Below are 56489 nucleotides of genomic sequence, written 5' to 3'. Positions count from 1 at the left end.
GGGATGACTTCCTGGCTCCGGCGGTCGTAGCGGCCGATGCCGAGGAAGCGGCCCGCGCTGTAGACGCGCAGGATGTCCGTCTCGGGCACATGGCGCCGCTCGCCCGTGCCGAGGCCGTTGCAGAACGGCTTCTCGCGGCGCGGGTCGAGGTCGTAGCGCTCGAGGTGACTGAGGAAATGCGCGGGCTCTAGGATGGCGCTCTCCCCCGCCTCGGCAAGCTCTTCAAGCGTCAGCGCGTCCGCGAGCGCGAAGTCGCCGACGCGGCTGCGCACGAGGAAACTCATCGTCGCGGGCAGGCCGAGGGCCGCCCCGATGTCGAGGCAGAGGCTCCTGATGTAGGTGCCCTTCGAGCACTGGACATCGAAGAGTATCTTCTTCTCCTCGGGATGGTAGGCAACGATGTCGAGCGCATGGATCGTGACCTCGCGCGAGGGGATCTCGACTTCCTTGCCCTCGCGCAGGAGGTCGCAGGCGCGCTTGCCGCCAATCTTGATGGCGGAGTGCGCTGGTGGCGTCTGCCGTATCTTGCCCGTGAAGCCCAAGAGCGCATGCTCGATGGCCTGCTGCGAGGGCATGGTGAAGTCTGTTACCTCCTCGGTAATCTCCCCCGTATCGTCGCCGCTGTCCGTCGCAAAGCCGAAGGTCAGCTCCGCGCGGTACGTCTTATCGGCGAGCTCGAGGTATTCGATGAGTCGGGCGGCCTGCCCGACGGCAATCGGCAGCACGCCGGCTGCCGCAGGGTCGAGCGTGCCGGCATGGCCGACGCGCTTCATGTGCAGCACCTTGCGCACGGCGCCGATGACGTCGTGCGAGGACATGCCGGGCGGCTTGAGGATGTTGAGAAACCCGTCCATCATTTCTCCCCCTGGCAATGGTAGGCGCGAATGGCCTTCGAGATGGCCTCGCAGATCGTGCGCTTGGCATCCTCGAATGGCATCGCGAGCGTGCAGCCGGCCGCGCGCGTGTGGCCGCCGCCGCCGAACTGCACGGCAATCGCGCTGACGTCGAGTCCTTTGGAGCGCATGCTGACGCGGCAGATGCCCTCCTCCTTCGTCTTGAGGACGACGGCGATGTCGACGCCCTCGATGACGCGGATCATGCCGATGAAGGACTCCGTCGACTTCATGCGCGCCGTCGTCTCCAAGTCGAGGAAGATGCCGGCCGCATGGCCGTCGGCGAAAAGCTCAGCGCGCTCGATGGCCTCGCCGATGTCGCGGATGGTCTGGTACGGCTTCTGCTCGAGCGCCTCCGAGATGACGTTCGGCTCGACGCCGTGGTCGAGGAGGTCCGCTGCGGCGCGCATCGTGTGCGACGTCGTGTTCGAGAAGCGGAAGAAGCCCGAATCCGTCGCGAGGCCAGTGTAAATGCACATGGCCATTTCCTTGTTGAGCGTCACGGGCAGCTCCTGCATGAGGTCGTAGATGATCTCAGCCGTCGCCGCGCGCGTCGCTGCGATATAACTGTATTCTGCCGAGCCGTCGTTCGTCTGATGATGATCGATATTGAGGAGATGCGCCGCATGGACGGCCTTCATGGTGCAGCCCGTGCGGTCCGTCGCCGTGTCGAGCACGACGAGCAGGTCGGCCTCTACGGGCTTTTCCTCGTCGGGTCTCCCAATAATATCATATCCCGGCAGCACCGAAAAGATGGCCGGGATATCATCATCGAGCAGAACGGAAGCTTCCTTGCCGAGCGAGCGCAGGATGTGCATGAGCCCGAGCGAGGACCCGATGGCGTCGCCGTCGGGATTCTGGTGGGCTGTGATGACGATCCGCTGAGCGCTCGACAGGATGGCTGCTGTTTCACTCAATGTCACTATCATGTCAATGTTCTTCTTTCTTAACGTTATCGGTCTCTGGAGCCTTCTTCGCCTTGTCCTCGGCCTCGATCTTCAGCAGCAGCTCCTGGATGTGTGCGCTGTAGTCGAGGGATTTGTCCACGACGAAGGAAAGCTCAGGCGTGAAGCGCAGGCGAATCCTCTTGCCGATCTCGCGGCGGATGAAGCCGAGCGAACTCTGAAGTCCTGCCCAGCAGTCTTTCACCTGCTGCTCACTGCCCATGAGGCTCACGTAGATCTTGGCCTCGCGCAGGTCGCCCGTGCATTCGACGGACGTGACCGTCACGAAGCCGATGCGCGGGTCCTTGAGCTCACGCAGGATGATCTCCGAGATCTCCTGCTTCATGAGCTCCTGGACCTTCTCTACCCGGAGCTGGCTCATGGCATTCCCTCCTTTTCTGATTTATCTTCTATACTGTCGTTTCTATTACTATGCGTTTCAGTCCTTGGCGTTCTCTTTTGCCTTGGCAGCAGCGGCCTTGGCCTCTTCTTCGCGCTTCTTGGCGGCAGCCTTGTTGGCGTCGGCGATCGTCGTCGCGATCTCCTCCATCGTGTAGGCCTCGATGATGTCGCCTTCCTTGAAGTCGCGGAAGTCGACGATCGAGATGCCGCACTCGTAGCCTGCGTTGACTTCCTTGACCTCATCCTTAAAGCGGCGCAGCGAGTCGATCTCGCCGTCGAAGATCTCGATGTTGTCGCGGATGATGCGGATCTTGGAGTTGTTGCAGATCTTGCCTTCGAGCACGTAGGAACCAGCGACGAGCGCCTTCGAGAACTTCATGACCTGACGGATCTCGACGCGGCCCTGGATGACTTCCTTGTACTTCGGCTTGAGCATGCCGCTCATGGCATCCTTGACGTCGTTGATGGCATCGTAGATGACGCGGTACGTGCGGATATCGATGTTCTCGGTGTCGGCAAGCTTGCGCGCATTGGCATCCGGGCGGACGTTGAAGGCGATGATCAGCGCGTTCGAAGCCGATGCCAGCATGACATCCGACTCGTTGACGGCACCGACGCCCGAATGGACGATGGAGACGCGGACCTCGTCGTTCTTGTTGAGTTTCAAAAGCGAGCTCGAGAGCGCCTCGACAGAGCCCTGTACATCGGCCTTGATGACGATGTTGAGGTCCTTGATGTCGCCTTCCTGGATCTGGTGGAAGAGGTCGTCGAGCGAGACCTTCTTGCTCTTGATGAGGTTGTTGCGCTGGCGCTCGATGCGGGCCTCGGCGATGGAGCGGGCCTGCTTCTCCTCGAGCACGGCGAGGATGTCGCCGGCTTCCGGCACGTCGTTGAGGCCGAGGATCTCGACCGGTACGGACGGGCCGGCCTTCTTGACGTTCTCGCCGCGGTCGTTGACCATGGCGCGGACCTTACCGTACGTCGTGCCGCAGACGACGGAGTCGCCGATGCGCAGCGTGCCGTTCTGGACGAGGACCGTCGCGACAGGGCCGCGGCCCTTGTCGAGCTTGGCCTCGACGATGACGCCGCGCGCATCACGGTTCGGGTTGGCCTTGAGCTCCTTGACTTCGGCGACGAGCAGGACCATCTCGAGGAGGTCATCGATGCCGATCTGCTTCTTAGCAGAGACCGGGACCATGATTGTGTCTCCGCCGTATTCCTCCGGCACGAGACCCTGCTCCATGAGCTCCTGCTTGACGCGGTCCGGGTTGGCGCCCGGCTTATCAATCTTGTTGATTGCGACGATGATCGGCACGCCTGCCGACTTCGCGTGGTGGATAGCCTCAATGGTCTGCGGCATGACGCCGTCATCTGCGGCGACGACGAGGATTGCGATATCCGTGATCTGGGCGCCGCGCGCACGCATAGCCGTGAATGCCTCATGGCCCGGCGTGTCGAGGAAGACGATCTTCTTGCCCTTGCAGTTGACCTGATAAGCACCGATGTGCTGCGTGATGCCGCCGGCCTCATGCGTCTGGACATGCGTGTTGCGGATGCAGTCGAGCAGCGACGTCTTGCCGTGGTCGACATGGCCCATGACCGTGACGACAGGCGGACGGAGCTTCAGCGTCTTCGGGTCGTCCTCGATCTCCGGGATTTCCGTCGGGTCGACCTCTGGCGGCAGCTCTTCGCACGTCACGCCGAATTCCGAAGCCACGAGGGCGGCCGTATCAAAGTCGATTTCCTGGTTGATCGTCGCCATGACGCCCATCATGAAGAGCTTCTTGACGACTTCCGCAGCCGTGTAGCTCATCTTGGACGCGAGGTCCTTGACGGCAATCGTCTCCGGCAGCTTGATGTGCTTCGGATGCGCGATCTCGACCTTCGGTGCCTGCTGGCCGCCGCGCTTGTTGTTGCGGCCCCTGCGGTTGCGGTCGTTCTTGCTGCCAAAGCGGTTGTTACGGTCATTGCGGTCGTTACGGCCGCCGCGCTCGTTGCGGCTACCGTTGCGGCGGTCGTTGCGATTGCCGCCGCGGTTATTGTTGCCACCGCCATTGCTGTTGCGGTTGCCGCCGTTATTGCCGCTATTGCCGCCGCTATTGTGGCTCGGGCGGTTGCTGCCCGAAGCGGCGCGGTTGCCACCATTATGATTGCCGTTGCCGTTATTGCGGCCCGCATCGCTGCGGCGCTCGTTGCGCTCGTTACGCTCAGTGCGGCCGTTATTGCCGTTGCTGCCGCTGTTGCCGTGGTTCTGCTTGCCAGCCTGCGGCTTCTCGGCGCGCTTCTCTGCCGGCTTTGCGGCCGGCTTCTGCGCAGCCGATGCTGCCGGAGCCTTTGCCTGCGGCTTAGCCCCCTTGTTGCTCAGCGAATTCTTGATGGCCGTGCGCTCTTCTTCGCCGACGCTCGAGAAATTGTTGGCAGCCTTGAACTTATTGCGCTTGAGGATATCCAGAATGACTTTGCTATCCGTATTGAACTCTTTCGCGAGTTCGTAAACTCTGTATTTGGACATTAATCCACCCCCGGTTATTATTTCATACTCATGGCTCCTTCATCAGCTCGCGCAGCTTCTTCGCGAACCCCTTATCGGTCAGGGCCGCGACAGCGCGGTACTCCTTGCCGAGGCACTGGCCGAGCGTCTCCCGGTCGAGCCCCTCAAGGTAGGGAACCTTGTATCGATCCGCTAGGATCGTGTAATCTTTCTTTGTTTCATCTGAGGCATCCGCCGCCACGAAGACGAGTACGGCCTCGCGGCCCTTCAGAGCCTGCTCCACGGCAAAGGCGCCCGACACGATGCGGCGCGCCCGCTGGGCCATGCTCAGGAGGTTCGTGATGCGCTCTTCTTGGGTATGCGCCATGACTCAGCCCTCAGCCTTGTCCTCGAACAGCTCGCGCTCGAGGAGATCGTAGACGGCAGCGTCGATTGGCGACTTGAACGAACGCTCGAGGCCATGACTCTTCTTGGCCTTGTCGAAGCATTCGCGCTTGTGGCAGATGTAGGCGCCGCGCCCAGGCTTCTTGCCCGTGAAGTCCACGGAGAACTCGCCCTCGGGGCTGCGCACGATCCGCACCATTTCTTTTTTCGGGCGGCTTTCCTGGCAGCCCAGGCACATCCGCTGCGGTATCTTCTTGATCTTCATCATTCAACCTCAGCCGTGAAGGCAGCATCGCCCGTGACCTCGACCTCGTTCATGTTGGCGTCGAGCTCTTCGTCAGCGGCCTGCGACTCGCTCTTGATGTCGATCTTCCAGCCCGTGAGCTTGGCGGCGAGGCGGGCGTTCTGGCCTTCCTTGCCGATGGCGAGCGAGAGCTGGTAATCCGGCACGACGACGCGCGAGACTTTCTCCGTCTCGTTGACCGCGACGGAGACGACCTTTGCCGGACTCAGCGCATTGGCGATGAACTTGGCCGGATTGTCGCTCCACTTGACGATGTCGATCTTCTCGCTGCCGAGCTCATCGACGATCGACTGCACGCGCAGGCCGCGGTGGCCGACGCAGGAGCCGACTGGATCGACGTTCTCGTCCTTCGAGTAGACGGCGATCTTCGAGCGGTTGCCCGGCTCGCGTGCGACTGACTTGATCTCGACGATGCCTTCCTGAATCTCCGGCACCTCGAGCTCGAAGAGGCGCTTCAAAAGGCCCGGATGCGTGCGCGAAACGACGATCTGCGGTCCCTTGTTCGTCTTCTTGACCTCGACGACGTATGCCTTGATGCGGTCGCCGTGTGCGTACGTCTCCGTCGGAATCTGCTCCGCCGGCGTCAGCACGGCTTCCGTCTTGCCGAGGTCGATGTAGACATTGTGGTTCTCGACGCGCTCGACGAGGCCCGTCAGGATGTCGCCCTCGCGGCTCATGAACTCCTCGTAGATGATGCCGCGCTCTGCCTCGCGGATGCGCTGGACGACGACCTGCTTGGCCGTCTGCGCAGCGATGCGGCCGAAGTTCGCCGGCGTCACCTCGATCTCGATGACGTCGCCTACCTCATAGTCCGGCTTAATCGTGCGGGCCTGCGCCAGCGAGATCTCCGTGATTTCGTCCTCGGGGTCCTCGACGACCGTCTTGATCGCGTAGACGTGATAGTGACCCGTTTCTCTGGAAAGCGTGACGCGGACATTCTGTGCCGAGCCAAAGTTGCGCTTGTATGCCGAGATCAGGGCAGCCTCGATGGCCTCGAAGAGGACTTCTTCATCAATGCCTTTCTCCTTGCCGAGCTCTTTGAGCGTCGTCAGGAATTCCTGACCATTGTCCTTCGCTTTCGTCGTTTTTCTTGCCAAAATAATATCCTCCCAATGAACGGGGGAAGCCCCCCTTTTTTGCTATGTCAAAAGTCGATATGAAGGCGGACCTGTGCAATATCCGCCAGCGGGATCTTCGTCTCGCCATCGAGCTCGATCGCATCGCCATCGAAGCCCGTGAGCTCGCCGACGACGAGCTTCTTGCCCTCGCGCGGCGCGTAGAGCGTGACGTCGACCTTCTTGCCCTGCTCGCGCGTGAAGTCGCGCGGCTTGCGCAGGACGCGGTCGATGCCCGGCGAGGACACCTCCAGAATGTACGAATCCGGCACGACATCCCCCTTGTCGAGCGCCTCCTCGAGCTTCTCGCTCAGCGCCTGGCAATCCTCGATATCGATGCCGCCTTCCTTATCGATGTAGACGCGCAGATACCAATCGTGTTCCTTGACATACTCGGCATCGACGAGCTCGATGACGTCCTGATCCTTCAGGAGCTCCTGCACGATTGCCTCTACGGCATCCTCAACCTGCTGCTTTGCCATACATCCACCTCCAGCTTTCTGCTTTTGAATCACGGTGATGCGCTCATCCGTGTCTTTCTCGCATAAGATTAAAGAGTGGGCTTGCACCCACTCTTCACTAAACAACCTTAAATTAACTATTTCATGATACCACAAAAGCCTCTGCTTGTAAAATGGTATCTGAAAAAAAGTCAGGAAAGTCACATGCTATGTTCCCGGCGCGCTTTCTGGAGCTTGCGCAGCTTATGCAACTTGCTGCGGCGCCAGAGGAAGTAGAGCGCGGCGTTCAAGGCGATGATGGCCGTGCTGACGACGCCGTACATGAAGGGATAGCCGCACTGCGCGGCGACGATGCTAAGGAGCACGGCGGCGAGACCGACGCTGATGTCGAGCGACCAGAAGTACGTGGCCGTCGCGACGCCGGCACGCGATGCGGGGGCACTCTGAACGGCGAGCGTCTGGAAGGCCGGCGACAGTGCGCCGAAGCCGATGCCGAGCAGCGCGGCCGCGCCGAGCAGGCCGACGAGCGTCGTGACCTGGCTGAAGAAGAGCATGCCGGCCGCGAAGAACGCGAAGCCCGGCCAGACCGTCCAGTCCGGCCCCTTCTCGTCGAAGAGGCGGCCGATGACGGGGCGCGTCAGGATGATGACGAAGGCAAAGACGACGAAGAACAGGCTCGTCTCCGCCTGCAGGCCGAGGCTCTTGGCGTAGAGCGGGATGAAGGTCAGGATGCCGCCGTAGGCAAAGAAGACCATGCCGCCGAGCAGTGCCGGTGCGAGCGAGCGCCGCTCAATGAAGTCCGAGAGATGGAAGCCCTTCTTCGGGCGCTTGGCCGGGCGGATGACCTCATCGGGCAGGCGGCGGGCATTGGCCGTCAGGAAGGTCAAGATCGCCAGCGCCGTCATAAAGACGAAGAGCGCCGTGCCGCCGAGGTTGCCGATGATCAAGAGGCCGATGAGCGGGCCGACGACCATCGCGAGGTTCGTCGAGAGCGCGAAGTAGCCGATGCCCTCGCCCTTGCGCGAGGCCGGCAGCACGAGCGCGGCCATCGCCGCCGCAGCCGTCGTCGCGAGCGCGAAGATGCAGCCATGCAGCAGGCGCAGCGCGTAGATGGCCTGCTCCGAGTGGAGCCAGTTGAACGCGAACATCACGAGGAAGAACGCCGCCGTCGCCCCGCGCATCAGCTTCTGCTTGTTGACGGCGTCGATGATGCGGCCGGCCAGCGGGCGGCAGCTCACCGCGCCGATCTGGAAGGCCGTCATCGCGAGGCCCGCCTCCATGTCGCCGCCGCCGAGCGTGTCCATGATGAAAATCGGCAGCGCCGCCACCATGATGTACTGCGACATGAACAAGAAGAGGTTGCTGCCTCCCATCCCCAGGAATTCCGGTGTCCAAAGCTTCTCTCTCTGCATGTGATCTTCCTTTCTTCAATCCGTCGAGTTAAGTCGAATTAGAATTAATTGAAATGCGTTGATTGATGTTCTCTGCGGCTCAGAGCTTTGCCTCGATCTTGCGCAACATGCGGCGCAGCTCTTCCTGCTCGTCCGCGCTCAATGCTCCGAGGAAGTCGAGGTTGGCGTGCTCGTCGAGCGCACTGAGCCGCTCGACGCAGTCGCGCCCCTTCTCCGTCGTCCGCAGGATCATGTGGCGCATGTCGCTCGGGTCGGGCGTGCGGTCGATGCAGCCCTTGTTCTCCAGATGCGTGACGAGCGCCTTGACCGTGTTCTGGTTCTTCTCGATCCGCTCGGCGAGCGCCTTCTGGCAGAGCGGCTCGTACTCCGCAATCGTCTTGAGCGCGACCCACTGCTCCACCGTAATGCCGTATTCCTTGAACATGCCGTCCACCGCGTAGTGGATCTTGCGCGCCACGCGGCTGATCATGTAGCCAATCGTATCATCAAGTGTCATGATCTCATCTCCCTTTTCCTATCGTAAACCTATGTATTGTACAACCAGTCCGCTGGCTTGTCAATCTTTGCGGAAAAAGAGAACGAGCTGACGCGCAGCACGGCGATCCCGAAACGGCTTGTCTATTATAATACGATATCGTAGTATAGTCAACAAGCCTGACAAGAAGGATATCCTCTGTTCGCGTGCGCATGCTTTATGGATAGGTGTATAATAGAAGCATATCAACCGACAGACCGGTAAACGACAGGAGGAATCACGATGGATATCAGCAAGACATACCTAGCTGCCGACTCGCGCTACGAGACGATGGCCTACCCGCACTGTGGCAGGAGCGGCCTGCGGCTGCCACGCATCGCTCTGGGCTTCTGGCACAACTTCGGCGACACGGCAGACTACGGCACGATGAAGGCGCTCTGCTGCACGGCCTTTGACCACGGCATCACCTACTTCGACCTCGCCAACAACTACGGCCCCGCCTACGGCAGTGCCGAGCGCAACTTCGGCCAGCTCATGGACGGGCTCTTCCGCCCCTACCGCGATGAGCTCGTCATCGCGACAAAGGCCGGCTACGACATGTGGCCGGGCCCCTACGGCAACTGGGGCAGCCGCAAGTACCTGATTGCGAGCCTCGACCAGAGCCTCATACGCATGCACCTCGACTACGTCGACATCTTCTACCATCACCGCATGGACCCCGAGACACCGCTCGAGGAGACGATGGGTGCACTCGCGCAGATCGTCAGGAGCGGCAAGGCACTCTACGTCGGCCTCTCGAACTACGACGGCCCGACGCTCCTGCGCGCAGCGACCATCCTGCACGAGATGCACGTGCCATTCATCGTCAACCAGAACCGCTACTCCATCTTCGACCGCACGATCGAAAAGAACGGCCTCAAGGACACCTCCGCCGACCTCGGCCTCGGCATCGTCGCCTTCAGCCCGCTCTGCCAGGGCCTGCTGACCGACCGCTACCTGCACGGCATCCCCGAGGACAGCCGCATCCACCGCGACGGCCGCTTCCTCAAAGAGAAGTCCCTGACACCCGAGAAGCTGCAGGCCATCCGCGCGCTCAATGACCTCGCTCATGAGCGTGGCCAGACGCTCGCCGAGATGGCCCTCGCCTGGGACCTCAAGGACACGGACGTCACCACTGTCCTGATTGGCGCCTCCAAACCCGAGCAGATTCTCGACAACATCAAGGCCATCGAGAACACGCGCTTCAGCGCCGAAGAGCTGCAGGCCATCGACGCCATCTCCTTCGCCCCCGGCGTCCAGGGGCTCATACGCTGAGACACCTCCCTTCTCACTGACGCAAACAAAAAGCCGTTTCACAGCACAGGCTGCGAAGCGGCTTTTCGCTTACTCCCAGACGATCTTCATGAGCTCAGGATAGTGGTCCTCGAGTTCTTGCAGGAGGACGCGGAACATCGCATAGACGAGGTCCCCGTCGATCTTCTCCTCACCACAGAGGATGCAGGTATCGAGGACGAGGTTCTCTTCGTCATCGAGATAATATTTGCAGGTCTTGTATTTCTTGTTGTAGCGATTGAGCATCTCGAGCAGTTCCTCGCGGTTCTGGTTGCGCACAGCGCGCGGCACGACGAGGATGCGGATCATCGCGTAGATGCTCGTGTCGAGGATGACAACGAGCGGCAGGCGGTTGCCGCGCACTTCGGCAAACGACCGGAAAACCACCGTCTCATAGGCGTCATCGGGAATTTCCTCAATTGTGAACGTCTGAGGATGCGTCTCTTCTACATAAGCCTTGAATTCTTCTGCTTTCTTGTTCATGCTGCTCACCTTTCCTTATCTTTATCTTTGGGAATGATATCGTTCGTGACTGGAAGATTTGACTTATCGATTTTTTTACGACCATGATGGCTTCTCTGGCTGATCTTGTATTTCTTTGCGGCATCGTCGAGTGCCTTGAGTACCTTGCTCTCCATATCGTCATCGCCATTGCTGTCATCGCCATCGTGATCAAGTGAATTGCCCATCGTGGCGCAGAGCGTGCGGATGAGTTTGGCGAACAGCATCTCGCGGCAGTCGACGCCGAATTTATTGAAGATCATGCGCACGTGGTACTGCACCGTGCGATACGTGATGTCGAGCGCTGCGGCAATGTCCTGATACGTCTTGCCGTGCATCATGAGCACGAGTACCTTGCGCTGTTGTGAACTCAGATGCGGCATCTCCTTGAGCTCGAGCTCGGAGAGCAGCTCGAGGAAGTAAGTGTAAGTCTGCCGACCGAACTGCTCCGGCCAACGCTCATCGCCCTTCATCGGATACCAGGGGTTCGAGGTGTGAATCTGGCAAGCCAGCAGTTTGCCGCCGTGCGCGCGCCGTATCGTGATGGTCGAGCGCTGGCGTTCCTGCATGACATTGCCCGTCTCAGGTCGGGCAGTCAACAAATACTCGCAGAGCACAATGCAGACCTGGTTCGTCACGAGCTGCGCATCGTAGTGCTCCTCGGATATCTCGATGAGCGGCACGGCACCAGCGTAGCGCTGCTCCGCGAAGTAATGGAGTGCCTCATCGTAGCTGCGCAGGTATTCCCCGGGACCCACGCCAATCCAGCTGAAGCACTTCTCGTCCATCTGTTCCATGATCTGCCAGATGCTCTTGCGCTTCTGGTAAAAATCCCAGATAAAGTCCTTGGCCATCGCCTCTGCCCGGCGTAAAAAATCTTCTTGTTGCGTCATATCGTTCACATCTCCTTATTCTCCCCTTTTATTCTAACAAAATAAAAGAGGGCTGACCCTGTCATATCCGACAGGGTCAGCCCCGAAATGCGAAAAAATATCATAAAATGCCATAAAACATCAGGTAACCGCCATGAAAAGTCAGGTGGACACCGCGTGTTTCTTGTGAAATCCAGCAAGACCGAGAACCAAACATATTATCGAGTTATCGGGCCGGCCCGTCTTCCTCTTTGGTTTCCGCCTTCTCCGCGCCTGACGTATCCAGCGTCTTGTCTTCCTCTTGTTCCTCCGGCTCATCCGACGGTACAATCTCTGCAGAGTCGGGCTGCTCTGATTGGTCGGACGGTCCAGATGGCACCGACTGCTCATCCGTCACAATCGGTGCTGCCTGCACTTCTGTGTCCGACGGTCTCGCGAGATCAGCAAAACCGTTCATTTCGAGCGTCCCGAGCGTCTCGAAATCGTCGGGCGTCCACGGCTTCGGCGGACGTGCGAGAATAAGCTTGGCTAGGCGCGTGCCGTCTTCGCGCGCGAGCTTGCCGTAACTGAAACGCGGGTCCTCCGTGACCTCGCGGCCAAACCAATACGGCGGCTCGAAGGCTCTTGCCTCTTCTTCTGAACGGAACTCCACTTCGACGTAATCAAACCCCTTGAGGTGGCCGCTGTGGCGATGGTACTCCGCGACGTGGTCGCCTGCGAGCGGCAGGCGGTAACGGCGCTTCTCGATGAACCAGGTGCCCTTCTCGAGGCACTCGACGAGATGCGAGAACTCGCGCGAGCTGATTTCCGTCTCCCACTCATCGCGCACAAGACCCTCGCCGCGCTTCACCGTCAGGTAGAATTTCTCAGGCCCTTCTAAGGGGCGGACACTGCGGATGCGGATCTCAGGGAACAGCGAGACATACCCTTGCAAGATGGAATCGAACGTATCCGGCAATGCCGGAATGATATCAACAAGAAACTGACGTTCTATTTCCATATACAGCCTCCTTCCCGGTCATGATGCTCTGGCTGACCCTATCTCTTATCGTATTCATATTTCTATCACCTTCATTTGTCATGCATCATCTGTATGACATATCTTAGCATAAACTGTATTCTATCACAGAATACCTTGTTTTTCTCTTAAAAAAAAGAAAATGTTCTCCCGTTTTCTACAGGAGAACATGATGGGTTGATTACGAGATTAATTCTTATTTATATTTTTATATTCTTCTGCGAGCTTCTTGAAGAGCGGCAGGGAACGTTCAATCGTCTCCGTCTTGATGCAGTAGGCCGCGCGGAAGTAGCCCGGGCAGCCGAAATCCGTGCCCGGTACGAGCAGCAGGTCGTACTTCTTGGCGCGCTCACAGAACGCATAGTCGTCTTCTTCGAGCGCTTTCGGGAACAGGTAGAAGGCACCCTGCGGCTTGACGCAGCTGAAGCCTGCCTCGATGAGACCGTCGTAGAGCAGCTGGCCGTTCTTGCGGTACGTCGAGATGTCGGACGGCATGCCGGCGCAGCGCGCGACGACGAGCTGCCAGAGTGACGGCGCGTTGACATGCGTGAGCACGCGGGCGGCACCAGCGATGGCACCGTAGACCTCGGACGAGCCCTCGAGCTCGTCCGGCACGACGATGTAGCCGATGCGTTCGCCCGGCAGCGAGAAGGACTTGCTATACGAATAGCAGACGAGCGTGTCGTGGTAGTAGAGCGGGATGTACGGGACGGTGTTGCCTTCGTAGGCGATCTCGCGGTACGGCTCGTCCGCGATGATGTAAATCGGATGGCCGTACTCCTCCTCCTTGCGCTTGAGGATGGCGGCGAGCTCCTTGATGGTCGCCTCGGAGTAAACGGCGCCGCTAGGATTGTTCGGCGAGTTGACGATGACGGCCTTCGTGTGCGGCGTCAGGAGCGACTCGAAGGCCGCAAAGTCAATCTGGAAGTCCTCGACGCGCGCCGGCACGACGACGAGCTTGCCGCCGACCGACTCGACGAAGCAGCGGTACTCAGGGAAGAACGGCGCAAACGTGATGAACTCATCGCCTTCCTCGCAGAGCGCCTTGAAGCAGATCGTGATGGCGGCAGCGGCGCCGGCCGTCATGAAGAGGTTCTTGCCGGCAAAATGCGTGCCGAAGCGGTCGTTGATGCTCTTGGCGAGCGCCTCGCGGACCTGCGGATTGCCCGGGGCAATCGTGTAGCCGTGGACGGCCTCGGGCGGCATCGTCTGCAGGATGTCGATGGCCGCCTGCTTGACGAACTCCGGCGTCGGCACATTCGGGTTGCCAAGGCTGAAGTCATAGATATTCTCTTCGCCGACCTCCGCCGCGCGCTTGCGGCCAAATTCAAAGATCGTGCGGATCGTGGATTTTTTGGTGCCGAGCTCGTACATTTTTTCAGAAACCATTTGATAACCACCTTTTGTATCTCATGTCTTGCTGCATTATCATGGACAGAGTTCTTTTATGCTAGAACATAATTAACATTTTACCACAAAAGAAGCCGAAAAAAAAGATGCCGGACAAAATTCCGGCATCTTCTTCGATGTGTGAGATGTGTGAACGTATAGGACAGGGATCAGGATTCCTGAAAATACTTCATGGATACCTTCTTCCACTCGCGTTTGGTGTAGAGCATGGCGCGCTCTTCGACGCCTGTCTTGGCGGCGAGGCCGGCGACGATGCGCTCGCACTCCTCGCGGCTGTGCCCATGGACCATCGTGTAGAGGTTGTAGGGCCAGTCGGGCGCGGTCGTGCGGTCGTAGCAGTGCGAGACGGACGGCGAGGCGGCCATCTGCTTGGCGACTTCGTCGAGGCGCTCTGGGTCGACTTTCCAGGCGACGAGCACGTTCGACGAGAAGCCGACTTCGCGGTGGCGCAGCACGGCGCCCATCTTGCGGATCTTCTTCTCCTCCTCCATCGCCTTGACGCGCTCGAGGAAGAGCTCCTCGCTGACGCCGGCCTTCTCGGCCAGGACCTTGTAGGGCTCGGCGACGAGCGGGAAGTCGCCCTGCAGCGCGCAGATAATCTTCTTGTCTAGTTCATTGATTGCATTGTTTTCGTGATTCCCGTTAGTTGTGCGGTGTTCTGCCATCGGCCGGCTCCCCCTTGCTTATCCCTTTTATCAGGCCAGCTTGAACTGGACGTTGATCTTGTACTTCTTCTGCGATTTGAGATTGAGCATGCTCTCGACGCCCGGCAGAGCCCGGATCTCCGTGAGAATCTCATGCTCCTTGTCGAGTCCCGGCGTCAGCAGCGTGAACCAAAGGTTGTAGCGGCCCTCGCGCTCGTAGTTGTGGGTGGCACCCGGATAGAGGTTGATGGCCTTGGCGACGGCCTCCATCTTCTCGGGGTCGACGCGCAGGGCGACGAGCGTGCCCTTGTAGCCGAGGCGGTTTGAGTTGAAGAAGGTTCCGATGCGGCGCAGGTAGCCCTCCTCTTTGAGGACCTGCAGGCGGTCAATGACGATCTCCTCCGTCGTGCCGAGCTGCTCGGCTAAGGCGGCGAACGGGCGGCTGCAGACGGGCAGGCTGCCCTGCAGCAGGTTCAGTAAGGATTTGTCAAACGATGTCAGCTCCATGATATCTCCCCCAAGATTTCTCTCTACACAGTCTTTATGCTCCTAAAAAAATTGGATCCACGCGAAACGTGAATCCAATTCATCTTTCGTTATCTCTATTATACTAGAATCTCACGGATGACGTCAAGTAAATCTGAACGTCCTTCATTTTTTACGGAGGAGTACGGCAGGATGGAGATTTCCTTGACGCCGAGCGCGCGACGGATTGCAGCAATGTTTTTCTGGCGCGCGTTCTTGCCGATCTTGTCGGCCTTCGTCGCAATGATCAGCACGGGCACATGGTGCTCGACGAGCCACTGGAACATCTCGACGTCGGAGGCCATGGGCTCATGGCGGATGTCGATAAGCTGGCAGACGAACTGCAGTTGCGGTGAAGTCAGCAGATACTCGTCGATGAACTTCTTCCAGATCTTGCGGCGCTCCTTGCCCGTCTTGGCGTAGCCGTAGCCGGGCAGGTCGACGAGGTAGAAGTCCTTGCGCCCCTGCTCTTCCCCGCTCTCTGGGTCGCGCAGCTTTGCCGTCAACTCAAAGAAGTTAATGGTCTGCGTCTTGCCGGGCTGCGAGGAGACGCGCGCGAGGCCGCGGATGCGTGTCAGGGAGTTGATGAGCGACGACTTGCCGACGTTCGAGCGGCCGATGAAGACAACTTCCGGCAGCTCGCGCTCGGGATACTGGTCCTTCTTGACGGCCGAGGCAATGTACTTGCCCTGCGTGATGACGACCAGCTCTGCGGTTTTGGCCTTCTCATCGCTAGCTTCTGCCGGCTTTGCGTCAAGCGGTCGGTCTGTCTTCTGCTCCGTCATGGCTCTGGCCCCCTTCCTCATTTATGGATTGTGTGGATTCTACGGATGATACAGTCTTTGTATCCTGCGCGGTCTGTACCCCCTGTGGTCCCTTTGCAGCCGGCGCGGCTTTGGCCGTCTCCTTCGGCAGCAGTGCGGTCTTCAGGACCTCGTCCATGTGCGAGACAGGCACGAAGGTCAGCTTCTCGCGCACGTTCTCGGGGATTTCCTCGATGTCGCGCTCGTTCTCCTTCGGCAGGATGATGGTCTTCATGCCCTCGCGGTAGGCGGCGATCACTTTCTCCTTGAGGCCGCCAATCGGCAGGACATTGCCACGCAGGGTAATCTCGCCCGTCATGGCGACATCGCTGCGGACCTTGCGGCCCGTCAGAGCCGAGATCATGGCCGTAGCCATCGTGATGCCTGCGGACGGGCCGTCCTTCGGCACGGCGCCTTCAGGCAGGTGGATGTGGATGTCGTCCTTCTCGTAGAAGTCCTCGGGCAGGCCGAGCGCTTCAGCGCGACTGCGGATGTAGGAAAGAGCGGCCTGCGCCGACTCCTGCATGACATCGCCGAGCTGGCCTGTCAGGATGAGCTTGCCCTTGCCCTTGAGCACAGTGACTTCCGTCGGCAGGATGTCGCCGCCGATTTCGGTCCAGGCCATGCCCGTGACGACGCCAACCTGCGGCTTCTTCTCCGCCTTCGTCTCGAGGAACTTCTTGCGGCCGAGGAAGTCGGTCAGGTTGTGGCGCGTCACGCGGATGGGCGGCTCCTCGCCCTCGACAATCTTGCGCGCGGCCTTGCGGCAGACCTGGCCGATGAGGCGCTCGAGCTCGCGCACGCCTGACTCGCGCGTGTAGTATTCGATGATGTCCTGCAGGACGCCCGCGCCGAGGCGGATGTCCTTGCCTGCAAGGCCGTTCTGTCCGCGCTGACGGGCGACGAGGTAGCGCTTCGCAATCTCGAGCTTCTCGTACTCCGTGTAGCTCGAGAGTTCGATGATCTCCATGCGGTCGCGCAGCGGGCGCGGGATGGGGCCGAGACTATTGGCCGTGACGATCCAGAAGACCTTCGAGAGGTCGAACGGGATGTCGATGTAGTTGTCGCTGAACGTCTTGTTCTGCGCGGGGTCGAGGACCTCGAGGAGCGCCGCTGATGGGTCGCCGCGATAGTCGGTGACGAGTTTGTCCACTTCGTCGAGCAGGAAGACTGGGTTGCGCGTGCCGACATTGCGGATGCCCTCGATGATGCGGCCCGGCATCGCACCGAGATACGTGCGACGATGGCCGCGAATCTCGGCCTCATCGCGCACGCCGCCGAGCGCAGCGCGGATGAACTTGCGCCCCGTCGCGCGCGCAATCGAAGCCGCCAGTGACGTCTTGCCGACGCCCGGCGGGCCGACGAGGCAGAGGATTGGCGCATTCTTGTCTGGCACGAGCTTGTGCACGGCGAGGAAGTCGAGGATGCGTTCCTTGACCTTCTGCAGACCGTAGTGGTCGTGATCGAGTATCTTCGCCGCCCTCTTGATGTTGACGGTGTCCTTTGACTCCTGACTCCACGGCAGGGAGAGCAGCCATTCGATATAGTTGCGGATGACACTCGCCTCGGCGTTCGTGTTGCTCATGTTCTCGAGCCGGTGGAGCTCGCGGTTGACGGCCTGGTGCACGCTCTCAGGGTACTTGCCGTTGAGGAGCGTCCCTTGGTACTCTATGATGTCAGACATGACGTCATCCTTGTCGCCGAGCTCCTTGCGGATGACCTTGAGCTGCTCGCGCAGGTAGTAGTCACGCTGGGCTTTGTCCATCTGCTTGCGGACCTTGACGTCGATGTTCTGCTCCATGCGCAGGAGCTCAATCTCATGCGAGAGGTCGTACGAGAGCAGCTTGAGGCGGTCCCGTATGTTGATGCTTTCGAGCAGGTCCTGGCGCGAGTCGATCTTGAGGTTCAGATGGCTCGCGATGAGGTCGGCCAGCCGGCCGGCGTCGTCGATGATGGCGACGGAGACGAGCGTGTCGGGCGGGATGCGCTTCGAGAGCTTGACCCACTCCTCGAATAGGTGGACGACAGAGCGCGTCGCGACCTCGATGTCCATCGAGGTGTAGATTGGGTCGGTGTAGACTTTGGCCTCGACTTCATCGTAGTTCTCGAGCCGGTGGTAGTCATCGATGCGCGCGCGCTTCTCGCCCTCGACGAGCACACGGACCGTGCCGCCCGGCAGCTTGATGAGCTGGTTGATGACGGCGACTGTACCGTAATTGTAGAGATCCTCGCGGCCCGGGTCGTCCTTGTCGGCGTCGAGCTGGGCGACGAGCAGGATGCGGCGGTCCTCCACCATTGCCCTTTCCAGGGCGGCAAGCGACCGCTCGCGGCCGACGTCGAGATGGATGATCATGTAGGGAAAGACCACCATGCCGCGCAGCGGCAAGAGTGGCAGTGTCTTCATCTCGGGCGGCATGCGTTTCGTCGGTGCAACGGGTGCCTTTTGTTTCTCGTTCTTTTCTGGTGCTTCTGACATATTATCCCTCCCCTTATCGATATCTTGTATCTTATATTCTATGGATCTTGTGGATAAAAAGACAAGGCGCTGCTATTGCAGCGCCCTGTCTTGCATCGTATCAGGCCGATGCTTCCTTGCCACCCTTATCGTCCTTGCCGGGCTTATCGGTCTTGTCTTTGTCCGTATTCCCGCTCTTGTCGATGGTCAGGATGGGTTCTTTCTTGGATGTGATGACGTCCTTCGTCACGCGGCAGGCGGTCACGCCCTCGATCGACGGCACATCGTACATGACGTTGCGCATGATGCCTTCGATGATGGAGCGCAGGCCGCGAGCCCCTGTCTTGCGCTTGAGCGCCTCCTTGGCGATCTGGCGCAGGGCGTCGTCATCAAACGTCAGCTTGACTCCATCGAGCTCGAGGAGCTTCTGGTACTGTTTGACGAGTGCGTTCTTCGGCTTCGTCAGGATGTTGACGAGAGCCTCTTCGTCGAGCGCGTCGAGCGTCACGACGACAGGCAGTCGGCCGATGAATTCTGGGATCAGGCCGCTCTTCAAGAGATCTTCCGGCAGCACCTTGCGCAACGTGTCGCCGATGTTCCTCTGGCGCTTCGACTTGATTGGCGCACCGAAGCCCATCTGCTTCTGACCGAGACGCGACTCGATGATCTTCTCGATGCCGTCAAAGGCACCGCCGCAGATAAAGAGGATGTTTGTCGTATCGATCTGGATGAGCTCCTGATGCGGATGCTTGCGGCCGCCCTGCGGCGGCACGGAAGCCGTCGTGCCCTCAAGGATCTTTAAGAGCGCTTGCTGGACGCCCTCGCCCGACACGTCGCGCGTGATGGATGGGTTCTCGGACTTGCGCGCGATCTTATCGATCTCGTCGATGTAAATGATGCCGCGCTCCGCCTTCTCGACGTCGTAGTCCGCCGCCTGGATGAGCTTCAAGAGGATGTTCTCGACATCCTCGCCGACATAGCCGGCCTCCGTCAGCGCCGTCGCATCAGCGATGGCAAACGGCACATTGAGGATGCGGGCGAGCGACTGGGCGAGCAGCGTCTTGCCGCTGCCCGTCGGGCCGATCATGAGGATGTTCGACTTCGAGAGCTCGACATCCTCACCCGGCTTGCCCTGCCCCATGTTGATGCGCTTATAGTGGTTGTAGACAGCCACGGACAAGGTCTTCTTGGCCTCGTCCTGTCCAATGACGTACTGGTCGAGGATTGCGCGGATGTCCTTCGGTTTTGGGACGTCCTTGAGCTCGACCTCGACATCATCGTTGAATTCCTCTTCGATGATCTCATTGCAGAGCTCGATGCATTCATCACAGATGTAAACACCTGGACCAGCGACCAGCTTGCGCACCTGGTCCTGCGTCTTGCCGCAGAACGAGCACTTGAGCTGGCCTTTCTCATCCCCAAACTTCAACATGACATCACCTCTTATGCCTTGGTCTCCGATTTCTTGCCCTTCTTGACAGGACGAGTGATCACTTCGTCGACCAGGCCGTACGCCTTGGCTTCTTCTGCCGTCATGAAGTTATCGCGCTCCGTATCCTGCACGACCGTCTCGCGGTCCTTGCCCGTCGACTCCACGAGGATGTCGTTGATGACCTCGCGGATGCGCTGGATCTCGCGCGCCTGGATCTGGATGTCCGTCGACTGCCCCTGAGCGCCGCCGAGCGGCTGATGGATCATGATGCGGGCATTCGGCAGCGCATAGCGCTTGCCCTTGGCGCCTGCCGTCAAGAGCAGCGCGCCCATGCTCGCTGCCTGGCCGATGCAGATCGTCGACACGTCCGGCTTGATATACTGCATGGTGTCGTAGATGGCAAGGCCTGCCGTGACAACGCCGCCCGGGCTGTTGATGTACAGATGGATGTCCTTGTCCGGGTCTTCCGACTCGAGGAACAAGAGCTGCGCAACAACCGTATTGGCGACAGCGTCGTCAATCGGGCCGCCCAGGAAGATGATGCGGTCCTTCAGGAGGCGCGAGTAGATATCGTACGCGCGCTCGCCCGTATTGGAACGCTCCACTACCATTGGTACATAACTCATAGGTATACCCCCATATCAGGGATCTTATTTGGCGATGTTATCGATGATGAACTGAGCCGTCTTCTTGCGGAGTACGGATGCAGCCAGATCGCCAATACGACCCTGTTCCTTGATGATCTTCTGGACCTGCTGCGGCGTAGCACCGTAAGCAGCTGCCATAGCAGCGACTTCTTCATCGAGGTCCTTTGCTTCTACTTTGATGTCCTCAGCCTTGGCGACTTCCTCGAGCATGAGGTCCGTCTTGACGTTCTTCTCAGCCGTCTCGCGATACTGCTCACGGAGCTTGGCAATATCCGTGCCAGCGTACTGCAGGTACTGCTCGAGCTTCATGCCCTGCTGCTCGAGGCGCATTGCCATCTCCTGGATCATGGCCGTGACGCGGTTGTCGATCATGACAGCCGGGATGTCGACCGTGATGTTGTTCGTCGCCATCTCGATGGCAGCGCTCTTCTGGTCGTTCTCAGCCGTGCGCTCAGCGTTCTCCTCGAGGTTCTTGCGGATGTCAGCCTTGAGCTCATCGAGCGTCTCGAACTTGCTGACCTTCTTGGCGAGCTCATCGTCGATAGCCGGCAGCTCTTTCGTCTTGATGCTGCGGATCGTGCACTTGAACGTAGCGTCCTTGCCAGCGAGCTCTTTTGCATGGTACTCTTCCGGGAACTTGACGTTGACGTCGCGCTCCTCGCCGATCTTTGCGCCGACGAGCTGATCCTCGAAGCCCGGGATGAAGCTGTTGGAGCCAATCTGCAGCGGGTAATCCTTGCCCTCGCCGCCATCGAATGCCTCACCGTCAACGAAGCCCTTGAAGTCGAGCGTCGTGAAGTCGCCGTCTTTTACCTCAGCGCCTTCCGGTGCATCGACGAGCTTGCCCTGGCGGTCCTGGAACGTCTTGAGCTGCTTCTCGACATCCTCATCCGTGATGTTCACTTCGTTCTTCGGCACGTTGAGGCCCTTGTAGTCACCGAGCTTGACCTCAGGACGCGGCGTGACCGTAGCCTTGAAGACGAGGTCCTTGCCCTCTTCCAGCGTCTCGATGTCGACGCTCGGACGCGTTACCGGATCGATCTTCTGCTCATCGAATGCCTTGCTCAGGGCCTTCGGAGCGACGATGTCGAAAGCCTCCTGCAGGACAGCGTCCTTGCCGACGTGGCGCTCGACGATCATGCGCGGAGCCTTGCCCTTGCGGAAGCCCGGGATGCTGACGCGGTTTGCGAGGCGCTTGCATGCCTGCTCGACTGCCTTGTTGACCTCTGCTGCTTCGACTTCAATCGTCAGAGTGACCTGCTGGTTCTCTCCATTTTCTACCGTAACTTTCATTGTGTGAAATGACCTCCTGTATCATCTTATTGCAATCATGATTGGCCAGTTCCGGCTTATTAGCCACAAAAACATGCCATATGGATTTTATCATAACATAAAATGCGCAGAAATACAAGGATTTCTGCGCATCAGCAGGCGATAAAGTCAAAATATCAAGTTCAAATCACTTCAAGAGATCCGTCATGCGGGTCAGCGGCTGCGAGAGGTCCATGTGGCCGCCGAGCGACTCGACTTTCTTGCCGTCGATGAGGATCTGGACTTTCTTGACCTCCGGGAACTCGGTCAGCGTGTCGACAATCGAGCCGACGAGCATCGTCTCGCCTGTCGAGCCGCCGACGAAGTTCTTGCGAAGGTCACCCGTGAAGTCGACCGTCGCCGTGCCGTTCTCTACCTTGACGCTGCGGAGCTTCGTCTGCTTCGGGATGATGTTCGTCTGGCCCTTCTCCGTCGTGCCCTCCAGGAGCGACTCCATCGCCGCCGTGTACTTCTCCTGCTGGTCGAGCGTGACCGTGCGCTTGTCGGCGATGAGCTTCATGCCCTGCTCATCCGGGTAGTAGACCTTGATCGTGAGCTTCTGCGCTTTCTTCTCGGCACTTGAGCTCGAGGACGAAGCGGCCTGCGGGGCGCTCTCACTCTGGACCGACGCCGAAGAGCTGCCATCTGGCGTGCCCTTACCCGTCGTCCCTGAGCCGCAGCCGGCGAGGAGGGCGAGCGCGAAGATCGCGAGCCCCAGCATTGCGTAACGGACATATTTCTTCATCATAGTTCATCTCCTGTTCCGTCTATTCCGTCTGCTTCTTGATACTTAGATTCGAGATTTGCCGTGCGATTCCCTGCCTCAGCTGCCGCTGAAGTAGCGGCTGATGGCGCGCGCGATGCCCTCGGCGAGCTTCATCTGGTACTGAGGGCTGGCGAGCAGCTGCTCTTCCTGGGGATTCGTGACGAAGGCGAGCTCGGCGAGCGTCGCCGGCATGCTCGAGTGCTTGATGACATAGAAGTTTGCCGTCTTGACGCCGCGGTTGAAGAGGCCGCCTGCCTTCTCGAGCTCCTCATTGAGCAGGGTCGCGAGCCGCTCGCCCTTCGGCGAGCCCGCGTAGTAGTACGTCTCCATGCCGTTCGATGCCGGATTTGAGAAGGCATTGCAGTGGATCGAGACGAAGATCTCCGCGCCCGGCGTGTACTCGCCGACATTGACGCGCGCCTGGAGCTCCTGACGGTCCGACGCATACGGGCCGTAAACGTCGACGTCCTTGTCGCGCGTCATCGTGACGCGCGCGCCCGAGTTCTCGAGGATGGACTGCAGGTCCTTCGAGACAGCGAGCGTCACCGAGGCCTCCGTCACGCCCGTCGGCCCGACGGCGCCCGTATCGCTGCCGCCGTGGCCCGGGTCGATGACAATGGAGTGGCCGCTGACGCCCGCGACGCGCGAGCTGTTCGCCGTGCCGCCCGATGCGAAAATGTCGATGACGAGGCGGTAAGGCTTCTTCGCCTTGCGGTCGGCCGGCTCCGCATGGACGGCGTAGCTGCCGTCGATCACGGGGTTCTTGCAGTCGATGCGGACCTGCGTGTGGCGCGCCTCGAGCTCGCGGATGTGCAGCGCTTTGGCGAGCTTGCTGCTGAACCTGTAGTCGGGCTTGAGCTCGCCCGGCTCCGTGTTCGAGAGGTCGATGACGAGCTGCTTCTGCAGGTACGGATGCGCCGTGACGTCGTACGTCACGTTGTCGCGGTCCATGCCGATCTCGATGCGCAGGGCCTGGCGCCCGTCGACCTCGGTCTCATACGACTGGAAGTAATTGAGTTTATGCACCGCTTCGCGCTTCGCGGCCTCACTGCTCTGCGGCAGGATGGCCGAGAGGCACGCGAGCAGCATGAAGCATAGCGCTGCTGCGCGGCATATCTTGCTGAACAAAAAGGGTTCCTCCTTCTCTAGTCCTTCATGTATGTCTTGATTCATGCATCAATCGTCTTTGAGAAGGTCGAGCGCTTCCTGCTCGGCTTTCTCCGTCGCTTCCTTGTCGTAGGCGATGTCGATCTTCAAATAATCTCCCTCGCCGACGCCCTCGGGCAGGAAGCACTTCGGGAAGTTGACTTTCTTCATCTCATCGCCGAGCAGCAGCACGGCGAGGTCGTCCTCAAAGCGGTCGAGATATGCAGAGATCATTGTGCATCGCCCTCCTCTGCCTTGATGCTGTAGTCCTTGCCATTCGTCGTGACGGTGATCGTACCGTTCTTGTCGGTCTCGTAGACCTTGCCCTTGTAGACTTCACCCTTGTCGTTCTTGACGAGTTTCGTCTTCTTCTGCGAGCCGTCGCGGCGGTCCTTGTAGGTGCTCTGGCCGAGGTAGCGCGCGAGCACGTCTGTGTGCGGATGGCCGTAGTCATTGCCCTTGCCACAGGAGATCAGCACGGCCTCCGGCCAGACAGCCTTGAGATACGGCACGGAAGAACCCGTGCTGCTGCCATGATGCGGGCTCTTGAGGATCGTGCTCCTGAGGTCCTTGGCGTCCGACTTCAAGAGCTGCTCCTCGACCGGCTGCTCGGCGTCGCCCGTGAAGAGCATCGAGAAGTCGCCATAGGTGAGCTTGCCGACGATCGACTCATTGTTCGGGTCGTGCTTGTAGCCCTTCTGCGTGCCCTTCTCGACGAGTTCCTTCGTCGGGTAGAACACCTTGAACGAGACGCCGCCGCCAAAGTCGAGCACATCGCCGGCCTTGAGGGCCGTGTGCTTGATGCCCTTCGACTTGAGCTGCTTCATGTAGCCGATGTAAAGCTTCGACGTCGACGGCATGCCGTTGTCGTAGACCTCGCCGACCTGGTAGTCCTTGAGGAGAACATCCATGCCGCCGATGTGGTCGGCATGCGGATGCGTCAGGATGACCTTGTCGATCTTCTTGACGCCTGCCTTGTCGAGCTCACGCTTGAACTTGTCGCGCTCGTCGACATCGCTCGTGTCGATGAGCACCGTCTGCTCCGCTGTCTGGATCAGGATGGAGTCACCCTGGCCAACGTTGAGCATCTTGATCGTGACATCCTTGCCAGCCTGTGCTGCCGACGAGGTGGCGGACTTGGCCGTGCCCGAGGACGAGGTCCCCTGACTGTTGCCGCAGCCCGTCAGCACGGCGATGGCGAGCATGAGGATGCCGAGAATCATGCCGATTTTCTTTCTCACTGTCTTTCCCCCTAAAAAACAAACATCTTTTTCATAATATCGTGATATCGTGCAGCATCAGAGCAGGTAGTGCTCGATGCCAGCGGCCACGCCGTCCTCGTCGACGGACGGCACGATGTGGTCGGCAATCGCCTTGAGCTGCGGCCGCGCGTTGTCCATGACGAGGCTCGTGCCGACCGTCGTCATCATCTCGATGTCGTTGAGTCCGTCGCCGAAGGCGAAACTGCGCTCGACTGGGATGCCGAGATATGCAAGCGCGTGCAGGATGCCCGAACCCTTCGTGACGTCGCTGGCGTAGAGCTCCATGTTCTTCTTGTGGTACGGGTCCATGAGGCCCGTGAGCCCCGGCCATGCGAGCAGCTTGTCGAAGAGACCGTGGCCGCCCGGGTCTTCCGAGGCGAACTCCATCTTGGCGACGGGAACTTTCGCGAGGTCGTAGTCGCGCACGAACTGCGTGACATCGACATCGATGCTGCGGTAGAATTTCTCCGTCAGCTTGTATTCCGGCTTGAGATAGACGTTTCGCGGCCCCTCGAGGATGTACTCGACGCCATGCTGCTCGGAGAGCGCGGCAATCTGCTCGACGGTCTCCTGCGGCAGCATCTGCTTGTAGATGGTCTTGTCGCCGAGCAGCACGACGGCGCCGTTCATGAGCACATAGCCGTCGAACAGGTCCTGCTGCACGAGCTCCGGGTCGAGATAGGCATACGGCCTGCCGCTCGCGATGAACGTGCAGTTGCCCGCCGCGCGCAGGGTGCGGATGGCCTTCTTGACGGCCGGCGCGATCTGCGTCTGACCCTTCATGATGTTGATCAGCGTGCCGTCGATGTCAAAGAAGACGGCTTTCTTCTCCTGTGTCACAGGCAGTCCCCCTTATTCCCCAGTCAGTTTACCGCGATTTGCGGTAGTAGATGTAGCAGCGGACGAGCGTCAGCACAAACCAGATGACGATCGTCACCGTGAAGATCCAGTCGACGGTCTCCATCTTCGAGAAGTCCATCACCGAGAGGATGCAGATGGCCACGATGGCAATCACGCCATCCATCGGCTTGACGGCCGCCGAGAGCCAGCTTTCGTTTTCCTTATTATCTCTTTCATTCATTCTGCTCAAATCAAAGACTCCAATCTCGTGTATTCTTGCTTTTATACTACTCGAGATTGGAGTCAGATTCAAGTTATTTCAGAACCTCGATGGTGCATTTTTTGCGTTCATCAACGGTATTCGAGGTCGCGCGTGCCGCGGCGGATCTCCTCGGAGACGGGCAGGCTCGCCTCGTAGCGGCGCACGATGACGGATGTCGTCAGCACGCCGGCGAGCAGTACGATGGCGACGAGCAGGATGACGCGCGCCGTCGAATTGTCGCTGTCGCCATCATCCGAGAACAGGCCGCCGAGCCCCTGCTGCACGCTGTCGAGCGCCGGGCCGAAGCTCTGGATCGCATTGTAGGTGTTGTAGGCCTGCGCGAACGTGTTCCAGCCGGCCACGCCGAGGTTCGCGAGCGACTTGTCGCGCGCGAAGGCGATCCACGACTGGATCGTGATGAAGATGCCCGAGCCAATGAGCGGCACGATCAGCATGATGTAGATGAGGTTCATCATGACGCCGAGCATCGCGGCGGGCAGGTAGCCCGTGCTCACGGCGATGTAGCCGACGACGACGGCGTAGACAAAGGTGAAGCCGGCCGCCGACTGGATGGCGCCGCACCAGGCCAGCAGGCGGACCCAGCCGCCGACGGCCTTCGATTCGGCCCAAATGCGCCCGACGTTGCGGGCATTGAGGAAACTGATGACGAGATTGAGTCCGAGGACTAAGAACAGCATCAGCATATGTATCACTCCTTCTGTAATCTGGCTATCAGTATACGAGGCATTTCTGAAAAGTAACGGAAAGACGGCGAAATATCACGAAGCCTTTCCGTCTGCTGCCGCGCTCTGCTTGGCGGCGAGCGTCTTCTCCATCGTGTCGTGGATGAGCTTGGCGTAGGCCGCCGTGCCCTCGTCGTTCGGATGGATGCCATCGCCGCCGAGCCAGTCGGTGTGCTGCGAGATGAGTCCGTACCAGTCGACGATCGTCACGTTCGGATGGTCCTTGACCATGTTCGCAAGGTAGTCGTTGTTTGTCTGCTGCCACGAGAGCTCCGGACAGTAGACGTTGACCCAGAAGATGTTGCGGTCGGGTCCGAGGTACTCGAGCAGGGCGCGCGTCTGGACTTCGTACTTCTCGTAGCCGGCAATCGGGCCGTTCGTGCCGAGCGCGATGACGACGTTCTTGCCGAGGCGTCCCTGCGCATCCATCTGCTTGGCCGCATCGAGGCCGCCGCCGACGTAGCGCGAGACCTCTGCGTCGATGATGCAGCCCGGCAGGACCTTGCGCAGCTCGCCAGACGAGCCGAGCATGACCGAGTCGCCGATGCAGGCGACGCCGGAGAGGTCGACATCCGCCGGTGCCGCGGCATTTTCGCTCTGCCCTGCCGCTCCCGCTGCGGCCTGATCATTGGCCGCCTGCTGCGCTGCGGCGTTGGCGGCGAGCCTTTCCTGCAGCTCGCCCGTGTCGCTGACCTTCTGATCGGCCGAGACGGCAATCGCATGGCCGCCAAAGCCCATCATGGCGAGGCCCGGCAGGGTGAAGACCGTCAGGAAAATACAGGCCGTGACGACGTGGCGGCCGTTGATGGCCGGCAGGCGGCGGCTCGTGATGACGTTTGCGAGCGCGTCCGACCAGACGGTCAGTACAAGGATTGCTGCGATCTCGAGCGCCGCGTAGTACGGCAGCTGCGTCCAACCGAGCTTGGCGAAGAGGTAGATGACGGGGTACTGCCAGAGGTAGATGCCGAAGCTGCGCTTGCCGAGCCAGCTGAGCCAGCGCATCCTTGGACTCTCGAGCGCCGCGCCGATGAAGAAGCGGTCGTCGGCCGTCAATAGGAGCAGCGCGCAGAAGAGCACGGTCATCGCGAGCATGCCCCACTCGTAGACATAGGCAGATTGGCCGTCAAAGATGAAGTACGCGGCAATCGAGATGCCCATGAGCACGGGCCAGGCGAGATAGCCGAACAGCATCCTGTACTTGCCGAGGCGCGCGCGCGGATGGTCGACCCACCAGAGGCCGAGCACGGCGCCGAAGAGCAGCGCGTAGACGCGCGTGTCCGTGCCGTAGTAGAGGCGCGTGACGTCCATGTCCGGCTCGTACAGCAGCGGCATGACGGCCGCCGAGCCGAGCGCGAGCACGGTAAGGACGAAGAGCCCCGCGCGGCGCCCGGCGAGGATGTCGAGGAAGGCGTAGAGCGCGAAGAGCAGCGGCCAGACGAGGTAGTACTGCATCTCGATGCCCATGAACCAGAGGTGCGTGAACGGCGAGGCGTTCGTCAGCTGCGTGAAGTAGTCGGCGTTCTGCGCGATCTGCCACCAGTTGTTGTAGCCCAAGACGACCGAGAGGAACTCCGGCCGGATGGCTGTGACCGCCTTCGGCAGCACGGACTGGTAGATGCCGATCGTCGTCAGCAGCACGATGAGCAGGGATGGGTAGATGCGTTTGATGCGCTTCCAGTAGTACGATTTCACGCGGAAGCGGTGCTCGAGCCAGCTGCGCTTGCTCGTGTAGGCGAGCAGGAAGCCCGTGAGCACGAAGAACAGCGAGACGCCGAGGTAGCCGCCCGGCAGCCGCTCGGGGAACATGTGAAAGAGCGTGACACCGACAATCGCCAGCGTGCGCAGCACATCGAGGCCGTCGATATGCCGCCTGCCCGCCACTTCACGTCCAAATAATGACAAGGTGATCAACTCCTAAAACAGATTGATAGAATGGGTTTCCCGGAAGGGCTTCAGGCCTGCCCCTCACATATAGTTAATAATATAGAGTGAGAAGAAGGAAAAAGCAAGCCCAAAAACGAAAAACACAGGGAAAAAGCAACATCACGATGCTGGTACCAATCCCTTCTATAAAATTAAGAAAGGAAACGAGGAAGAAGAACATGAGAAAACGAAAACCATCCGCGCTGCTCGCCCTGGGCCTCACGCTGCTGGCCCTGCCTGCCTCTGCCCTCGCCGCCTCCTACCCTGCTGCAGATCCCGCCATCCACTACGAGGGGCGCTGGCAGCAGGCGGCGGACGGCTGCTATGAAACGGCGCAGGGAGCCGTCTACCTTGAGACCACCTTCACGGGGACAAGCATCGCCGCAAGGCTCGATGACGCCGCGAACCGCTGGCTCGTCTCGATTGACGGCGGCCCGGTGCGCAAGATACGCGCAGCCAAAGGCAGTCCGACCGTACTCGCCGACAGGCTTTCAGCGGGGCGCCACACCTTGCGCCTCGAGCGCGCGACCGAGGGCTCGTACGGCATCAGCCACTTTGCGAGGCTAGAGGCTGACTCTATCGAGGCTCCCACGAGGCAGGCCTCGCGCCTGCGTCTCGAATTCGTCGGCGACTCCATCACGGCGGGCTTCCGCAATGACGGCAAGAAACGCGGCAAGAATGACGCCGACATCGAGGACGGCTCCATGGCATTTGCCCCGCAGCTCGCGCGCCTGCTCGATGCCGACTACAGCGTGCTCGCCAAGTCCGGCGAGGGCGTCGTGCACAACTGGGGCGCCGGCTGGCCAGACCGCGGCCTCCATACAGCGGAGCGCTATCCCTGGACTTTCTACGGCGCGCGCAAGACCGCAGGCAACACCATCTGGCAGTCTGAGCGACTGCCCGTCTCAGCCGTCATCCTCGCACTCGGCACGAACGATTTCAGCGACGCGAAGCGCCGCCCCTATCATGAGGAGTACGTACAGGCATGGACAAGCCTCATGCGTCGCGTGCACGAGATGAACCCAAGTGCTCCCATCATCTGCCTCGAACCGCTGCCCGCTGCCATCTCGCCGCTCGCAGGGCTCTGGATTGATGAGGCCTGCGAGCGCGCACGGGGCGAAGGCATTGCAGCGCATTACATCGCGCTCAACAAGACCGGCCCGCTGCTCGCTCCCGAGGACTTCGTCGGCGACGGCACGCATCCAACAAAGGCGGGCTCTGCGAAGCTCGCCGCCTACCTCGCCCCGCGCATCGCACCGCTGCTGCTCAAGGAATGAAGCCACTGCAGACGAAAGAAGCCCGCTTCCCCACCGCTCGCAAGAGCGTGGAGAGAAGCGGACTTCTCTTTTATCTATGAACTTGTTAGAGTCTGTTCTGGTCTTACTTGACCTGGATCTGCTTGTCGGCAGCCTTGTCGGAGACCTTCTCCTCGGCTGCGAGCAGGTCCTTCGCAGCGTGGAGCTGGAGCTCCACCTGCTTGTAGGACGTGCCGCCGAGCGAGTTGCGGTTCTTGACGCACGTCTCGGGGCTGATGGCCTCCTTGATGTCGGCGCCGAAGAGCGGCGAGAGCTTCTGGAAGTCCTCGAGGCTCATGTCCTCGAGGTAGATGCCCTTCTCGATGCAGTCGTGGACGGCCTGGCCCGAGACGGCATGCGCCTTGCGGAACGGCATGCCCTTCTTGACGAGGTAGTCGGCGAGGTCGGTCGCGTTGGAGAAATCCTCCGTGACGGCCTTCTTCATGACATCCTTGCGGACCTTCATGCCGCGGATCAGCTGCGCGTAGACGGCGAGGCTGAACTTCACGGTATCGATCGCGTCGAAGATGCCCTCCTTGTCCTCCTGCAGGTCCTTGTTGTAGGCAAGGGGCAGGCCCTTGACCGTCGTCAGCATGGCCATGAGATGGCCGATGACGCGGCCCGTCTTGCCGCGGACGAGCTCGGAAACATCCGGGTTCTTCTTCTGCGGCATCATCGAGGAGCCCGTGCAGTGCGCATCGTCGAGCTCGACGAAGTGGAACTCGCGGCTGCACCAGAGGATCGTCTCCTCCGAGAGGCGCGAGAGATGGACCATGAGGATCGAGGCTGCGGCGAGGAACTCCATGATGTAGTCGCGGTCGCTGACAGCGTCGAGGCTGTTCGTGTAGATGCTATCGAAGTTGAGCTGCTTCTGCACGAACTCGCGGTCAATCGGGAACGTCGTGCCCGCGAGGGCACCGGCGCCGAGCGGCATGATATCCGCGCGCTTGTAGACGCCCTCGAAGCGGGCGAAGTCACGCGAGAGCATGCCGAAGTACGCGAGCAGATGGTGCGAGAACAGGATGGGCTGGGCGCGCTGCAGATGCGTGTAGCCCGGCATGATGACGTCGCTGTACTTCTCAGCCGTCTCGACGAGCGCGCGCTGGAGGTTCTCGATCTCCTTCTGCACGGCCACAATCTCGCGGCGCACGTACATGTGCGTGTCGAGCGCGACCTGGTCGTTGCGGCTGCGCGCCGTGTGCAGGCGGCCGCCGGCCTCGCCGATGGCGTCGGTCAGGCGCTTCTCGATGTTCATGTGGATGTCCTCAAGGTCGACGGAGAACTCGAAGTTGCCCTTCTCGATCTTCTGCAGGATGTCCTTGAGCCCCGCGACAATCTTATCGCGGTCCTCGTCCGTGATGATGCCGCATTTCGCGAGCATCGTCGCATGCGCGATGGAACCCGCGATATCCTCGTGGTACATGCGCTTATCGAAATTGATGGAGGCCTGGAACTCGTTGATCATCTCATCGGTCGACTTGGAGAAACGGCCTCCCCACATTGCTTTGCTCATTTACCGGTCTTCTCCTGCATCAGGGCGCGTACCTTGAGCGGCAGGCCGAAGAGGTTGATGAAGCCCGTGGCGTCAGCCTGGTTGTAGACATCATCGTGCTCGAACGTGACGAATTCCTTGCTGTAGAGGGAATACGGGCTCGTGGAGCCAGCAGAGATGATGTTGCCCTTGTAGAGCTTGAGCTTGACCGTGCCCGTGACGGTCTGCTGGGTGCTGTCGACGAAAGCGGACAGCGCTTCGCGCAGCTGGCAGAACCACATGCCATCGTAGACGAGCTCGCCGAAGCGGACGGCGACGTGCTGCTTGAAGTGGAACGTCATGCGGTCGAGGCAGAGGTACTCGAGCTCGCGATGTGCGTAGTAGAGGATCGATCCGCCCGGGTTCTCATAGACACCGCGGGACTTCATGCCGACGAGGCGGTTCTCGCAGATGTCGACGATGCCGACGCCGTTGCGCGCGCCAATCTCGTTGAGCTCGGTCAAGAGAGCGACCGGGTCCATCTTCTTGCCGTTGACCGCGACCGGCTCGCCCTTCTCGAAGTCGACCGTGACGTATTCCGGCTCGTCCTTCGCATCTTCCGGTGCCTTGGAAATCAGGAACATGCTGTTGTGCGGCTCGTTGGCCGGATCCTCGAGGTCGGAACCTTCATGGGAAAGATGCCAGATGTTGCGGTCCATGGAGTACGTCTTGTTCTCCGTCGCGATGGGAATGCCGTGCTTCTTGGCATACTCGATCTCAGCGGAACGGGAATCGAGGTCCCACTCACGCCACGGTGCAATCAGCGTGATGTTCGGTGCGAGTGCCTTGACCGTCAGCTCGAAGCGGACCTGGTCGTTGCCCTTGCCCGTAGCGCCGTGAGCGATGGCGTCAGCGCCCTCTTTCTTGGCGATCTCGACGAGCTTCTTCGCGATGATTGGGCGTGCGAACGACGTGCCGAGCAGGTACTTATCCTCGTAGACAGCACCGGCCTTGAGCGTCGGCCAGACGTATTCTTTGAGGAACTCTTCCTTGAGGTCCTCGATGTAGACCTTGGAAGCACCGGATTTCAGGGCCTTGTCGTGTACAGCGTTGAGCTCGTCACCCTGTCCGACATCGGCGCAGACTGCGATGACTTCGCAGCCATCGTAATGCTCCTTGAGCCACGGGATGATGACGGAGGTATCGAGACCGCCCGAGTATGCGAGTACGACTTTCTTGATCTTAGCCATGATAAAAACCTCTTTTCCTATGATTCCTTCCCTCTCCCACTGTCATTGTGAGACCGGGACGATGTTACACGATATGCAGCAGTGCGTCTCTCAATCTGACATGGTCAGCGCCATGATGGCCTTCTGCGTGTGCAGGCGGTTCTCCGCCTCGTCGAAGATGACGTCGGCATTGGCCTCGAGGACCTCCTCCGTAATCTCCTCGCCGCGGTAAGCCGGCAGGCAGTGCATGACGATGACGCGCTTGTCGGCGCCCTTCAAGAGCTCCTTGTTGACCTGGTACGGGGCGAAGATCTTCTTGCGCGCCTCGTGCTCGGCCTCCTGGCCCATGCTGGCCCAGGTGTCGGTGACGACGATGTCGGCGTCCTTGACGGCCTCTTTCGGGTCTGTCACGAGGCTGAGCTCTGCGCCCGTCTCCTTGGCATCCTCGAGTGCGTTCTTGAAGACCGTCTCGTCTGGGCGGTAATCCTCCGGCGTCGCTGCGACGAACGTCATGCCGACCTTTGCGCATCCGTAGAGGAAGGAGTTCGTCATGTTGTTGCCGTCGCCGACGTAGGCCATCTTGAGGCCTTTGAGGTTCTTGCCCTTGTACTCCTCGATCGTCAGGAGATCGGTGAGCACCTGGCACGGATGCAGCAGGTCCGTCAGCGCATTGATGACGGGGATGTCCGCCCACTTGGCGAGCTCCTCGACGCGGTCATGGCCGAACGTGCGGATCATGATGCCGTCGAGGTAGCGCGAGAGCACGCGCGCCGTGTCACGGATGGGTTCGCCTCGCCCGAGCTGGAGGTCACGGTTCGAGAGGAAAAGCGCCTGTCCGCCGAGCTGGTACATGCCCGTCTCAAAGGAGACTCGCGTTCGCGTCGAGGATTTCTCAAAAATCATGCCGAGCGTCTTGCCCTTGAGAATCTCGTGCGGCACACCCGCTTTCTGTTTTGCCTTGAGTTCCTTGGCGAGTGCCAGGATCTCCTGTACCTCATCCACGGATAAGTCGTGGATGGATAACATGTCTTTTCCTTTCAGCATTAGATGACCTCCCTACTGGACTTACTGGAACAACTAGATTTCTTCGTCCGTAACTATTGCATATTATACATCAATTTCTGCCGCTTGAAAAGTGTAGATATACATTTTTTTTGTATTTCTATTCACATCGGCTGGAATCGCTGAATTTTTTCACTTGTCGTACTTCGCGAGCACATCGTCGAGCGTCGCGATGACGGCATCGACCTGCTCCTGCGTGATGATGAGTGGCGGGATGAAGCGCAGGACCTTGCCGGCCGTGCAGTTGATGATAGCACCCTCGGCGAGGCAGTCGTTGACGATGTCGCGGCCGTGCTCTGCCGAGGCGAGCTCTGCGCCGAGAATCAGGCCCGTACCGCGCACCTCCGTGATGAGCGCCGGATGCTTTTTCTTGAGCACCTCGAGCTGCTGCTTGAAGTAGCTGCCGACTTCCTCGACATGCGCGAGGAAATCCGGCTTCGGCACGGTGTCGAGGACGACGTTGGCCGCGGCGCAGGCGAGCGGATTGCCGCCGAACGTCGTGCCGTGGTCGCCCGCATGGAAGGCCTTGGCGACCTCGTCCGTGACGATGAAGGCGCCGATGGGCACGCCGCCCGCAAGGCCTTTGGCCAGCGTGACGATGTCCGGCTTGACGCCGTACTTCTCGTAGGCGAAGAACTTGCCGCTGCGGCCGATGCCGGCCTGGATCTCATCGAAGATCAAGAGCGCATGGTACTTGTCGCAGAGCGCGCGGACCTTCTTGAGGTAGTCGTTCTCCGGCGTGTAGACGCCGCCCTCGCCTTGGATGGTCTCGAGCATGACGGCGGCCGTCTTCTCGCTCATCATCGACTCGAGCTCCTCGATGTCGTTGTAGTGGACGTAGTCAAAGCCGTCCGGCAGCGGGCCGAAGCCCTCGTGGTACTTCGGCTGGCCCGTCGCCGTCAGCGTTGCGATCGTACGGCCGTGAAAGCTGTCCCAGGCCGTGATGATCTGGGATTTCTCCGGGTCGAACTGATGCGCGTACTTGCGCGCGATCTTGATGGCGCCCTCGTTCGCCTCGGCGCCCGAATTGCCGAAGAACGCCTTGTCGAGGCCCGAGAGTTCGACGAGCTTCGCCGCTGCGTCGGCCTGCGGCTGTGTGTAGTAGAGGTTCGAGCAGTGGATGAGCTTCTTCGCCTGCTCGGAGATGGCCGTGACGAGCGGCTCGTAGTCATGGCCGAGCACGTTCACGGCGATGCCGCCGAGAAAGTCGAGGTACTTCTTGCCGTTGTTGTCCCAGAGGTACGCGCCCTCGCCGTGGTCCAGCACGATCTTGTAGCGGTTGAACACCGGCAAGTAGTCCTTCGCATCCTTCTCGAATATATCTTTATCTGTTTCCTGCATGAAATCGCATCCTTTTTTATTGAATTCAGCGCACGACCTGCGTGCCGATACCCTGCGAGGTGAAGATCTCGAGGATGATCGAGTGGTCGAGCCGCCCGTCGATGATGTGCGTCTTGCCCGTGCCCTTCTCGAGAGAAGTCAGGCAGGCTTCGACTTTCGGGATCATGCCGCCCTGGATGATGCCCGACTTGATGTAGTCGCGCGCCTCCTGCATGTGGAGCGTCGAGATGAAGGAGGACTTGTCTGTAAAGTCCTTGTAGATGCCCTCGACGTCCGTCAGCAAGAGCAGCTTCTCGGCGTTCAGGGCGCCGGCGATCTCCGCCGCGACGTAGTCGGCATTGATGTTGTAGCTCTCGCCGTTCTTGCCGACGCCAATCGGCGCGATGACGGGTACATAGTCCTGATCTAAGAGATCCTCAATCAGGGCGACATTGACCTGTTCGACGGCGCCGACGTAGCCGATGTCAACTTTCTTCTTCTCATCACCATCGTAGACGGTCGCGAGCTTCTTCTGCGCGCAGATGAGGTTCGCATCCTTGCCCGAGAGGCCGACGGCGCGCACGCCGCGGTGGTTGAGCAGGTTGACGATCTCGGAGTTGACCTTGCCGTCAAGCACCATCTCCGCGATCTCGACCGTCTCCGCATCCGTCACGCGCAGGCCGGCGACGAAGGACGACTTCTTGCCGACCTTCTTGAGGAAGCCCGTGATCTCCGGGCCGCCGCCGTGCACGATGACAGGGCGGATGCCGACGTACTTCATCAGCGCGACGTCCTGCATGACCTTCTCTTTGAGGTCCTCGTTGATCATCGCATTGCCGCCGTACTTGATGACGATGGTCTTGCCGTAGAATTCCTGGATGTAGGGCAGCGCCTCGACGAGGATGGCTGCCTTATCCTTGGCTGTAAATACCATAATGTTATCCTTCCCCTATCGTTTGTACTGCTGCCGATCAGGTGTGATACTCACCGTTAATCTTGACGTATTCGTAGGAGAAGTCGCAGGTCCAGACGGTCGCCTCTTCCTCGCCCTGGCCCATGTCGATGGAGATCGTGATGTCGTGCTGCTCCATGACCTTCGCTAAAGCCTCGACATCATGCTCAGCGCCGACGCCATGTGCATAGACAGGGACATCGCCGAACTTGACGACGACATCTTCGGGGTCCATCGGCACGCCGGCATAGCCAACGGCACAGATGACGCGGCCCCAGTTCGGATCAGCACCGAAGAACGCCGTCTTGACAAGCGGGCTCTTGGCGACGCTCATGCCGATCGTCTTAGCGTCAGCAAAGGTCTTCGTGCCCGTGACGTGGACCGTCAGGAACTTCGTCGCGCCCTCGCCATCGTCGGCGATCTCCTTAGCGAACTCCTTGCAGAGCTTGTCGAGTGCTTCCTTGACGATTGCATAGTCTTCGTTCTCTTCGGTGATCGGCGCATTGCCGGCAGCACCGTTGGCCATGACGATGACCATGTCGTTCGTGCTCATGTCGCCGTCGATCGAGATCATGTTGAACGACGTCTCGACAATCTCTGACAGGGCCTTCTGCAGGAGCTTGCCGTCGATGGCGAGGTCCGTCGTGATGAAGCAGAGCATCGTGGCCATGTTCGGCTGGATCATGCCCGAGCCCTTGGCGATGACGCCGAAGCGGACTTTCTTGCCGCCGACCTCGATCTCGAGCGCGGCCGACTTCGGATGCGTGTCCGTCGTCATGATGGCCTGGCTCGCCGCGCTGCTGCCGTCTTCGGAGAGTGCGCTGACCGCCTCTTTGACGCCGTTTTCCATCTTGTCCATCGGCAGCGTCACGCCGATGACGCCCGTCGAAGCGACGATGACGTCAAGCGGGTCGCAGCCGAGTGCCTTGGCCGCAATCTCCTGCGTGGCCTTGGCGTCTTTCTCGCCCTGCTCACCCGTGCAGGCATTGGCACAGCCGGCATTGGCGACAATTGCATGTGCCATGCCCGTGGCGACGACAGCCTTCGATGCGAAGACCGGTGCTGCCGCTACGGCGTTCTGCGTGAAGGTGCCAGCGACGACGGCCTCTTTCTCCGTATAGATGACGGCGACGTCGAGGTTGCCGCTCTTCTTGATGCCGGCCTTGACGCCAGCTGCCTTGAAGCCCTGCGGGAACGTGACGCCCGCTGCGTTCTTGAATTCGTTTACCATATCGGATTCCTCCTATTGTATGCTATATAAAGTCTATCTCATAGATTGCTCAGGGGTACATCGGCACGAAGTCGAGCCCCATCTTCTCATCGAAACCGCAGGCGATGTTGAAGTTCTGGACGGCCTGGCCAGCCGCGCCCTTGACGAGGTTGTCGATGGCGGAGAGCACAATCACGCGGTGCGTGCGCTCGTCGATGTGCCAGGCGATGTCGCAGAAGTTCGAGCCCCGGACTTCTTTCGTCGACGGATAGCCGCCGCGGCCGAGCAGCCGGATGAAGAACTCCTTGCTGTAGGCCTTCTCAAAAGCCGCATCGACAAGTTCCGGCGTCACGCCTTCCTTCAGGGTCGCATAGCAGGTCGAGAGGATGCCGCGCGACATCGGCACGAGATGCGGCGTGAAGTTGATGACAGTCGCCTCGCCCGAGAGGTCGGTGACAGCCTGCTCGATCTCCGGCGTATGCCTATGATGCGCAACATTGTAGGCGCGGAAGTTGTCGTAGAGCTCCGGGAAGTGGTTCGCCTGCTTCGGCGAGCGGCCGGCACCCGAGACGCCCGACTTCGCATCGACGATGATGGTATTGACATCGATTAGGTGCTGACGCGCGAGCGGCGCGAGTGCGAGGATGCTCGCCGTCGTGAAGCAGCCGGCGTTGCCGATGATCTTGGCATCGCGGATCTCCTCGCGATAGAGCTCGGCGAGGCCGTAGACGCGCTTGGCGTCGGGATGCGTGTGCGGCACGTGGTACCAGGCCTCGTAGACGCTCGTATCGTGGAAGCGGTAGTCAGCGCCGAGGTCGATGATGCGCACAGGCAGATCCTCAAGTGCCTTGCCGACTTTCATCGCGTGGCCGTGCGGCAGGCCGATGAAGACGAAGTCGCTGTCCTTGCCGATGGCCTCGATGTCCTTCATGCTCTCGAGCACCATATCGTAGCAGCCTCGCAGATGCGGGTAGAGATCGGCGATCTTCTCGCCCGTATGGCTCTCGGATGTGATATGCACGACTTCCGCCTGTGGATGATTGTAGAGGATGCGCAGGAGCTCTGCCCCCGCGTACCCCGTTGCTCCCAGGACACTGACTTTCATAGCGATTTCCTCCTCTGGGTATGTCTCGAATTGATGTTTATAATTATACAACTGTGATGTATAAAATTGCAAGCCTTTTCTTTACAGATTTACAGATTTTTTATCTTTTCTTGCCGCGGCGGAATCAAGAGGAAAATTTGTCGGTGGCAAATCCGGGGCAATGGCCTTATAATAGGATGTACATGCAAAGGAGTGTTTTTCATGGCAACGAGACGACGGCGGTCGCCGAAGCGGCTGATCCGCTTTCTTTTTTTCCTCATCATCCTGTTCCTCGCCGCCTACTTCCTATCGGGCGGGCTCGCCGTCTTCTCCTCGAAGACGTGGCAGAGCGCGGGCGCCTTCCTGCCGCGGCCGACACAGAGCGTACCGGCCAATGAGATGACGGACGAGGTGCACCACCCGGGCTTTTCGGACCGCCTGAGCCGCGTCATCTTCCTGCGGCGCGCGGTCGAGAGCCGCGTCAACGTGCACGACCCGCACTACGTCCGGCTGCAGGATACGCCGAATTCGCTGCAGCAGGCCGTCATCGCCGTCGAGGACCGGCGCTTCTATAGCCACCACGGCTTCGACTTCGAGGGCATCGCGCGCGCGACGCTCGTCAACCTGCAGTCGGGCGAAATCGAGGAGGGCGCGAGCACCATCACGCAACAGCTCGTCAAGAACCTCTTCCTCTCGCACGAGCAGTCCTTCGGCCGCAAGGCGGAGGAATTCCTCCTCGCGCTCGACATGGAGTGGAACTACTCGAAGGACGAGATCCTCGAGATGTACCTCAACACCATCTACTACGGCTCGAACTACTACGGCATCGGCGCGGCCTCCGAGGGCTACTTCGGCAAGCGGCCGCGCGAGCTCGCCCTGCCCGAATCCGCCATGCTCGCGGGCCTGCCCAACGCGCCCTCGCTCTACTCCCCCTACGTCGACTTCATAATGGCCAAGAAGCGCCAGTTCATCGTGCTCGACGCGATGGTCAGCTGCGGCTACATCGACAAGACGATGGCCGAGGACGCCAAGATCAAGCCGCTCTACCTCGCCCACTGATAGGGCACCTGACCGCAATCCAGATACAAAAAAGACAAGGCATCAATCATGTGCCTTGTCTTTTTTCATGCATTATTTCTTTTTGCTGTTGTCCTTCTGCTGCTCGACGGCCGAGCGCTCGAAGTGCTTGTAGAACTGCTCTGCCATGTTCGTGTAGGTGGCAACCGTGTCGCCTTCGTTGCGGTTGGCCTGGATCTGGTACGTGTAGAGAAGCTCATTCGTGCCAGCCTTGTAGACGTCGAAGAAGAACGTCGTGCGGCTGTCGTTGGCGACCGTCAGGATGACGTAGGCATCAGCGTAGTTGCCGACATACTGCTTGAAGTCCTTGGCAGCCGTGCGGCGGTCGAGGGCCTTGAGGTCGATGTTCTGGTCCGCCTTGATGTTCTGGGCAATCGTGTCATACGAGATGACGTAGCAGCGCGCCACGCGGCTCGACTCGTAGACGATCTGCGTGAGCATATCCTTGTTCGGAGATTTCGGGTCGACCTGCATGTAGAGCGGCGAACCGATGGCCAGGCGATGGACAGCCGTGAGGTCTGCACCTTCCTGGACCGTTACCTTGTCCGAGTTTGCAAAAGCGACCTGCGTGCCGAGCACCACCAGGCAGGCGATGAGCAGCATCTGGATGATTTTCTTCATATAACAATCTCTCCTTGCACTATATATTGCGAATCATCTCGCATTGTTATTCTCATTTTACACTGCCTGGCAGAGATACGCAAGGAAAAAAGCACAGAACCGCCGTCAGACTGGTCTGCAGCGGGCGGAGAGGGCTGCCCAACAGTCGGCCATGCACAGCGTTGGGCAGCCCTCTCCTGCGGCCAAGCTACGTCCTCCGCCCTCTCCATCCCTCAGTCGGGATAGACGCGCTTCTCTATGGCCTTGGCCGTCGGCGTGACGGCGAGACCGGCCTCGCTCGTCTCGCGCAGGGACTTCGGCAGGGCCCTGCCGATCTCGTTCATCGCAGCGATGACCTCATCGACGGGAATGACGCTCTCGATACCAGCAAGTGTCATGTCAGCGGCCGTCATGGCGACGACGGTCGCAAAGCCGTTGCGCTTGACGCAGGGAACCTCAACGAGGCCGGCGACGGGATCGCAGACGAGGCCTAAGAGGTTCTTGATGGCAAGCGCCGCCGCCGTGCCGATCATCGCAGGCGTGCCGTCCGCGAGCTCGACGAGCGCCGCAGCTGCCATGCCGGCCGCCGTGCCGCACTCCGCCTGACAGCCGCCCGCCGCACCGGCAATCGAGGCGTTTTGGTCGATGACCATGCCAATACCGGCCGCCGTCAGCAGGGCCAGCACGATGTCGGCGTCGGCAAGATGGCGCTGCTTCTTCGCCGCGTAGAGCGCGGCCGGCACGATGCCACACGAGCCGGCCGTCGGGCACGCGACGATGCGGCCCATGACGGCATTGACCTCGCTGATACCCACGGCATAGGCTGCCGCTGAGACAGCCGCTTCACCCATATAGCCCTGCTCGCGGTAGGCGTAGAGCTTCTTGGCGTCACCGCCCGTCATGCCGGAGAGCGACCGCTCCGTATTCTGGATACCGCGCTCGATGGATTCCTGCATGACCTGCCAGTTCCTGAGCATCTCCTGCAGGATGTCGCCGCGCGAGCGCTGGCTGTCGTGCATCTCGCGCGCCAGCACGATCTCGTGGACGGGAACCTGCTGGCTCTCCGCGAGAGCCATGAGTTCCGCGACCGTATTGAAATTCACCTGTATCATCTCATATCCCTTTCTCATGCTCTCGCCCGCCGGTCAGATGGCCGGGATGGCGAAGGCATGCTCGACCTCGTAGACTTCACAGCACTCTGCGACAACATCCTCATCGAGCGGCTCGTCGAGCTCGAGGATCATCATAGCCATCTCGCCGCGGCTGTGGCGCGAGACGCGCATGAAGGCGATGTTGTATTCGTAGCGCGCGAGAATCTGCGTGACCTTCGTGATGATGCCGGGCCGATCGTGATGGATTGTGATGAGTGCTGGGTACGTGCCCGTGAGCTCGACCTCGTAGCCGTCGATGTTCGTGATGCGGATGTTGCCGCCACCGACAGACGAACCGCGCACGCGCGCCGTGCGCCCCGAAGCTCCCGTCAAGTGGATGACGGCCGTGTTCGGGTGCGCCTGCTCGAGATTGACCTTCTGGAAGCGGTAGCTGAGGCCATTCTCCTCAGCGAGCTGCAGGGCCTCGCGGATGCGCTCGTCGTCGGGCGCAAAGCCGAGGATGCCCGCAATCAGGGCCTTGTCTGTGCCGTGGCCGCGGTATGTCTGCGCGAACGACCCGTGCAGGTTGATGTCAGCGCGGACCGCCGGCTCGCCGAGTATCTTGCGGGCCATGAGGCCGAGCCGCACGGCCCCTGCCGTATGCGAGCTCGACGGGCCGATCATGACGGGCCCGACAATGTCAAATACACCGTGCATAAAAACTCCTGTCTCCTATCTCTGGTATCTCCAAAAAAGAAAGCCCTCGGGGCAGTAGTCCCGAAGGCTTTGATCTGCTGAAAAAAGGCAGCGCCGCAGTGGCTTACTTGATCAGGCCGTGGTTGCGCAGGGCCGTCTCGAGCTGCTTCTCATGCTCCGGCTCCATCTCGGAGAGCGGCATGCGCAGCGGGCCGGCTGCATAGCCGAGCTTGCGCATCGCGACTTTGACCGGAATCGGGTTGACCTCGCAGAACAGTGCGTCGATGAGGTCGGCATACTCGATCTGCATCTTGCCGGCTTCTTCTGCCTTGCCGTCGAAGTAGAGCTGGCACATGTCGTGCGTCTCTTTCGGTGCGACGTTCGAGAGGACGGAGATGACGCCCTTGCCGCCGAGCGAGAGGATCGGCACGATCTGGTCGTCGTTGCCCGAGTAAACGTCGAGGCTGTCGCCGCAGGCAGCGCGCAGGCGCAGGATCTTCGAGAGATCGCCATTGGCTTCCTTGACTGCGACGATGTTCGGGATCTTGGCAAGCTCGACGTACGTCGGAATCTGGATGCCGACCCCCGTGCGCGACGGCACATCGTAGAGAACGATTGGGATGTTGATGCTGTCGGCGATGGCTTTGTAATGTGCGATGAGGCCCTTCTGCGTGCACTTGTTGTAGTACGGCGTGACGACGAGAACGGCGTCTGCGCCGACTTCTTCCGCGTACTTCGAGAGCTCGATGGCGTACGACGTCTCATTCGAGCCCGTGCCAGCGATGACCGGGATGCGGCCCTTGACCGTATCGACGGCGCACTTGATCGCTGCTCTGTGCTCCTCGTCCGTCATTGTGGCCGACTCACCGCTCGTGCCCGTGATGACGATGGCATCCGTGCCACCCTTGATCTGGTCTTCGATGATGCGGCTGAGTTCCGCAAAGTTGACGCCATCCTCCGTGAACGGCGTGATGATGGCGACACCTGCACCCTTGAAAATTGTCTTCTTCATCCAAAAAGCCTCCTGTCGCGATAGCTGCCGCATAGCAGCAACATAGACTGAATTTATGATGTCCTCTTCATTATCCCATGTCCATCTAGGAAAGTCAATCCTTCCATGTGTGTACATATGTCCTGTAACACGGCAGCCGTCTCTTATTCCCCCTCGTCGAGTGCCGGCAGCGCCGGATGGATGCTGTCAAAGACATCCTTGGCCTCGGCAATCTTCGCGTCATTGCCGAAGACGCAGAGCACGTTCTCTTTCATGCAGGCCGCGATGAGCGGTGCGAGCGCGCGGATGTCCTCCTGGCGCGTCGAAAGGATCTCATCACGGCGCTGCTGGCGGTCCTCCTGCGTGATGCCGCGCAAGTAGCAGGTCGCGGCGGCATCGCCCTTCATCATCGGGGTCAGCGGCGTGTCGACGCCGCTCATCGTGCCGATGATGAACTTGTCCATCTCGCGCTCCGATGCCGTAAAGTGCGCCGCATAGTCGGCCGTGCCGTCAAAGACAGCGAGCGTCTCGCGCAGGTTTGGGTCGCGGTACGAGCCGAAGTACATGAAGCCATTGCGGTTGAAACCTGTGAAGGCGCCGTAGGCGCCGCCCTGCACGCGGACCTTCGTCCAGAAGTAATCGTAGCGCAGGAGCGTCTCGAGGACGGCCATGCTGCCCGTGTAGCGGTAGCCGAGGCGCAGGAAGTTCGCGCCCTTGCCGACGTACTGCACGCGGCTCGACGACGTCAGGCCCTCGTTCTCCGGCTTGATTTCCCAGTCAAGCGAAGCGGTCGGGAATACCTCCTGCGAGAAGCTCTGCTGCAGAGCTCCGAACGCCTCTTCAAACGCAGGATACTCCTCCTGCTTGAGCGTGACGCTGACAATGAGGCCATGGCGGTTGAAGAGCTTCGGCAGCAGGCCAGCAAAGACCTGCTGCATCTTCTCGAGGCTGCCCGCAAAATCTGCCTCGAATGATTTGAGGAACGGGTAGAACGGCAGACCGCCCTCATCGGCATAGCGGCCCGCGCGTGAGAGATAGGCAGCGAGGCGCGAGACGATGATCTGGTTGGCGGCGCGCTGCATGTTGAGCTCGATTGACGCCTCCTCCTGCTCGATGAGCTCGCGGATGCGCTTCTCATCCGTAAAGCGGCTCTGCGTTAAAATTTCTTGCAAGAGGTCCATAAGCTCGGGCAGCTTCGCGACGAGCGCCTTGGCGCGGACGCGCAGCTTCGGCATCATGGAGTCGGGCTCGTTCTTCTTCGTGTAGACGACGACGTCCGAGGTGATGCCGCCCGTGTGCAGATTGCGCAGGTTCGCGAGCTCAGCATACGTGTGCTGCTCCGTGTCGACCATGCCGAGGAGCTCACTCAAGAGGTAGAGGTACGGAAGCTCCTCCTCAGTCACGGCGCTCGCATCGAAGTAGAGGTTGAGGTAAGCGATGCCGTTTGTATTGACGTCACTGAAGAGCACCTCTGTGCCCGAGAGGTCGCGGACCTCGAGCGGCAGCGGGTACGACTCCTTGCGGATGTCGGAGAGCTTGAGGACCGGTATCGTGCGCAGGGCCTCCTCCGTCTCCGGGCTCTGCTGGCGCTCCTTGAGTGCGCGCGTCGCCGCAATCGTCGCCTCGATCTCCGCCTCGCTCATCGAGGCCTTCTTCTCAGCGAGCTTTTCCTGCTGCTCCTTCTCGCGGCGCGCGGCCATCTGCGTGTCTGGCACCATCGCGAGCAGGCTGCGGTGCGGGTTCGCGAGGAAGTACTCCTCAATAAGTGACTCGAAGTAACGGCTCGAGAGGCCATCCTTCATCTGCTGCAGCAAGTCCTCATAGCGCAGGTACGTCTCCGGTGCCCCACCGTAGAGCCAGCTCTTCATGATGCGGATGCCGTAGATGAGGCCCTTCGGCGCCGAGCCGAAGTCCGCTTCACGCAGGCGGAACTCCATGAGGTTGATGGAAGCCTCGAGCAGCTGGCGGTCGATGCCGTTCTCGGCGAGCTGCTGCAGCTTCGTCATGGCCAGATGGTAGAAGGTATCGAGGCGCTCCGGCTCCGCATTATTGACGACGATGCTGAAGAACGGCTGCAGCATGTCCGTCTCGAAGATGGAGCCGACATCCTTGCCGAGCTTCGCATCGACGAGCGCCTTGCGCAGCGGCGCGGCCGGCGTGCGCAGGAGAGCGTGCTCGAGGATCTCGAGGCCCATCATCGCCTTGTGGTCAAGCGACTGGCCCGTCGTCCAGCTCAGCGCGAGGAAAGTCTTCTCGGCCGTGCCTTCCTCCTCGCTGACCGGATAGGCGACCGTCTCGCGCTCAAGATGCGAGAACTCCGGCTGCAGGTCGATCTTCGACGGCACGGGGATGCGGTCGAAATGCGAGAGGTATTCCTCGTCGAGGTAGCGCAGTTTCTCCGCGATGTCCATCGCGCCGTAGAGGTAGATGTAGCTGTTTGACGGATGGTAGTACTTCGCATGGAAGGCGATGAACGCCTCCTGCGTGAGGTCTGGGATGGCCTCGGGGTCGCCGCCCGACTCATGGCCGTACGTCGTCGCCGGGTAGAGCGCGTGCATGATGCGGCTCTCGAGCAGGTCGTCCGGCGAGGAGAGCGCGCCCTTCATCTCGTTGTAGACGACGCCGCTGTACGTGAGCGGGTCCTCTGGCTTCTCGATCTCATAGTGCCAGCCCTCCTGCATGAGGACCTGCGGGTTCTCGCGCATGTTCGGGTAGAAGACGGCATCGAGGTAGACGTCCATGAGGTTCTGGAAGTCCTTGTCGTTGCGGCTGGCCACCGGGTACATCGTCTTGTCCGGATACGTCATCGCGTTGAGGAAGGTGTTGAGCGAGCCCTTGACGAGCTCGACGAACGGCTCCTTGAGCGGGTACTTGCGCGAGCCGCAGAGCGTCGAGTGCTCGACGATGTGCGCGACGCCCGTATCGTCGACCGGCGGCGTGCGGAACGAGATGGAGAAGACCTTGTTGTCGTCACCGTTCTCGAGGAAGAACAGGCGCGCGCCGCTCTTCTCGTGCTCGAACGTGTAGGCCGTCGAGTCGACTTCCGGGATGTATTCCTTATGCTGCAGGAAAAAGCCATGGATTCTGTCGTTTACTTCCATATATTCTGATTCTCCTTTATACCTTTATGCGATCTGTCATTGTATGGTCTCGAGCAGCTTCTGCCGCAGGAGAGGGAGGTTGTTGTTGGAGGTCATGATGATGGCCGCCGACTTCGGTGCCGCATTCTTGGCCTTCTCAGTGCAGGCGTGCGAGACGGCATTCGTGTTGATGATGACGTAGTCGGCCTGCGCGAGTGCTGAGCTATCGAAGTTCTTCTCACTGCCGAGAAAATGCATCGTCGGGAAGACCTCGGCGGCCTTTTTCTGCCACTTCTCGGTACCGCCGACGACGTAGATGCGGAAGGCCGCGAAGAACTCATCCTCCTCCCGTGTCCCAGCCGATTCGTCTGGTGTATCCGGGCTCGATGCCTCCTCCGCTCCTTCCGCTGCCGGCTCGGCAGGCGGCTCATACTCTGCAAGCCGCTTTCGCAGTCGGCGGTTCTCCTCGCGCAGGGCGTCGATCTCTTCCTGCCGCTTGATGCGCTCGACAATCGCATCTTCGATCTCCTTGCGGCATTGCGCGAGCCGTTTGGCCTGCTCGCTCAGGCTCTCCCTTAGTGCGGCAATCTCCTGCTCGAGGGCCGCCTTCTCGGTGAAGACATTGCGCGTCTTCTTCTCTCTGCTGTTCGCCATATCAACACGCTCCACTAAAAACACATGCCTCTATTATAACACAGGGGTGGCTCCGTCCTCAATGTCCCGTCTCTTCCCGATTCCCTTTTGGCACAGTATCCTGTATAATAATAAAAGAAAATGAAAACGAAAAGGAGGGATTCTCATGCCGATTGAGATCCTGCAGGGACTTGCCATCCCATTCCTCGGCACGACGCTCGGCGCGGCCTGTGTCTTCCTGCTGCGCGGCGAGCTCGACCACCGAATCCAGAAGGCGTTCACGGGCTTTGCGGCCGGCATCATGGTCGCGGCGTCAGTCTGGAGCCTCTTGATCCCCTCGATGGAAGAGAGCAGCGCGCTCGGCTCCTATGCGGTGCTGCCGGCTGTCGTGGGCTTCTGGGTGGGCACGCTCTTTTTGCTCTTGCTCGACCACATCATCCCGCATCTCCACCTGAACAGCGACGAGGCGGAGGGCCCGAAGAGCGCGCTCTCGAAGAACCTCAAGCTCGTGCTCGCGGTGACGCTGCACAACATCCCGGAGGGTATGGCGGTCGGCGTCGTGCTCGCGGGCTGGCTCACGGGCGGCACAGAAGTCTCGCTCGGCGCGGCGCTCGCGCTGTCACTCGGCATCGCGATCCAGAACTTCCCGGAGGGCGCGATCATCTCGCTGCCGCTCGCGGCCAATGGCGAGGGGCGCACAAAGGCGTTCGTGCTCGGCACACTCTCGGGCATCGTGGAGCCGATTGGCGGCGCGCTGACGATTGTCGCGGCGAGCTTCGTCGTGCCGGTGCTGCCCTACCTGCTCGCGTTTGCGGCGGGTGCGATGCTCTACGTCGTCGTCGAGGAGCTCATCCCGGAGATGAGCGCAGGGCATCACTCGAATATCGGCGTCATCGCGTTCTCGGTTGGGTTCACGCTGATGATGGCGCTCGATACGGTGCTTGGATGAGGGAGTTGGGAGTTTGGGTTTACATCGTGGCGTAGGCGGGGAGCGGCTGTTTCGGCTTCGTCGCTCCGTTGAATGAGCCCCATGCTGTGATGTATGTGTCTAGGGAGTTCGCCGCCTGCCGCGGCGTTCTGACATCGCTGGCTCTAGGCATGGCGGCTCGGGGCTCAGCCCTGCGGGCGGTCACTGCGCTCCTGCAGGCGGAACAGCCGCTCCCCGCCCTAGTCCTTGCTCGCATTCCGGAACTTAGCCAGGATCTGCTGCGGGCGGACGCTGCGCTGCGCCCTGCTCGGTTCGTCGTATGGACTTAGTCCGGCCTAAAGTACATGAAGTACATAAACGAGGTCAAGAATTTGGGGAGCGATTGCTTTGCTCCGCCCCAGAGTCTGCATGATGTTTTCTTGGTACAAGAAAAAGACTGTCACTTTACTGTGGCAGTCTTTTTTGATTCCTATATGTTGCGGGGCTTATGCTTCACCGATAATGCGGACTTCGGGGTGGAGCATGACGCCGTGCTTCTTGTAGACGCGCTGCTGGACTTCGTGGATGAGGCCGCGGACGTCGGCGGCGGTGGCGTCGCCGGTGGCGTTGACGACGAAGCCGGCGTGCTTAGTCGAGACCTGGGCGCCGCCGACCTGGAGGCCTTTGAGGCCGGTCTCCTGGATCAAGGTGCCGGCGAAGTAGCCTTTGGGGCGCTTGAAGGTGCTGCCGGCGCTCGGCATCTCGAGGGGCTGCTTGCTCTCGCGGCGCTCGGTGAAGTCCTCCATCTTGGCGCGGATGGCTTCGCTGTCGCCGGGCTCGAGGCAGAGCTCTACTTCGACGATGGCCTCGCCGTTATCCTGGAAGCGGCTGTGGCGATAGCCGAGGTCGAGTTCGTCGCGGCTGTAGGTGTGGATCTTGCCCTCGCGGTCGACGGTGCGCACGGTGTCGGCAACGTTCTTCATCTCGCCGTCGTAGGCGCCGGCGTTCATGAAGATGGCGCCGCCGATGCTGCCCGGGATGCCGCAGGCGAATTCGAGGCCGGTCAGGCTGCTTTGAGCGGCGGCTTCGGAGACGTCTTTGAGGAGGGCGCCGGCACCGGCGATGATACGCGTGCCTTCATGGCGGATCTTGGCCATCGGGCGCGCGAATTTCACGACGACGCCGCGGATGCCCTTGTCCTGGACGAGGACGTTGGAGCCGTTGCCGAGGATGGTCAGCGGCAGCTTGTACGCACTCACGAGGGCGAGGACCTTCTCGGTCTCCTCCATCGAGGCGGGGAAGATCAGGCAGTCGGCGGGACCGCCGATCTTGAAGGTCGTGTGGAGTTTCATCGGCTCATCGAGGCGGAAGCGATTCGGCTCGATGAAGGCCTGGCATTTCTGGATAAAGTTTTTATCAATCATCAGTCGTCATTCCCATCTATTTTCCCACTATATCGGTCTTCTCAGTCTTCTGCTGCGCTCAGTGCTGGTCCATGCGCAGGCCGGGACCGGCTTCTGCGAGGTTCTGGAAGTCCATCTGGCGCATGGCCTCATAGGCCACGACGGCGACGGAGTTCGAGAGGTTGAGGGAGCGCGCCTCGGGAATCATCGGGATGCGCACGCAGTGCTCCCAGTTCGCCTTGAGAATTGGTTCGGGGATGCCCGCGGACTCCTTGCCGAAGACGAGCATGTCGTCCATCGTGTAGTGGACTTCTGTGTAGGAGCGCGGCGCTTTCGTCGACAGGTAGTAGAAGTTGTGGCCGGCATAGCGCTCCTGGACTTCGGCGAAATTGTCGTGATAGTGAACCTTGACGAGCGGCCAGTAATCGAGGCCGGCGCGTTTCAGGTGCTTGTCGTCCGTCGAGAAGCCGAGCGGACGCACGAGGTGGAGCTCGATGCCCGTGCCTGCGCAGAGGCGCGCGATATTTCCCGTATTGCCCGGGATCTCTGGTTCAATCAGTACGATATGCAATGGTTTCAACACCTCGGATATGGATATGTGAAGGAAATCTCATTTATTTCTTATAGCCTACTCATTATAACGAATCCCGAAAAAAATTACAAGACTTAAGGCGCATCGGGGCTTGCGCAAACCAAAAAGAGAAGCGGCAGGCATGTCGCTTCTCTTTTATGGGAAGGGGTGTGTTATTTATCGTACTGTGCTCACTTGAGTACGGCACCCGTGCTGGCGGAAGTCGTGAGCTTAGCATAGCGGGAGAGGTAGCCCGTCTTGATCTTCGGCTCTGGCTTCTTCCAGTTAGCCTTGCGCTTTGCGAGCTCTTCATCGCTGACGGCGAGCGAAAGGCTGCGGTTCGGGATGTCGATGGTGATCTCGTCACCATCTTCAATGAGGGCAATCGGGCCGCCCTCCATGGCCTCCGGCGAGATGTGGCCGACGCAGGCGCCCTGGCTGGCACCGCTGAAGCGGCCGTCGGTGATCAGGCCGACCTTGAGGCCGCGGCCCGTGATGACGGCCGTCGGGTTGAGCATCTCCTGCATGCCGGGGCCGCCTTTCGGGCCCTCGTAGCGGATGACGACGACATCGCCGTCGTGAATCTCGCCAGCCATGATGGCATCGCAGGCCTCGGTCTCGGAGTTGTAGCACTTTGCCTTGCCCGTGTAGGTCAGCATGTCGGCTGCAACAGCTGAAGCCTTGACGACAGCGTAGTCCGGTGCGAGGTTGCCCTTGAGGATGGCGATGCCGCCCTCTTTGCGGTACGGGTCATCGACGCTGTGGATGACCGTGCGGTCGAGGACCTCGGCGTTCTTGATGCGGTCGCCGACCGTGCCCGTGATCGTCAGCGCGTCGAGGTGGATCAGGCCCTTCTTGGAGAGCTCGTGCATGACGGCCGGGATGCCGCCGGCCTCGTTGAGGTCCGTCATGTGGTGCTTGCCGGCCGGGCTGAGCTTCGTGATGTACGGCGTGCGGCGCGAGATCTCATCGAAGAGCGGTGCCGGCAGTTCGATGCCAGCCTCGTGCGCGATGGCCGTCAGGTGAAGGACAGTGTTCGAGGAGCCGCCGATGCCCATGTCGACCGTGATGGCGTTCTCGAAGGCCTCGCGCGTCATGATGTCGCGCGGCTTGATGTCCTTCTTGATGAGGTCCATGAGCGCTGCACCGGCGCGCTTGGCAAGCAGGCGGCGTGCGCCCGTGTAGGCGGCCGGGATCGTGCCGTTGCCCGGCAGGCCCATGCCGAGGACTTCCGTCAGGGAGTTCATCGTGTTGGCCGTGAAGAGGCCGGCGCAGGAGCCGCAGCCCGGGCAGCACTTCGACTCGAGATCGGTCATCTCAGCGATATCCATCTGGCCGGCAGCGAACTTGCCGGCTGCCTCGAAGGCCTGGCTGACGCTGACGTCATGGCCGTGGAAACGGCCCGGCAGCATCGGGCCGCCCGAGACGACGACGGCCGGGATGTTGAGGCGGGCTGCTGCCATGAGCATGCCCGGCACGACCTTGTCGCAGTTCGGGATCAGGACGAGGCCATCGAAGCCCGAAGCCATCGCAACGGCCTCAATCGAATCGGCGATGAGCTCGCGGCTCGCGAGCGAGTACTTCATGCCCGTGTGGCCCATGGCGATGCCGTCGCAGACGCCGATGGCCGGGAACTCAAAGGGCGTACCGCCTGCTGCTGCAACGCCGAGCTTCGCAGCCTCGGCGATCTCGCGCAGGTGGATGTGGCCCGGGATGATCTCGTTGAAGGAATTGCAGATGCCGATCAGCGGCTTCTGGAGGTCCTCAGGACCGTAGCCATTTGCATGGAACAGGGAACGATGTGCACAGCGTGTAGCACCTTTTTTGACAATATCGCTTCTCATAAGCAACTCTCCTATCTATCTGTATTATGCACCCACACATGACAGGCGCATCAGATGCAAAGATGTAAAGATGTAATGTGATACCTAGTTTACAACATTACGAGTCAAAATTCAATGCCTTTTTGTGCTTTTATTCCCAATTCGAATGGATGGCGCAGGCCGCGCATCTCCGTGATGAGGTCGGCCCGCTCTAAGAGCCGCGGGCAGGCATCGCGTCCCGTGCAGACGAGATGGAGATTCATCGGGCGGCGCTCAAGCAGTGCGCCGAGCTCTTGCTCCGCAATCAAGCCGAACTTGACGGCGTAGTTGATCTCATCGAGGATGACCATGTCCCAGCGGCCGCTGGTGATCTCCCGCTCGGCCATCGTCAGTGCCTCGCGAGCCGCACGACGGTGTTCTTCTCTAGGCTTCTCTCCTTTTCGCGTAAAGCCGAGGCCGAGCGCGCGCAGCTCGATGCGCCCCTCCGCGCGCGCGAGCACTTCGATGGCATGGCGTTCGCCCGTCGTCCAGCCGCCCTTGATGAACTGTAGAATCAATACGCGCAGGCCGTCGCCCCAAGCGCGCATGGCAAGGCCCATGGCCGCCGTCGTCTTGCCCTTGCCCGCTCCCGTGTGCACGATGAGCAGGCCATGTCGCTTCGTCTCTCCCATCTTCTCTCTCTCCTTCCAAGCAGTTATAAAAAAGCCTGCCAGAACATTTCCAGCAGGCTCTCTGTATTCTCTTATATTCTCTTATTTGAACTTCTGGCGCAGCTCGACGAAGAAGGTCGTTCCCTTGCCGAGCTCGCTCTGAATCCAGATGCGGCCCTTGTGCAGGTGGACAATCTCCTGCGCGATGGCGAGGCCGAGGCCGTTGCCGCCCATCTCGCGCGAGCGCGCCTTGTCGACGCGGTAGAAGCGGTCGAATACCTTCGCCTGGTCTTCCTTGGCAATGCCGATGCCCGTGTCGCTGACGGCGAAGCGGACCTTGCCCTTCTCCGTGCTCTCGTAGCGCACGCTGACCTTGCCGCCATCCGGCGTGTACTTGACGGCATTGTCGACGAGGATCAGCACGAGCTGGCGGATCTTCTGCTCGTCGGCCTGGATCTCGACCTTCGGCAGATGCTCCGCCTGCAGGTCGATCTTCTTCTGGTCGGCGAGCGGCTGCATGAGACGCGCCGTCTGCTCGATGAGCGCCGAGAGGTTGAACTTCTGCGGCTTGAGCTTCAGGGCCTTGTTGTCGCTGCGTGCGACGACGAGCAGGTCGCTGACGAGCTTCGTCATCTTCTTGACCTCATCGCGCACATCGTCGATGACCTGCCGCAGGAACGGCGACTTAATCGACGGGTCGTTCTGCAGGAGCTCTGCCGAGGCCATGACGACCGCGAGCGGCGTCCGCAGTTCGTGCGAGGCATCCGCCGCGAACTGGCGCTGCTTCTCATAGGCTTGCCGCAACGGGATCATCGCCTTGCCCGAGAGCAGGTGGCCGACGATTGTCGCGATGATCAGCGCGATGGCACCGAGGAAGGCCAGCGCGTACGTCGCCTTCTCCATGCCGTTGTACATGGCCGTGACGTCCTTGCCGACGTAGACCGTCTGCGTCGCATCGCCCTCATCGTCGCGGACCTGCTGGGCCGTCAGCATGATGCGGGCCTTGCGCGTGTTCTCGGTGCCCGGCTTGCTGAAGACCCGGACCTCGCCCGGCTCGACCTGCCCCTGCGCGATCGTGTCGAGAATGAAGGGCTCGATGCGGAATGAAGCCCGCGCGAAATTCAGCAGCCGTCCATCTTCATCGAAGACATAGAAGAAGAGGCGATCGTTCGTGCTCTTGTAGGCCGTCGCATCGTCGAAGACAATCTCCGGGTGCTGGTTGAAGTACTCCTGCGCCTCCGCGACATTGCTGGCCGTGTCCATGAGCTCGCGGGCCTGCTCCGAGGTAATGGCCCACTCCATCGTCTTGTGCATCGCGAAGAGCAGCGTCACGAGGAAGATGGTCATGACGATCGAGTAGAGGAGCGTCAGCTTGCGCCGGCTGCTGCCGAAGATGTTCTGCGCCATCAGCTCCGGGCCTCCAGCTTGTAGCCGACGCCGCGGACTGTCTTGATGACCGTGCCGCCGTCGCCGAGGTCAAGCTTCTTGCGCAGGATCTTCATGTACGAGTCGATATTGTTGGAGCTGACGTCCGACTCGAGGCCCCAGATGCGGTCGAGGATGATGTCGCGCGGCACGACGATGCCGATGTTCTGCGCGAGCAGATCGAAGATCTGGAACTCGCGCGGCGAGAGCTGGATGACCTTGTCCTTCTTCTTGAGGACCTTCGCCGTGCGGTTCAGCGTGAACTCGCCGACCTCGACGACATCCTGCTGGATCTTCTGCGTGCTGCGGCGTCCGAGCGCACGCAGGCGCGCCATGAGCTCCGCGAACTCGAACGGCTTGACGAGGTAGTCGTCCGCGCCCGCATCGAGGCCCGTCACGCGGTCCTCGACCGAGTCGCGCGCCGTCAGCATCAGGATGGCCTTCTCATAGCCGTCCTTGCGCAGGCGGCTGCACGCCTCCACGCCCGTCTCCCCCGGCATCATCCAGTCGAGGATCAGGATGTCGTAGTCCGTGTACATCGCGTACTCATAGATATCACTGCCGTTCGTCACCCATTCGACCTGGATGTCATTCTGCTCCAGCATGTACTGGATGAGCTTGCCAAGACGCTTATCGTCCTCTGCCAGCAAAACCCGCATCATAACCACTCCTCAAATAAATCAATTGCTTCTATATATATACACGCATTCCGTGAAAAAAGGCTGAAGCCCACCGGCTTCAGCCCCTTATCCTTCTGTTCCTTCTGCTTCTTCTGCTTCTTCCTCCACGTTTCCCGCTGCGCCGGACTTCATCCGCAATGGCCGTATCTCGCCGGCGCGGAAACGCGTCTCGAAGTCTGCGACGGGAATCGGCCGCGAGAAATAAAACCCCTGGAAGATGTCACAGCCGATCTTTACGAGGTCGTGGACCTGCTGGCTCGTTTCGACACCCTCGACGACGGTCGGCATGCCGAGCTCGCGTGCAAGCGCTACGATAGAGCGCAGGATGATGCGACTGCGTTCCTGATGCTCCGTCTTGCGCAGGAAGCCCATGTCGATCTTGAGGATGTCCGCCTGGATGTCCTTGAGGAAGCTCAGGCTCGAGTAGCCGCTGCCGAAATCATCGATGGCAATGCGGAAGCCGTACTCCTTGAGCCGCTGGATCAGGAGAATCGCTTCTTTCGGCTTATCCATAAAGACTGTCTCCGTGATCTCGAGCTCGAGTTTCGCCGGGTCGATCTTGTATTCCTCGACGAGATGCGTGAAGACCTCGTAGAGGTCGAGATAGTAGATGTCCTTGACCGAGATGTTGACCGAGATGCAGTAGTCCGCGAAGTCCTCGCTGCCCTGCCACGACTTCAGCAGGCTGCAGGCCAATTCCCAGATGTGATAGTCGAGCTGCCAGATCTTGCCGTGCTCTTCGAGTATCGGGATGAACATCGCCGGCGGGATCACGCGGCCATCGTCGCAGACCCAGCGCGAGAGCGCCTCCGCGCCGATCACGCGGCGCGAGTCAGCCGCGACCTGTGCCTGCAGGTAGATCTGGACTTCCCCTCGGCTCAGCGCATCCGAGAAGCGGCTCAGGATTGCGCGGTCGCGGATCTTTTCGGACATCATGTGCTCCGAGTACCAGACGTAGCCATTGCTCTCCTGCGTCTTGAGGACACTGGCCGCGAGGAACGCGCGGTCGCAGAGGATCGAGATAGGCGTTCGGTTGTCCTCGACGCGGCAGATGCCGACCGCAATCTGCAGGTCGAAGTGAATGGCCGCGAGCCCGTGCATGATCGTCTCGACCGTCTTGAGATAGGCATCCGGGTCAAAGATTGCCTCAGGGATCAGCATCGCGAAGCGGTCCGCGCGAATGCGCCCGTAGGCCGTCCGCGCATCCATGCCGTAGTGGCGGCGCAGCATGCTGCCGACGCGCATCAGAAGCTCATTGCCCTTCGTCATGCCGTAGAGGCCGTTCAAGAGCTTGAAGTCGCCGAAATTCAGACAGACCATGAGGTAGGATATGCCCGGATTCTCCCCCATGACGCGGCGCGCCTGCCGGTAGAAGCCGTACTTATTGTAGATGCCTGTCAGGTTGTCGTGCATCGTGCCGAAGTGCTCGAGGTCCATGTTCTTCTGATCCTGTGTGCAATCGCTGATCAGGAAGTACATGCCGACCTCTGCCCCCGCCCCATCGTTGAGCGGATAGCGGCAAATCTGGAATGAGGCCGGGGCCCCCGCCCGCTCGTACTGCTGGAGCCAGACGGCTGCCTCCGGACTCCGCAGGGCATCCTCCTGGAACCAGTTCGTCAGGATGGCCTCAAGTTCCTGCAAATCATCGGGAATCTCAAAGAGGCGGAATGCCTCGCTGTTCGCGTAGATGCAGTGCTGCTCTGTATCAAACCAGATGACGCCAGTCGGAAGGTTCTGCATGGCCATGCGCAGCGTCTCAGCAAAGGCCCGCTTGTCAAATCCGTCCTGCAGTACCGCATGATGTCCGTCTCTCCTCATTCCCTTGCCCCTCTCTATGTGGATCATCTCGATGACACACGAGAACGTCGTGTCATCCGCGCGCAAGATCTCGATGGGACGCGAGGTGATGAAATACAGGTCGCCGTCTTTGACCTCCGTCTTGCGGAACTCCATGCCTGTCTTGAGCGCACGCAGGCTCGTGCAGTTGCGGCAGCGGTTTGTACTGCGCCAGACCGAATAGCAGCTCGGCCCGTATTCATATGAATTATTCTCCCCGATTGTGAAGGCATGGCACTCCTCCGGGTCGACGAGTCGCACGATGTCGTACTCCTTCGTTAATCGCGCGACCTCCTTTTCCACTTCATTCTCCTTGAATTGCAGTATCATGTGCAATCCTCCCCCTGCCCCTGACGCATGATTGCCGTCCTATAGTTCCATGATCCCATAGTGGGGCTCGTTCTATGCTCTTCTATCTTTCATGCACAATTTTATCATGATGCCATGCATTGTCAATATCCCATATATTGACGTACCATATTGCAGTACTTTCGTGCTATATTGGAATACTTTCGTGCCGAAGTGGGAAATTCCTGCCAGCGCACTCATTTTATGCAAAAAAATGACTCGGGACCCGCGAGTCCCAAGTCATCTCAGTCATTCTTATATATCTGATGCGTGATCGTCCAT

Annotated in this window: 54 protein-coding genes (2 of these 54 only partly in view); 4 read left to right on the top strand and 50 right to left on the bottom strand. The window is 60.2% G+C overall.

Annotation, left to right across the window (positions count from 1 at the left end; translation table 11 throughout):
- From truB to MITSMUL_RS02900, 10 genes are all read right to left on the bottom strand, one after another.
- Positions 1-854, bottom strand: the 5' portion of a protein-coding gene (gene truB / locus MITSMUL_RS02945) for a tRNA pseudouridine(55) synthase TruB (protein ID WP_040635363.1). It extends 40 nt beyond the left edge of the window; the window shows 854 of its 894 coding nt (coding positions 1-854); the start codon lies at positions 852-854; its stop codon lies beyond the left edge, outside the window.
- Entirely contained in the window at positions 854-1822 is a 969-nt protein-coding gene (locus MITSMUL_RS02940; RefSeq protein ID WP_005839793.1) for a DHH family phosphoesterase, read from the bottom strand. Before MITSMUL_RS02940 ends, truB begins: the two co-directional genes overlap by 1 nt.
- A gap of 1 nt (position 1823) precedes the next feature.
- A complete protein-coding gene (rbfA, locus tag MITSMUL_RS02935) occupies positions 1824-2219 on the bottom strand; it encodes a 30S ribosome-binding factor RbfA (RefSeq protein WP_005839792.1) in 396 nt (131 codons plus the stop codon).
- Between the two features lie 57 nt (positions 2220-2276).
- Positions 2277-4751, bottom strand: coding sequence for a translation initiation factor IF-2 (gene infB, locus MITSMUL_RS02930; RefSeq protein ID WP_005839790.1), 2475 nt, complete (start codon positions 4749-4751; stop codon positions 2277-2279).
- Positions 4752-4779: 28 nt separating this feature from the next.
- A complete protein-coding gene (locus MITSMUL_RS02925; protein WP_005839789.1) occupies positions 4780-5097 on the bottom strand; it encodes a L7Ae/L30e/S12e/Gadd45 family ribosomal protein in 318 nt (105 codons plus the stop codon).
- A gap of 3 nt (positions 5098-5100) precedes the next feature.
- A complete protein-coding gene (rnpM, locus tag MITSMUL_RS02920) occupies positions 5101-5382 on the bottom strand; it encodes an RNase P modulator RnpM (RefSeq protein ID WP_005839787.1) in 282 nt (93 codons plus the stop codon).
- Entirely contained in the window at positions 5379-6515 is a 1137-nt protein-coding gene (gene nusA / locus MITSMUL_RS02915) for a transcription termination factor NusA (protein ID WP_005839786.1), read from the bottom strand. Before nusA ends, rnpM begins: the two co-directional genes overlap by 4 nt.
- 47 nt (positions 6516-6562) lie before the next feature.
- Entirely contained in the window at positions 6563-7015 is a 453-nt protein-coding gene (locus MITSMUL_RS02910) for a ribosome maturation factor RimP (protein ID WP_040635362.1), read from the bottom strand.
- Positions 7016-7194: 179 nt separating this feature from the next.
- Positions 7195-8406: an MFS transporter gene (locus tag MITSMUL_RS02905; protein WP_005839782.1), complete on the bottom strand. Its 1212-nt coding sequence runs from the start codon at positions 8404-8406 to the stop codon at positions 7195-7197.
- Between the two features lie 79 nt (positions 8407-8485).
- Positions 8486-8902: a MarR family winged helix-turn-helix transcriptional regulator gene (locus tag MITSMUL_RS02900; RefSeq protein ID WP_005839781.1), complete on the bottom strand. Its 417-nt coding sequence runs from the start codon at positions 8900-8902 to the stop codon at positions 8486-8488.
- 261 nt (positions 8903-9163) lie between these two features.
- Here MITSMUL_RS02900 and MITSMUL_RS02895 point away from each other — a divergent pair, with 261 nt between their 5' ends.
- Positions 9164-10195, top strand: a complete 1032-nt coding sequence (locus MITSMUL_RS02895; protein ID WP_005839779.1) for an aldo/keto reductase — start codon at positions 9164-9166, stop codon at positions 10193-10195.
- 69 nt (positions 10196-10264) lie between these two features.
- On the opposite strand, the gene MITSMUL_RS02890 is transcribed toward MITSMUL_RS02895, so the two are convergent.
- From MITSMUL_RS02890 to MITSMUL_RS02800, 19 genes are all read right to left on the bottom strand, one after another.
- Positions 10265-10696: a YbjN domain-containing protein gene (locus tag MITSMUL_RS02890; RefSeq protein WP_005839778.1), complete on the bottom strand. Its 432-nt coding sequence runs from the start codon at positions 10694-10696 to the stop codon at positions 10265-10267.
- 5 nt (positions 10697-10701) lie between these two features.
- On the bottom strand, positions 10702-11607 hold the full coding sequence (locus MITSMUL_RS02885) for a helix-turn-helix transcriptional regulator (protein ID WP_005839776.1): 906 nt from the start codon (positions 11605-11607) through the stop codon (positions 10702-10704).
- A 205-nt stretch (positions 11608-11812) separates the two neighbouring features.
- Positions 11813-12586, bottom strand: coding sequence for a CYTH domain-containing protein (locus MITSMUL_RS12950; protein WP_005839773.1), 774 nt, complete (start codon positions 12584-12586; stop codon positions 11813-11815).
- A gap of 207 nt (positions 12587-12793) precedes the next feature.
- On the bottom strand, positions 12794-13993 hold the full coding sequence (locus MITSMUL_RS02875) for a pyridoxal phosphate-dependent aminotransferase (RefSeq protein WP_005839771.1): 1200 nt from the start codon (positions 13991-13993) through the stop codon (positions 12794-12796).
- A gap of 170 nt (positions 13994-14163) precedes the next feature.
- A complete protein-coding gene (ahbB, locus tag MITSMUL_RS02870; protein ID WP_005839769.1) occupies positions 14164-14679 on the bottom strand; it encodes a siroheme decarboxylase subunit beta in 516 nt (171 codons plus the stop codon).
- A 30-nt stretch (positions 14680-14709) separates the two neighbouring features.
- The gene (ahbA, locus tag MITSMUL_RS02865; RefSeq protein WP_005839768.1) at positions 14710-15165 is read right to left on the bottom strand and encodes a siroheme decarboxylase subunit alpha; all 456 of its coding nucleotides are present in this window, start codon (positions 15163-15165) and stop codon (positions 14710-14712) included.
- A gap of 98 nt (positions 15166-15263) precedes the next feature.
- A complete protein-coding gene (gene yihA / locus MITSMUL_RS02860) occupies positions 15264-15968 on the bottom strand; it encodes a ribosome biogenesis GTP-binding protein YihA/YsxC (protein WP_005839766.1) in 705 nt (234 codons plus the stop codon).
- Positions 15937-18402, bottom strand: coding sequence for an endopeptidase La (lon, locus tag MITSMUL_RS02855; protein ID WP_084778565.1), 2466 nt, complete (start codon positions 18400-18402; stop codon positions 15937-15939). Before lon ends, yihA begins: the two co-directional genes overlap by 32 nt.
- A 160-nt stretch (positions 18403-18562) precedes the next feature.
- Positions 18563-19873, bottom strand: coding sequence for an ATP-dependent Clp protease ATP-binding subunit ClpX (gene clpX, locus MITSMUL_RS02850; RefSeq protein WP_005839763.1), 1311 nt, complete (start codon positions 19871-19873; stop codon positions 18563-18565).
- A gap of 11 nt (positions 19874-19884) precedes the next feature.
- On the bottom strand, positions 19885-20499 hold the full coding sequence (gene clpP, locus MITSMUL_RS02845; protein WP_036376497.1) for an ATP-dependent Clp endopeptidase proteolytic subunit ClpP: 615 nt from the start codon (positions 20497-20499) through the stop codon (positions 19885-19887).
- Positions 20500-20523: 24 nt separating this feature from the next.
- Positions 20524-21813, bottom strand: coding sequence for a trigger factor (tig, locus tag MITSMUL_RS02840; RefSeq protein ID WP_005839760.1), 1290 nt, complete (start codon positions 21811-21813; stop codon positions 20524-20526).
- A 166-nt stretch (positions 21814-21979) separates the two neighbouring features.
- Complete coding sequence (locus MITSMUL_RS02835; RefSeq protein ID WP_005839758.1) at positions 21980-22579, bottom strand: GerMN domain-containing protein; 600 nt, start codon at positions 22577-22579, stop codon at positions 21980-21982.
- 75 nt (positions 22580-22654) lie between these two features.
- A complete protein-coding gene (locus MITSMUL_RS02830) occupies positions 22655-23725 on the bottom strand; it encodes an N-acetylmuramoyl-L-alanine amidase family protein (protein WP_244944618.1) in 1071 nt (356 codons plus the stop codon).
- Positions 23726-23773: 48 nt separating this feature from the next.
- Entirely contained in the window at positions 23774-23977 is a 204-nt protein-coding gene (locus MITSMUL_RS02825; protein ID WP_005839755.1) for a DUF3006 domain-containing protein, read from the bottom strand.
- On the bottom strand, positions 23974-24984 hold the full coding sequence (locus MITSMUL_RS02820; protein WP_040635357.1) for a ComEC/Rec2 family competence protein: 1011 nt from the start codon (positions 24982-24984) through the stop codon (positions 23974-23976). Before MITSMUL_RS02820 ends, MITSMUL_RS02825 begins: the two co-directional genes overlap by 4 nt.
- A 57-nt stretch (positions 24985-25041) precedes the next feature.
- On the bottom strand, positions 25042-25845 hold the full coding sequence (locus MITSMUL_RS02815; protein WP_005839752.1) for a Cof-type HAD-IIB family hydrolase: 804 nt from the start codon (positions 25843-25845) through the stop codon (positions 25042-25044).
- A gap of 28 nt (positions 25846-25873) precedes the next feature.
- A complete protein-coding gene (locus MITSMUL_RS02810; protein WP_005839750.1) occupies positions 25874-26086 on the bottom strand; it encodes a hypothetical protein in 213 nt (70 codons plus the stop codon).
- Positions 26087-26196: 110 nt separating this feature from the next.
- A complete protein-coding gene (locus MITSMUL_RS02805) occupies positions 26197-26811 on the bottom strand; it encodes a hypothetical protein (protein ID WP_005839748.1) in 615 nt (204 codons plus the stop codon).
- Positions 26812-26886: 75 nt separating this feature from the next.
- Positions 26887-28752, bottom strand: coding sequence for an acyltransferase family protein (locus tag MITSMUL_RS02800; protein ID WP_244944617.1), 1866 nt, complete (start codon positions 28750-28752; stop codon positions 26887-26889).
- Positions 28753-28952: 200 nt separating this feature from the next.
- Between MITSMUL_RS02800 and MITSMUL_RS12050 the strand changes: the two genes are divergently transcribed.
- Positions 28953-30050 carry an SGNH/GDSL hydrolase family protein gene (locus tag MITSMUL_RS12050; RefSeq protein WP_050751626.1) on the top strand — a complete coding sequence of 366 codons (1098 nt, stop codon included), beginning with the start codon at positions 28953-28955 and terminating at the stop codon, positions 30048-30050.
- A gap of 103 nt (positions 30051-30153) precedes the next feature.
- On the opposite strand, the gene argH is transcribed toward MITSMUL_RS12050, so the two are convergent.
- The 7 genes from argH to argC form a co-directional block, all read right to left on the bottom strand.
- On the bottom strand, positions 30154-31581 hold the full coding sequence (gene argH / locus MITSMUL_RS02790; protein ID WP_005839743.1) for an argininosuccinate lyase: 1428 nt from the start codon (positions 31579-31581) through the stop codon (positions 30154-30156).
- A complete protein-coding gene (locus MITSMUL_RS02785) occupies positions 31578-32789 on the bottom strand; it encodes an argininosuccinate synthase (protein WP_005839741.1) in 1212 nt (403 codons plus the stop codon). Before MITSMUL_RS02785 ends, argH begins: the two co-directional genes overlap by 4 nt.
- A 90-nt stretch (positions 32790-32879) precedes the next feature.
- Positions 32880-33812, bottom strand: coding sequence for an ornithine carbamoyltransferase (argF, locus tag MITSMUL_RS02780; RefSeq protein WP_005839739.1), 933 nt, complete (start codon positions 33810-33812; stop codon positions 32880-32882).
- Positions 33813-33962: 150 nt separating this feature from the next.
- Complete coding sequence (locus MITSMUL_RS02775; RefSeq protein WP_005839735.1) at positions 33963-35171, bottom strand: acetylornithine transaminase; 1209 nt, start codon at positions 35169-35171, stop codon at positions 33963-33965.
- Between the two features lie 25 nt (positions 35172-35196).
- Positions 35197-36084: an acetylglutamate kinase gene (gene argB / locus MITSMUL_RS02770; protein WP_005839733.1), complete on the bottom strand. Its 888-nt coding sequence runs from the start codon at positions 36082-36084 to the stop codon at positions 35197-35199.
- A gap of 37 nt (positions 36085-36121) precedes the next feature.
- A complete protein-coding gene (gene argJ, locus MITSMUL_RS02765; protein WP_005839732.1) occupies positions 36122-37333 on the bottom strand; it encodes a bifunctional glutamate N-acetyltransferase/amino-acid acetyltransferase ArgJ in 1212 nt (403 codons plus the stop codon).
- 49 nt (positions 37334-37382) lie between these two features.
- Positions 37383-38417: an N-acetyl-gamma-glutamyl-phosphate reductase gene (gene argC, locus MITSMUL_RS02760; RefSeq protein WP_040635355.1), complete on the bottom strand. Its 1035-nt coding sequence runs from the start codon at positions 38415-38417 to the stop codon at positions 37383-37385.
- Between the two features lie 201 nt (positions 38418-38618).
- Between argC and MITSMUL_RS02755 the strand changes: the two genes are divergently transcribed.
- Positions 38619-39455, top strand: a complete 837-nt coding sequence (locus MITSMUL_RS02755) for a transglycosylase domain-containing protein (protein ID WP_005839729.1) — start codon at positions 38619-38621, stop codon at positions 39453-39455.
- Positions 39456-39527: 72 nt separating this feature from the next.
- On the opposite strand, the gene MITSMUL_RS02750 is transcribed toward MITSMUL_RS02755, so the two are convergent.
- From MITSMUL_RS02750 to MITSMUL_RS02725, 6 genes are all read right to left on the bottom strand, one after another.
- On the bottom strand, positions 39528-40094 hold the full coding sequence (locus MITSMUL_RS02750; RefSeq protein ID WP_005839726.1) for a hypothetical protein: 567 nt from the start codon (positions 40092-40094) through the stop codon (positions 39528-39530).
- A 212-nt stretch (positions 40095-40306) separates the two neighbouring features.
- Positions 40307-41185: an L-serine ammonia-lyase, iron-sulfur-dependent, subunit alpha gene (gene sdaAA, locus MITSMUL_RS02745; protein WP_040635354.1), complete on the bottom strand. Its 879-nt coding sequence runs from the start codon at positions 41183-41185 to the stop codon at positions 40307-40309.
- Between the two features lie 33 nt (positions 41186-41218).
- Positions 41219-41881 (bottom strand): L-serine ammonia-lyase, iron-sulfur-dependent subunit beta, encoded by a 663-nt coding sequence (gene sdaAB / locus MITSMUL_RS02740; protein WP_005839722.1) that lies wholly within the window; start codon positions 41879-41881, stop codon positions 41219-41221.
- A 103-nt stretch (positions 41882-41984) separates the two neighbouring features.
- A complete protein-coding gene (dapA, locus tag MITSMUL_RS02735) occupies positions 41985-42872 on the bottom strand; it encodes a 4-hydroxy-tetrahydrodipicolinate synthase (RefSeq protein WP_040635352.1) in 888 nt (295 codons plus the stop codon).
- Positions 42873-43015: 143 nt separating this feature from the next.
- Positions 43016-45952, bottom strand: coding sequence for an insulinase family protein (locus MITSMUL_RS02730; protein ID WP_005839717.1), 2937 nt, complete (start codon positions 45950-45952; stop codon positions 43016-43018).
- Positions 45953-45988: 36 nt separating this feature from the next.
- Positions 45989-46585, bottom strand: a complete 597-nt coding sequence (locus MITSMUL_RS02725; protein WP_005839716.1) for a hypothetical protein — start codon at positions 46583-46585, stop codon at positions 45989-45991.
- A gap of 145 nt (positions 46586-46730) precedes the next feature.
- Between MITSMUL_RS02725 and MITSMUL_RS02720 the strand changes: the two genes are divergently transcribed.
- A complete protein-coding gene (locus MITSMUL_RS02720; protein WP_005839714.1) occupies positions 46731-47513 on the top strand; it encodes a ZIP family metal transporter in 783 nt (260 codons plus the stop codon).
- A gap of 464 nt (positions 47514-47977) precedes the next feature.
- Here the strand turns inward: MITSMUL_RS02720 and murB are convergent, their stop codons facing one another.
- From murB to MITSMUL_RS02675, 8 genes are all read right to left on the bottom strand, one after another.
- The gene (gene murB, locus MITSMUL_RS02710; RefSeq protein ID WP_005839710.1) at positions 47978-48895 is read right to left on the bottom strand and encodes a UDP-N-acetylmuramate dehydrogenase; all 918 of its coding nucleotides are present in this window, start codon (positions 48893-48895) and stop codon (positions 47978-47980) included.
- 58 nt (positions 48896-48953) lie between these two features.
- A complete protein-coding gene (locus tag MITSMUL_RS02705; RefSeq protein ID WP_040635348.1) occupies positions 48954-49445 on the bottom strand; it encodes a tRNA (cytidine(34)-2'-O)-methyltransferase in 492 nt (163 codons plus the stop codon).
- Positions 49446-49636: 191 nt separating this feature from the next.
- A complete protein-coding gene (gene ilvD, locus MITSMUL_RS02700) occupies positions 49637-51289 on the bottom strand; it encodes a dihydroxy-acid dehydratase (protein ID WP_005839706.1) in 1653 nt (550 codons plus the stop codon).
- A 104-nt stretch (positions 51290-51393) separates the two neighbouring features.
- Complete coding sequence (gene cobO, locus MITSMUL_RS02695; protein ID WP_005839704.1) at positions 51394-51939, bottom strand: cob(I)yrinic acid a,c-diamide adenosyltransferase; 546 nt, start codon at positions 51937-51939, stop codon at positions 51394-51396.
- 81 nt (positions 51940-52020) lie between these two features.
- On the bottom strand, positions 52021-53325 hold the full coding sequence (locus tag MITSMUL_RS02690; protein WP_005839702.1) for a sensor histidine kinase: 1305 nt from the start codon (positions 53323-53325) through the stop codon (positions 52021-52023).
- Positions 53325-54002, bottom strand: a complete 678-nt coding sequence (locus MITSMUL_RS02685) for a response regulator transcription factor (protein ID WP_040635347.1) — start codon at positions 54000-54002, stop codon at positions 53325-53327. Before MITSMUL_RS02685 ends, MITSMUL_RS02690 begins: the two co-directional genes overlap by 1 nt.
- An 87-nt stretch (positions 54003-54089) precedes the next feature.
- Positions 54090-56189, bottom strand: coding sequence for a putative bifunctional diguanylate cyclase/phosphodiesterase (locus MITSMUL_RS12045; protein WP_005839698.1), 2100 nt, complete (start codon positions 56187-56189; stop codon positions 54090-54092).
- Positions 56190-56488: 299 nt separating this feature from the next.
- Position 56489: a 1-nt sliver of an IMP dehydrogenase gene (locus tag MITSMUL_RS02675; protein WP_040635346.1), read on the bottom strand. The gene runs 1505 nt beyond the window's last position; a 1-nt sliver of its 1506-nt coding sequence is all that appears in the window; its start codon lies beyond the right edge, outside the window; only part of the stop codon is in view: it crosses the right edge, with 1 base visible at position 56489.

This window comes from Mitsuokella multacida DSM 20544 (genome assembly GCF_000155955.1).
GTDB classification, from domain to species: domain Bacteria; phylum Bacillota; class Negativicutes; order Selenomonadales; family Selenomonadaceae; genus Mitsuokella; species Mitsuokella multacida.
The sequence above is the reverse complement of the archived record's forward strand: the minus strand, read 5'-3'. Positions and strand labels throughout refer to the sequence as shown.

Excerpts from the sequence above, each read along its gene's own strand:
- MITSMUL_RS12045 (WP_005839698.1), bottom strand. The coding sequence starts at position 56,189 with ATGATACTGCAATTCAAGGAGAATGAAGTGGAAAAGGAGGTCGCGCGA.
- ahbB (WP_005839769.1), bottom strand. The coding sequence starts at position 14,679 with ATGGCAGAACACCGCACAACTAACGGGAATCACGAAAACAATGCAATC.
- MITSMUL_RS02910 (WP_040635362.1), bottom strand. The coding sequence starts at position 7,015 with ATGGCAAAGCAGCAGGTTGAGGATGCCGTAGAGGCAATCGTGCAGGAG.
- MITSMUL_RS02835 (WP_005839758.1), bottom strand. The coding sequence starts at position 22,579 with ATGATGAAGAAATATGTCCGTTACGCAATGCTGGGGCTCGCGATCTTC.
- MITSMUL_RS02685 (WP_040635347.1), bottom strand. The coding sequence starts at position 54,002 with ATGCGGGTTTTGCTGGCAGAGGACGATAAGCGTCTTGGCAAGCTCATC.
- cobO (WP_005839704.1), bottom strand. The coding sequence starts at position 51,939 with ATGGGAGAGACGAAGCGACATGGCCTGCTCATCGTGCACACGGGAGCG.
- ahbA (WP_005839768.1), bottom strand. The coding sequence starts at position 15,165 with ATGGAGCTGACATCGTTTGACAAATCCTTACTGAACCTGCTGCAGGGC.
- MITSMUL_RS02890 (WP_005839778.1), bottom strand. The coding sequence starts at position 10,696 with ATGAACAAGAAAGCAGAAGAATTCAAGGCTTATGTAGAAGAGACGCAT.
- clpP (WP_036376497.1), bottom strand. The coding sequence starts at position 20,499 with ATGAGTTATGTACCAATGGTAGTGGAGCGTTCCAATACGGGCGAGCGC.
- MITSMUL_RS02785 (WP_005839741.1), bottom strand. The coding sequence starts at position 32,789 with ATGGCTAAGATCAAGAAAGTCGTACTCGCATACTCGGGCGGTCTCGAT.
- argC (WP_040635355.1), bottom strand. The coding sequence starts at position 38,417 with ATGAAAGTCAGTGTCCTGGGAGCAACGGGGTACGCGGGGGCAGAGCTC.
- argB (WP_005839733.1), bottom strand. The coding sequence starts at position 36,084 with ATGGTATTTACAGCCAAGGATAAGGCAGCCATCCTCGTCGAGGCGCTG.
- sdaAB (WP_005839722.1), bottom strand. The coding sequence starts at position 41,881 with ATGCACGGTGTATTTGACATTGTCGGGCCCGTCATGATCGGCCCGTCG.
- MITSMUL_RS12950 (WP_005839773.1), bottom strand. The coding sequence starts at position 12,586 with ATGGAAATAGAACGTCAGTTTCTTGTTGATATCATTCCGGCATTGCCG.
- murB (WP_005839710.1), bottom strand. The coding sequence starts at position 48,895 with ATGATTGATAAAAACTTTATCCAGAAATGCCAGGCCTTCATCGAGCCG.
- clpX (WP_005839763.1), bottom strand. The coding sequence starts at position 19,873 with ATGTTGAAGTTTGGGGATGAGAAAGGCCAGCTCAAGTGCTCGTTCTGC.
- MITSMUL_RS02940 (WP_005839793.1), bottom strand. The coding sequence starts at position 1,822 with ATGATAGTGACATTGAGTGAAACAGCAGCCATCCTGTCGAGCGCTCAG.
- MITSMUL_RS02805 (WP_005839748.1), bottom strand. The coding sequence starts at position 26,811 with ATGCTGATGCTGTTCTTAGTCCTCGGACTCAATCTCGTCATCAGTTTC.
- MITSMUL_RS02875 (WP_005839771.1), bottom strand. The coding sequence starts at position 13,993 with ATGGTTTCTGAAAAAATGTACGAGCTCGGCACCAAAAAATCCACGATC.
- MITSMUL_RS02905 (WP_005839782.1), bottom strand. The coding sequence starts at position 8,406 with ATGCAGAGAGAGAAGCTTTGGACACCGGAATTCCTGGGGATGGGAGGC.
- MITSMUL_RS02690 (WP_005839702.1), bottom strand. The coding sequence starts at position 53,325 with ATGGCGCAGAACATCTTCGGCAGCAGCCGGCGCAAGCTGACGCTCCTC.
- MITSMUL_RS02925 (WP_005839789.1), bottom strand. The coding sequence starts at position 5,097 with ATGGCGCATACCCAAGAAGAGCGCATCACGAACCTCCTGAGCATGGCC.
- rnpM (WP_005839787.1), bottom strand. The coding sequence starts at position 5,382 with ATGATGAAGATCAAGAAGATACCGCAGCGGATGTGCCTGGGCTGCCAG.
- MITSMUL_RS02825 (WP_005839755.1), bottom strand. The coding sequence starts at position 23,977 with ATGATCTCTGCATATCTCGACCGCTTTGAGGACGACCTCGCCGTGCTG.
- dapA (WP_040635352.1), bottom strand. The coding sequence starts at position 42,872 with ATGAAGAAGACAATTTTCAAGGGTGCAGGTGTCGCCATCATCACGCCG.
- sdaAA (WP_040635354.1), bottom strand. The coding sequence starts at position 41,185 with ATGATACAGGTGAATTTCAATACGGTCGCGGAACTCATGGCTCTCGCG.
- MITSMUL_RS02720 (WP_005839714.1), top strand. The coding sequence starts at position 46,731 with ATGCCGATTGAGATCCTGCAGGGACTTGCCATCCCATTCCTCGGCACG.
- MITSMUL_RS02895 (WP_005839779.1), top strand. The coding sequence starts at position 9,164 with ATGGATATCAGCAAGACATACCTAGCTGCCGACTCGCGCTACGAGACG.
- MITSMUL_RS02885 (WP_005839776.1), bottom strand. The coding sequence starts at position 11,607 with ATGACGCAACAAGAAGATTTTTTACGCCGGGCAGAGGCGATGGCCAAG.
- ilvD (WP_005839706.1), bottom strand. The coding sequence starts at position 51,289 with ATGAGAAGCGATATTGTCAAAAAAGGTGCTACACGCTGTGCACATCGT.
- tig (WP_005839760.1), bottom strand. The coding sequence starts at position 21,813 with ATGAAAGTTACGGTAGAAAATGGAGAGAACCAGCAGGTCACTCTGACG.
- yihA (WP_005839766.1), bottom strand. The coding sequence starts at position 15,968 with ATGACGGAGCAGAAGACAGACCGACCGCTTGACGCAAAGCCGGCAGAA.
- MITSMUL_RS02725 (WP_005839716.1), bottom strand. The coding sequence starts at position 46,585 with ATGGCGAACAGCAGAGAGAAGAAGACGCGCAATGTCTTCACCGAGAAG.
- MITSMUL_RS02900 (WP_005839781.1), bottom strand. The coding sequence starts at position 8,902 with ATGACACTTGATGATACGATTGGCTACATGATCAGCCGCGTGGCGCGC.
- MITSMUL_RS02810 (WP_005839750.1), bottom strand. The coding sequence starts at position 26,086 with ATGAATGAAAGAGATAATAAGGAAAACGAAAGCTGGCTCTCGGCGGCC.
- argF (WP_005839739.1), bottom strand. The coding sequence starts at position 33,812 with ATGCTGAAAGGAAAAGACATGTTATCCATCCACGACTTATCCGTGGAT.
- MITSMUL_RS12050 (WP_050751626.1), top strand. The coding sequence starts at position 28,953 with ATGAGAAAACGAAAACCATCCGCGCTGCTCGCCCTGGGCCTCACGCTG.
- MITSMUL_RS02775 (WP_005839735.1), bottom strand. The coding sequence starts at position 35,171 with ATGCAGGAAACAGATAAAGATATATTCGAGAAGGATGCGAAGGACTAC.
- argH (WP_005839743.1), bottom strand. The coding sequence starts at position 31,581 with ATGAGCAAAGCAATGTGGGGAGGCCGTTTCTCCAAGTCGACCGATGAG.
- lon (WP_084778565.1), bottom strand. The coding sequence starts at position 18,402 with ATGCCGCCCGAGATGAAGACACTGCCACTCTTGCCGCTGCGCGGCATG.
- MITSMUL_RS02730 (WP_005839717.1), bottom strand. The coding sequence starts at position 45,952 with ATGGAAGTAAACGACAGAATCCATGGCTTTTTCCTGCAGCATAAGGAA.
- rbfA (WP_005839792.1), bottom strand. The coding sequence starts at position 2,219 with ATGAGCCAGCTCCGGGTAGAGAAGGTCCAGGAGCTCATGAAGCAGGAG.
- infB (WP_005839790.1), bottom strand. The coding sequence starts at position 4,751 with ATGTCCAAATACAGAGTTTACGAACTCGCGAAAGAGTTCAATACGGAT.
- MITSMUL_RS02755 (WP_005839729.1), top strand. The coding sequence starts at position 38,619 with ATGGCAACGAGACGACGGCGGTCGCCGAAGCGGCTGATCCGCTTTCTT.
- MITSMUL_RS02750 (WP_005839726.1), bottom strand. The coding sequence starts at position 40,094 with ATGAAGAAAATCATCCAGATGCTGCTCATCGCCTGCCTGGTGGTGCTC.
- argJ (WP_005839732.1), bottom strand. The coding sequence starts at position 37,333 with ATGGTAAACGAATTCAAGAACGCAGCGGGCGTCACGTTCCCGCAGGGC.